This window comes from Pseudomonas azerbaijanoccidentalis (assembly GCF_019145495.1).
In the GTDB taxonomy this organism is placed as follows: Bacteria; Pseudomonadota; Gammaproteobacteria; order Pseudomonadales; family Pseudomonadaceae; genus Aquipseudomonas; species Aquipseudomonas azerbaijanoccidentalis.
The window spans coordinates 1-56,427 of sequence record NZ_JAHSTU010000009.1 but is presented as its reverse complement, the minus strand read 5'-3'; the positions used below and the strand labels follow the sequence as shown (position 1 = coordinate 56,427).

At 60.2% G+C, this 56,427-nt stretch carries 53 protein-coding genes and 1 pseudogene (1 of these 54 only partly in view); 22 read left to right on the top strand and 32 right to left on the bottom strand.

The window, feature by feature from the left end; translation table 11 throughout:
- The 4 genes in view from KVG88_RS24765 to KVG88_RS24750 are tightly spaced (at most 13 nt apart) and all read left to right on the top strand, a layout consistent with a single transcriptional unit that may run on beyond the window.
- Positions 1-974: the 3' portion of an isovaleryl-CoA dehydrogenase gene (locus tag KVG88_RS24765; RefSeq protein WP_056724068.1), read on the top strand. It extends 190 nt beyond the left edge of the window; 974 of the gene's 1,164 nt are visible here — the last part of the coding sequence; its start codon lies beyond the left edge, outside the window; its stop codon occupies positions 972-974.
- A 12-nt stretch (positions 975-986) separates the two neighbouring features.
- On the top strand, positions 987-2,594 hold the full coding sequence (locus KVG88_RS24760) for a carboxyl transferase domain-containing protein (RefSeq protein WP_217873026.1): 1,608 nt from the start codon (positions 987-989) through the stop codon (positions 2,592-2,594).
- 13 nt (positions 2,595-2,607) lie between these two features.
- Positions 2,608-3,423 carry a gamma-carboxygeranoyl-CoA hydratase gene (locus tag KVG88_RS24755; RefSeq protein ID WP_217873025.1) on the top strand — a complete coding sequence of 272 codons (816 nt, stop codon included), beginning with the start codon at positions 2,608-2,610 and terminating at the stop codon, positions 3,421-3,423.
- Complete coding sequence (locus KVG88_RS24750; RefSeq protein WP_217873024.1) at positions 3,423-5,369, top strand: acetyl/propionyl/methylcrotonyl-CoA carboxylase subunit alpha; 1,947 nt, start codon at positions 3,423-3,425, stop codon at positions 5,367-5,369. The genes KVG88_RS24755 and KVG88_RS24750 overlap by 1 nt, the downstream gene beginning before the upstream one ends.
- A gap of 39 nt (positions 5,370-5,408) precedes the next feature.
- Here the strand turns inward: KVG88_RS24750 and KVG88_RS24745 are convergent, their stop codons facing one another.
- A complete protein-coding gene (locus KVG88_RS24745) occupies positions 5,409-6,047 on the bottom strand; it encodes a LexA family protein (protein ID WP_217873023.1) in 639 nt (212 codons plus the stop codon).
- A gap of 129 nt (positions 6,048-6,176) precedes the next feature.
- Here KVG88_RS24745 and KVG88_RS24740 point away from each other — a divergent pair, with 129 nt between their 5' ends.
- Entirely contained in the window at positions 6,177-6,518 is a 342-nt protein-coding gene (locus tag KVG88_RS24740) for a DUF6124 family protein (RefSeq protein WP_150701268.1), read from the top strand.
- 418 nt (positions 6,519-6,936) lie between these two features.
- On the opposite strand, the gene KVG88_RS24735 is transcribed toward KVG88_RS24740, so the two are convergent.
- The 5 genes from KVG88_RS24735 to KVG88_RS24715 form a co-directional block, all read right to left on the bottom strand.
- Positions 6,937-8,547, bottom strand: a complete 1,611-nt coding sequence (locus tag KVG88_RS24735; RefSeq protein ID WP_217873022.1) for a gamma-glutamyltransferase family protein — start codon at positions 8,545-8,547, stop codon at positions 6,937-6,939.
- Positions 8,548-8,578: 31 nt separating this feature from the next.
- Positions 8,579-9,358, bottom strand: a complete 780-nt coding sequence (locus KVG88_RS24730; RefSeq protein ID WP_217873021.1) for an amino acid ABC transporter ATP-binding protein — start codon at positions 9,356-9,358, stop codon at positions 8,579-8,581.
- A 1-nt stretch (position 9,359) separates the two neighbouring features.
- A complete protein-coding gene (locus KVG88_RS24725; protein WP_150701265.1) occupies positions 9,360-10,127 on the bottom strand; it encodes an amino acid ABC transporter permease in 768 nt (255 codons plus the stop codon).
- Between the two features lie 11 nt (positions 10,128-10,138).
- A complete protein-coding gene (locus KVG88_RS24720; RefSeq protein ID WP_150701264.1) occupies positions 10,139-10,945 on the bottom strand; it encodes an ABC transporter substrate-binding protein in 807 nt (268 codons plus the stop codon).
- Between the two features lie 132 nt (positions 10,946-11,077).
- Positions 11,078-11,746 (bottom strand): GntR family transcriptional regulator, encoded by a 669-nt coding sequence (locus tag KVG88_RS24715; RefSeq protein ID WP_150701263.1) that lies wholly within the window; start codon positions 11,744-11,746, stop codon positions 11,078-11,080.
- Positions 11,747-12,078: 332 nt separating this feature from the next.
- On the opposite strand from KVG88_RS24715, the gene KVG88_RS24710 reads away from it, so the two are divergent.
- Positions 12,079-13,218: a M14 family metallopeptidase gene (locus KVG88_RS24710; RefSeq protein ID WP_367616857.1), complete on the top strand. Its 1,140-nt coding sequence runs from the start codon at positions 12,079-12,081 to the stop codon at positions 13,216-13,218.
- A 55-nt stretch (positions 13,219-13,273) separates the two neighbouring features.
- On the opposite strand, the gene KVG88_RS24705 is transcribed toward KVG88_RS24710, so the two are convergent.
- The 3 genes from KVG88_RS24705 to KVG88_RS24695 all read right to left on the bottom strand — a co-directional run bounded on the left by KVG88_RS24705 (position 13,274) and on the right by KVG88_RS24695 (position 16,469).
- Positions 13,274-14,599 (bottom strand): hypothetical protein, encoded by a 1,326-nt coding sequence (locus tag KVG88_RS24705; protein WP_217873020.1) that lies wholly within the window; start codon positions 14,597-14,599, stop codon positions 13,274-13,276.
- Positions 14,600-14,841: 242 nt separating this feature from the next.
- A complete protein-coding gene (locus tag KVG88_RS24700; RefSeq protein ID WP_217873019.1) occupies positions 14,842-15,387 on the bottom strand; it encodes a cytochrome b in 546 nt (181 codons plus the stop codon).
- Complete coding sequence (locus tag KVG88_RS24695) at positions 15,384-16,469, bottom strand: catalase family peroxidase (protein WP_217873018.1); 1,086 nt, start codon at positions 16,467-16,469, stop codon at positions 15,384-15,386. The genes KVG88_RS24700 and KVG88_RS24695 overlap by 4 nt, the downstream gene beginning before the upstream one ends.
- 159 nt (positions 16,470-16,628) lie before the next feature.
- Here KVG88_RS24695 and KVG88_RS24690 point away from each other — a divergent pair, with 159 nt between their 5' ends.
- Positions 16,629-17,135: a sigma-70 family RNA polymerase sigma factor gene (locus KVG88_RS24690; RefSeq protein ID WP_217873017.1), complete on the top strand. Its 507-nt coding sequence runs from the start codon at positions 16,629-16,631 to the stop codon at positions 17,133-17,135.
- Positions 17,132-17,884, top strand: a complete 753-nt coding sequence (locus KVG88_RS24685) for an anti-sigma factor family protein (RefSeq protein ID WP_217873016.1) — start codon at positions 17,132-17,134, stop codon at positions 17,882-17,884. The genes KVG88_RS24690 and KVG88_RS24685 overlap by 4 nt, the downstream gene beginning before the upstream one ends.
- Positions 17,885-17,965: 81 nt before the next feature.
- On the opposite strand, the gene KVG88_RS24680 is transcribed toward KVG88_RS24685, so the two are convergent.
- Positions 17,966-18,802, bottom strand: coding sequence for an IclR family transcriptional regulator (locus tag KVG88_RS24680; RefSeq protein WP_217873015.1), 837 nt, complete (start codon positions 18,800-18,802; stop codon positions 17,966-17,968).
- A gap of 245 nt (positions 18,803-19,047) precedes the next feature.
- Between KVG88_RS24680 and KVG88_RS24675 the strand changes: the two genes are divergently transcribed.
- From KVG88_RS24675 to KVG88_RS24645, 7 genes are all read left to right on the top strand, one after another.
- Positions 19,048-20,073, top strand: coding sequence for an ABC transporter ATP-binding protein (locus tag KVG88_RS24675; RefSeq protein ID WP_217873014.1), 1,026 nt, complete (start codon positions 19,048-19,050; stop codon positions 20,071-20,073).
- Complete coding sequence (locus KVG88_RS24670) at positions 20,070-20,939, top strand: ABC transporter permease (RefSeq protein ID WP_150701254.1); 870 nt, start codon at positions 20,070-20,072, stop codon at positions 20,937-20,939. The genes KVG88_RS24675 and KVG88_RS24670 overlap by 4 nt, the downstream gene beginning before the upstream one ends.
- Positions 20,940-20,945: 6 nt before the next feature.
- Complete coding sequence (locus KVG88_RS24665; protein ID WP_217873013.1) at positions 20,946-21,740, top strand: ABC transporter permease; 795 nt, start codon at positions 20,946-20,948, stop codon at positions 21,738-21,740.
- 7 nt (positions 21,741-21,747) lie between these two features.
- Positions 21,748-22,038, top strand: coding sequence for a (2Fe-2S)-binding protein (locus tag KVG88_RS24660; RefSeq protein ID WP_217873012.1), 291 nt, complete (start codon positions 21,748-21,750; stop codon positions 22,036-22,038).
- Between the two features lie 127 nt (positions 22,039-22,165).
- Positions 22,166-23,521 carry an FAD/NAD(P)-dependent oxidoreductase gene (locus tag KVG88_RS24655; protein WP_217873011.1) on the top strand — a complete coding sequence of 452 codons (1,356 nt, stop codon included), beginning with the start codon at positions 22,166-22,168 and terminating at the stop codon, positions 23,519-23,521.
- Positions 23,518-24,633 carry an NAD(P)/FAD-dependent oxidoreductase gene (locus KVG88_RS24650; RefSeq protein WP_217873010.1) on the top strand — a complete coding sequence of 372 codons (1,116 nt, stop codon included), beginning with the start codon at positions 23,518-23,520 and terminating at the stop codon, positions 24,631-24,633. Before KVG88_RS24655 ends, KVG88_RS24650 begins: the two co-directional genes overlap by 4 nt.
- Positions 24,634-24,651: 18 nt before the next feature.
- Entirely contained in the window at positions 24,652-25,698 is a 1,047-nt protein-coding gene (locus KVG88_RS24645) for an ABC transporter substrate-binding protein (protein WP_217873009.1), read from the top strand.
- 570 nt (positions 25,699-26,268) lie between these two features.
- On the opposite strand, the gene KVG88_RS24640 is transcribed toward KVG88_RS24645, so the two are convergent.
- From KVG88_RS24640 to KVG88_RS24610, 7 genes are all read right to left on the bottom strand, one after another.
- Entirely contained in the window at positions 26,269-27,240 is a 972-nt protein-coding gene (locus KVG88_RS24640; RefSeq protein WP_217873008.1) for a Csu type fimbrial protein, read from the bottom strand.
- Positions 27,237-29,594 (bottom strand): fimbria/pilus outer membrane usher protein, encoded by a 2,358-nt coding sequence (locus KVG88_RS24635; protein ID WP_217873007.1) that lies wholly within the window; start codon positions 29,592-29,594, stop codon positions 27,237-27,239. Before KVG88_RS24635 ends, KVG88_RS24640 begins: the two co-directional genes overlap by 4 nt.
- A gap of 189 nt (positions 29,595-29,783) precedes the next feature.
- A complete protein-coding gene (locus tag KVG88_RS24630) occupies positions 29,784-30,572 on the bottom strand; it encodes a fimbrial biogenesis chaperone (protein WP_150701246.1) in 789 nt (262 codons plus the stop codon).
- Positions 30,573-30,614: 42 nt separating this feature from the next.
- The gene (locus KVG88_RS24625) at positions 30,615-31,115 is read right to left on the bottom strand and encodes a Csu type fimbrial protein (RefSeq protein WP_217873006.1); all 501 of its coding nucleotides are present in this window, start codon (positions 31,113-31,115) and stop codon (positions 30,615-30,617) included.
- Positions 31,116-31,119: 4 nt separating this feature from the next.
- Positions 31,120-31,656 carry a Csu type fimbrial protein gene (locus KVG88_RS24620; RefSeq protein WP_150701244.1) on the bottom strand — a complete coding sequence of 179 codons (537 nt, stop codon included), beginning with the start codon at positions 31,654-31,656 and terminating at the stop codon, positions 31,120-31,122.
- 20 nt (positions 31,657-31,676) lie between these two features.
- The gene (locus tag KVG88_RS24615) at positions 31,677-32,210 is read right to left on the bottom strand and encodes a Csu type fimbrial protein (RefSeq protein WP_150701243.1); all 534 of its coding nucleotides are present in this window, start codon (positions 32,208-32,210) and stop codon (positions 31,677-31,679) included.
- Positions 32,211-32,319: 109 nt separating this feature from the next.
- Positions 32,320-32,835 (bottom strand): Csu type fimbrial protein, encoded by a 516-nt coding sequence (locus KVG88_RS24610; RefSeq protein ID WP_225934154.1) that lies wholly within the window; start codon positions 32,833-32,835, stop codon positions 32,320-32,322.
- A 297-nt stretch (positions 32,836-33,132) separates the two neighbouring features.
- Between KVG88_RS24610 and zapE the strand changes: the two genes are divergently transcribed.
- Both zapE and KVG88_RS24600 read left to right on the top strand, forming a co-directional pair.
- Positions 33,133-34,263 carry a cell division protein ZapE gene (gene zapE, locus KVG88_RS24605; protein WP_150701241.1) on the top strand — a complete coding sequence of 377 codons (1,131 nt, stop codon included), beginning with the start codon at positions 33,133-33,135 and terminating at the stop codon, positions 34,261-34,263.
- A gap of 82 nt (positions 34,264-34,345) precedes the next feature.
- Positions 34,346-35,659, top strand: a complete 1,314-nt coding sequence (locus tag KVG88_RS24600; RefSeq protein ID WP_150701240.1) for a leucine-rich repeat-containing protein kinase family protein — start codon at positions 34,346-34,348, stop codon at positions 35,657-35,659.
- 61 nt (positions 35,660-35,720) lie between these two features.
- Here the strand turns inward: KVG88_RS24600 and KVG88_RS24595 are convergent, their stop codons facing one another.
- Positions 35,721-36,425, bottom strand: a complete 705-nt coding sequence (locus KVG88_RS24595; protein ID WP_008063883.1) for a YebC/PmpR family DNA-binding transcriptional regulator — start codon at positions 36,423-36,425, stop codon at positions 35,721-35,723.
- A gap of 225 nt (positions 36,426-36,650) precedes the next feature.
- Between KVG88_RS24595 and KVG88_RS24590 the strand changes: the two genes are divergently transcribed.
- Complete coding sequence (locus KVG88_RS24590) at positions 36,651-38,081, top strand: type VI secretion system Vgr family protein (RefSeq protein WP_217873004.1); 1,431 nt, start codon at positions 36,651-36,653, stop codon at positions 38,079-38,081.
- Between the two features lie 5 nt (positions 38,082-38,086).
- Here KVG88_RS24590 and KVG88_RS24585 read toward each other — a convergent pair whose 3' ends face one another.
- Positions 38,087-39,478, bottom strand: a complete 1,392-nt coding sequence (locus KVG88_RS24585; RefSeq protein ID WP_217873003.1) for an FAD-dependent oxidoreductase — start codon at positions 39,476-39,478, stop codon at positions 38,087-38,089.
- A gap of 70 nt (positions 39,479-39,548) precedes the next feature.
- The gene (locus KVG88_RS24580) at positions 39,549-40,874 is read right to left on the bottom strand and encodes an MFS transporter (protein WP_150701237.1); all 1,326 of its coding nucleotides are present in this window, start codon (positions 40,872-40,874) and stop codon (positions 39,549-39,551) included.
- A gap of 268 nt (positions 40,875-41,142) precedes the next feature.
- Between KVG88_RS24580 and KVG88_RS24575 the strand changes: the two genes are divergently transcribed.
- Positions 41,143-42,015 carry a LysR family transcriptional regulator gene (locus KVG88_RS24575; RefSeq protein WP_150701236.1) on the top strand — a complete coding sequence of 291 codons (873 nt, stop codon included), beginning with the start codon at positions 41,143-41,145 and terminating at the stop codon, positions 42,013-42,015.
- A 90-nt stretch (positions 42,016-42,105) separates the two neighbouring features.
- Here the strand turns inward: KVG88_RS24575 and KVG88_RS24570 are convergent, their stop codons facing one another.
- Positions 42,106-42,966, bottom strand: a complete 861-nt coding sequence (locus KVG88_RS24570; RefSeq protein WP_217873002.1) for a LysR substrate-binding domain-containing protein — start codon at positions 42,964-42,966, stop codon at positions 42,106-42,108.
- Between the two features lie 109 nt (positions 42,967-43,075).
- Here KVG88_RS24570 and KVG88_RS24565 point away from each other — a divergent pair, with 109 nt between their 5' ends.
- A complete protein-coding gene (locus tag KVG88_RS24565; protein ID WP_150701234.1) occupies positions 43,076-44,185 on the top strand; it encodes a 2-aminoethylphosphonate--pyruvate transaminase in 1,110 nt (369 codons plus the stop codon).
- A 75-nt stretch (positions 44,186-44,260) separates the two neighbouring features.
- Positions 44,261-45,088, top strand: a complete 828-nt coding sequence (gene phnX / locus KVG88_RS24560) for a phosphonoacetaldehyde hydrolase (protein ID WP_150701233.1) — start codon at positions 44,261-44,263, stop codon at positions 45,086-45,088.
- Between the two features lie 69 nt (positions 45,089-45,157).
- On the opposite strand, the gene KVG88_RS24555 is transcribed toward phnX, so the two are convergent.
- Entirely contained in the window at positions 45,158-45,556 is a 399-nt protein-coding gene (locus KVG88_RS24555) for a hypothetical protein (protein WP_217873001.1), read from the bottom strand.
- A gap of 322 nt (positions 45,557-45,878) precedes the next feature.
- Here KVG88_RS24555 and KVG88_RS24550 point away from each other — a divergent pair, with 322 nt between their 5' ends.
- A complete protein-coding gene (locus tag KVG88_RS24550) occupies positions 45,879-46,436 on the top strand; it encodes a cytochrome b (RefSeq protein ID WP_150701231.1) in 558 nt (185 codons plus the stop codon).
- Between the two features lie 55 nt (positions 46,437-46,491).
- Here KVG88_RS24550 and KVG88_RS24545 read toward each other — a convergent pair whose 3' ends face one another.
- The 10 genes and pseudogenes from KVG88_RS24545 to KVG88_RS24500 form a co-directional block, all read right to left on the bottom strand.
- Positions 46,492-47,412, bottom strand: a complete 921-nt coding sequence (locus KVG88_RS24545) for a 1-aminocyclopropane-1-carboxylate deaminase/D-cysteine desulfhydrase (RefSeq protein WP_217873000.1) — start codon at positions 47,410-47,412, stop codon at positions 46,492-46,494.
- 94 nt (positions 47,413-47,506) lie between these two features.
- Positions 47,507-49,546, bottom strand: a complete 2,040-nt coding sequence (locus KVG88_RS24540) for an oxidoreductase (RefSeq protein WP_217872999.1) — start codon at positions 49,544-49,546, stop codon at positions 47,507-47,509.
- Positions 49,547-50,255: 709 nt separating this feature from the next.
- Positions 50,256-50,619 (bottom strand): annotated as a pseudogene (locus tag KVG88_RS24535) (FAD-dependent monooxygenase); the annotation flags it as partial.
- A 568-nt stretch (positions 50,620-51,187) separates the two neighbouring features.
- Positions 51,188-52,198 (bottom strand): zinc-binding dehydrogenase, encoded by a 1,011-nt coding sequence (locus KVG88_RS24530; RefSeq protein WP_217872998.1) that lies wholly within the window; start codon positions 52,196-52,198, stop codon positions 51,188-51,190.
- Positions 52,199-52,298: 100 nt separating this feature from the next.
- The gene (locus KVG88_RS24525) at positions 52,299-52,811 is read right to left on the bottom strand and encodes a VOC family protein (RefSeq protein WP_225934146.1); all 513 of its coding nucleotides are present in this window, start codon (positions 52,809-52,811) and stop codon (positions 52,299-52,301) included.
- 205 nt (positions 52,812-53,016) lie between these two features.
- Positions 53,017-53,607, bottom strand: a complete 591-nt coding sequence (locus KVG88_RS24520) for a TetR/AcrR family transcriptional regulator (RefSeq protein WP_217872997.1) — start codon at positions 53,605-53,607, stop codon at positions 53,017-53,019.
- Between the two features lie 61 nt (positions 53,608-53,668).
- A complete protein-coding gene (locus KVG88_RS24515; protein WP_217872996.1) occupies positions 53,669-54,868 on the bottom strand; it encodes an MFS transporter in 1,200 nt (399 codons plus the stop codon).
- Positions 54,865-55,254 (bottom strand): GlcG/HbpS family heme-binding protein, encoded by a 390-nt coding sequence (locus KVG88_RS24510; protein ID WP_217872995.1) that lies wholly within the window; start codon positions 55,252-55,254, stop codon positions 54,865-54,867. Before KVG88_RS24510 ends, KVG88_RS24515 begins: the two co-directional genes overlap by 4 nt.
- A gap of 85 nt (positions 55,255-55,339) precedes the next feature.
- The gene (locus KVG88_RS24505) at positions 55,340-56,164 is read right to left on the bottom strand and encodes an IclR family transcriptional regulator (protein WP_225934145.1); all 825 of its coding nucleotides are present in this window, start codon (positions 56,162-56,164) and stop codon (positions 55,340-55,342) included.
- Between the two features lie 37 nt (positions 56,165-56,201).
- Positions 56,202-56,427: FAD-binding protein (locus KVG88_RS24500; protein WP_217872994.1), on the bottom strand; the 226-nt coding region annotated here is incomplete at its 5' end.

Below are 56,427 nucleotides of genomic sequence, written 5' to 3'. Positions count from 1 at the left end.
ACGGCGGCGCCGGCCTGGGCTACCTGGCGCACGTGGTAGCCATGGAAGAAATCAGCCGCGGCTCGGCCTCGGTGGCGTTGTCCTACGGCGCGCACTCCAACCTGTGCGTCAACCAGATCAACCGCAACGGCAACCACGAACAGAAAGCCAAATACCTGCCGAAGCTGATCAGCGGCGAGCACATCGGCGCCTTGGCCATGAGCGAGCCGAATGCCGGTTCTGACGTGGTGTCGATGAAACTGCGCGCTGACAAACGCGGCGACAAGTACGTGCTCAATGGCAGCAAGACCTGGATCACCAATGGCCCGGACGCCAACACCTACGTGATCTACGCCAAGACCGACCTGGAAAAAGGCCCGCACGGCATCACCGCGTTCATCGTCGAGCGCGACTGGAAAGGCTTCAGCCGCAGCAACAAGTTCGACAAGCTCGGCATGCGCGGTTCGAATACTTGCGAGCTGTTTTTCGATGACGTCGAAGTGCCGGAAGAAAATATCCTTGGCGTGCTAAACGGCGGCGTGAAGGTACTGATGAGCGGTCTCGACTACGAACGCGTCGTCCTCTCCGGCGGCCCGACCGGGATCATGCAAGCGTGCATGGACCTGATCGTGCCGTACATCCACGATCGCAAGCAGTTCGGCCAAAGCATCGGCGAGTTCCAGCTGATCCAGGGCAAAGTCGCCGACATGTACACCCAACTCAACGCCAGCCGCGCCTATCTGTATGCCGTGGCCCAGGCCTGCGAACGCGGCGAAACCACACGCAAGGACGCCGCGGGCGTGATCCTCTACAGCGCCGAACGCGCCACGCAAATGGCCCTCGACGCGATCCAGATTCTTGGCGGCAACGGCTACATCAACGAATTCCCGGCCGGTCGTCTGTTACGAGACGCCAAGCTGTACGAAATCGGCGCGGGCACCAGTGAGATCCGTCGCATGCTGATCGGTCGCGAACTGTTCAACGAAACCCGCTAATCGGAGCTGTCCATGGCTATCTTGCATACCCAGCTCAACCCTCGTTCAGCGGAGTTCGCCAGCAACAGTGCGGCGATGCTCAAGCAGGTCGACGCGTTGCACACCCTGCTCGCCCAAGTGGCGCAAGGTGGCGGCCCGAAGGCTCAGGAACGCCACACCTCTCGAGGCAAACTGCTGCCGCGCGAGCGCATCAACCGCTTGCTTGATCCGGGTTCGCCGTTTCTGGAGATCAGCCAACTGGCGGCCTACGAGGTTTACGGCGAAGACGTTCCCGCCGCTGGCGTGATTGCCGGGATCGGTCGGGTGGAAGGCGTCGAATGCATGATCGTCGCCAACGATGCCACGGTAAAAGGTGGCTCGTACTACCCGCTGACCGTGAAAAAACACCTGCGCGCCCAGACCATCGCCCAGCAGAACCGTCTGCCGTGCATTTATCTGGTGGACTCCGGCGGCGCCAACCTGCCGCGCCAGGATGAAGTGTTCCCGGATCGTGAGCACTTCGGGCGGATCTTCTTCAACCAGGCGAACATGAGCGCCATGGGCATCCCGCAAATTGCCGTGGTCATGGGTTCCTGCACCGCGGGCGGCGCCTATGTACCGGCGATGGCCGACGAAGCGATCATGGTCCGCGAACAAGCAACGATCTTCCTCGCCGGCCCGCCGCTGGTGAAGGCTGCGACCGGTGAAGTGGTCAGTGCCGAAGACCTCGGCGGTGCCGATGTGCACTGCAAGATCTCCGGTGTGGCCGACCATTACGCCGAGAGCGATGAACATGCCCTCGCCATCGCGCGCCGCAGCATCGCCAACCTCAACTGGCGCAAACTCGGTGACGTGCAACAGCGTGCACCGATCGCGCCGCTGTACAGCAGCGACGAGTTGTACGGCGTGGTCCCGGCCGACGCGAAGCAACCGTTTGACGTGCGCGAAGTCATCGCACGATTGGTCGACGGCTCGGTGTTCGACGAGTTCAAGGCGCTGTTCGGGACCACCCTGGTCTGCGGTTTTGCCTACCTGCACGGTTACCCGATCGCGATCCTTGCCAACAACGGCATCCTGTTCGCTGAAGCGGCGCAGAAAGGCGCGCACTTTATTGAGCTTGCCTGCCAGCGTGGTATTCCGCTGCTGTTCCTGCAAAACATCACCGGTTTCATGGTCGGCCAGAAGTACGAGGCCGGCGGCATCGCCAAGCATGGCGCAAAACTGGTGACGGCGGTGGCCTGCGCCAAGGTGCCGAAGTTCACCGTGATCATCGGCGGCAGCTTCGGTGCCGGCAACTACGGCATGTGCGGTCGCGCCTACGATCCGCGCTTCTTGTGGATGTGGCCGAATGCGCGCATCGGCGTGATGGGTGCCGAGCAGGCAGCCGGCGTGCTGGTGCAGGTCAAGCGTGAACAGGCCGAACGCAGTGGCCAGGGTTTCAGCGCCGAGCAGGAAGCGGAGATCAAGCAACCGATCCTCGACCAATACGAAGAACAGGGACACCCCTACTATTCCAGCGCTCGCTTGTGGGACGACGGTGTCATCGACCCGGCCCAGACCCGCGATGTACTGGCCCTGGCTTTGTCCGCGTCGTTGAACGCGCCAATCGAACCGAGCCGCTTCGGCGTGTTCCGGATGTGATCGGGAGAAGAACATGAGCGACTTCAATACCCTCGAACTGCTGACCGACCCCCGTGGTTTCGCCACGCTGTGGCTCAGCCGTGAAGAAAAGAACAATGCCTTCAACGCCGAGATGATCCGCGAACTGATCCTCGCCCTCGACAAAGTCGCGAGCGACGCCAGCCTGCGGTTCCTGATCGTGCGCGGTCGCGGCAAGCATTTCAGCGCCGGCGCCGACCTGGCGTGGATGCAGCAATCGGCCGAACTCGATTACCACACCAACCTCGACGACGCCCGGGAACTGGCGGAATTGATGTACAACCTGGCCAAACTGAAAGTGCCAACCCTGGCCGTGGTGCAAGGTGCAGCCTTTGGTGGCGCGTTGGGCCTGATCAGTTGCTGCGACATGGCCATCGGTGCCGATGACGCGCAATTCTGCCTGTCGGAAGTACGCATTGGCCTGGCGCCAGCCGTGATCAGTCCGTTCGTGGTGCAAGCCATTGGCGAACGCGCTAGCCGTCGCTATGCCTTGACCGCCGAACGCTTTGGCGGGCAACGGGCGCGGGAGCTGGGCTTGTTGTCGGAGAGTTATCCGACGGCCGAGCTGGAGCAAAAAATCGAGCAATGGATTGACAACTTGCTGCTCAACAGCCCGGCCGCCATGCGCGCCAGCAAAGACTTGCTGCGTGAAGTCGGCGACGGCTCGCTGAACCCGGCCCTGCGCCGCTACACCGAAAACGCCATCGCCCGCATCCGCGTCAGCCCCGAAGGCCAGGAAGGCTTGCGCGCCTTTCTGCAAAAACGTGCGCCGAGCTGGCAAGCCGAAATCACCACCAAGGAGCCGCGTTGATGAGCGCACCTGTTATTACGTCCCTGCTGGTGGCCAACCGTGGCGAAATCGCCTGCCGCGTGATGCGTACGGCCAAGGCCTTGGGCCTGACCACCGTGGCCGTGCACAGCGCCACCGACCGTGACGCCCGCCACAGTCGCGAAGCGGATATTCGCGTCGATCTGGGTGGCAGCAAAGCCGCGGACAGCTATCTGCAAATCGACAAACTGATCGCCGCCGCCAAAGCCAGCGGCGCGCAGGCGATTCATCCTGGCTATGGCTTTTTGTCGGAGAACGCCGGTTTCGCCCGCGCCATCGAAGCGGCCGGGCTGATTTTCCTCGGTCCGCCCGCCTCGGCCATCGATGCCATGGGCAGCAAATCCGCGGCCAAAGCGCTGATGGAAACCGCTGGCGTGCCGTTGGTGCCGGGTTATCACGGCGAAGCTCAAGACCTCGATACATTCCGCGATGCTTGCGAACGCATCGGCTACCCGGTGCTGCTCAAGGCCACGGCTGGCGGCGGCGGCAAGGGCATGAAAGTGGTCGAGGACGTCAGCCAACTGGCCGAAGCCCTCGCCTCCGCCCAGCGTGAAGCGCAATCGTCGTTTGGCGACTCGCGGATGCTGGTGGAAAAATACCTGCTCAAACCGCGTCATGTGGAAATCCAGGTGTTCGCCGATCAGCACGGCAACTGCCTGTACCTAAACGAACGCGACTGCTCGATTCAGCGTCGACACCAGAAAGTCGTCGAAGAAGCCCCGGCACCAGGCCTGAGCCCGGAACTGCGCCGCGCCATGGGCGAAGCCGCCGTGCGTTCGGCGCAGGCCATCGGTTACGTCGGTGCCGGCACCGTGGAGTTTTTGCTCGATGCGCGCGGCGAGTTCTTCTTCATGGAGATGAACACACGCCTGCAAGTGGAGCACCCGGTCACTGAAGCCATCACCGGCCTCGATCTGGTGGCGTGGCAAATCCGCGTGGCACGCGGCGAGGCGTTGCCGATGACCCAGGATCAGGTGCCCCTGATCGGCCATGCGATCGAAGTGCGGTTGTATGCCGAAGACCCGGCCAATGATTTTCTTCCAGCGACGGGTCGCCTGGAGCTGTATCGCGAATCCGCACCCGGCGCAGGCCGTCGCGTGGACAGCGGTGTCGAAGAAGGCGACGAAATTTCGCCCTTCTATGACCCGATGCTGGGCAAGTTGATTGCCTGGGGCGAGGACCGCGAGCAGGCCCGGTTGCGCCTGCTGAGCATGCTCGATGAGTTCGCCATTGGCGGGCTCAAGACCAACATCAACTTCCTGCGGCAGATCATCGGTCACCCGGCGTTTGCCGCAGCTGAGCTGGATACCGGGTTCATCCCGCGTTATCAGGAGCAGTTGCTACCGCAAGCAGCAACGCTTAGTGACGCTTTTTGGCAAGCCGCCGCCCAGGCGTTTGCTCTGAGCCAGGCAAGTACCTCGCGAGCCGACGACCCAAGCTCACCGTGGGCCAACAGCAATGGCTTGCGTGCCGGCCTGCCCCGGGAAACCGCCCTGCACCTGAACTGCGAAGGCCAGGACCGTGCGCTGACATTGGGCACCATCAATGCCCAACTCAAGGGCGAGTACTTGCTCACCGAACACGACGGCGTGCGTCGTCAGCATCGGGCGATTCGTCGCGGTAATGTTGTCTACCTGCAATGGGACGGTGAGCTGCACCGCATCGAGCCGTACGACCCGATCAGCGCCGTTGAAGCCAGTCATAGCCATCAGGGTGGCCTGACCGCGCCCATGAACGGCAGCATCGTACGGGTGCTGGTAGAGGTCGGGCAAACGGTCGAAGCCGGCGCGCAATTGGTGGTGCTGGAAGCGATGAAGATGGAGCACAGCATCCGTGCACCCCACGCCGGTGTGATCAAGGCGCTGTATTGCCAGGAAGGCGAGATGGTCAGCGAAGGCAGTGCCCTGGTCGAACTGGAAGAAGCGTGAAATGAAGATCGGTCCTACGCATGGCGAGGACCGATCTGATCAAAACCTGGCGGTTGCCTGAACCACCACGCCGATGATTCTGCAATCCTCGGTGTAAAGAGCTTTCGGATACGTCGGATTGAGCGGGACCAGGTAACGCTGCCCGCCCTCTTCGATCAGCTTGCGAAAAATCGCCTCCTTACTGCCCTGCCACTGGGCAATGACCAGTTTGCCCGGCACCGCTTCCACGTCCGGGTCCACCAGGATCAGCATGCCTTCGGCGATGCTCAGGCCACTCGGCGCGGTCATCGCATCACCCGCGACGGTCAACCAGAAAGCCGCACCTTGCGCGTGGTAATCGGACAATTCGAAACGGTACTGCGCCGGCTCGCCATCGCGCACTTCACTGGTTTCGCGCCAGTCGCTGACCGGGTAACGGAAGTACGGGTTGTACTTGTGTGTCAGGCACACCTCGTCGTCCTGCGACTCACCCGGTTCTCTGATCACCAGCGCCACTTCGAGAAACCCCAGGCCCAACGCGTGCAAGACCCGGTTCATGTCGTCGATGCCCGGCTGACGGCGTTTTGTCAGCCAATGCCCGACGCCACCCTGGGACATCCCGAGGCGCTCGGCGAGTATCTCTTGAGTGACTTTGAGTTCACTCATCTTGGCCTTGACCAATTCAATCCATTTATCCATGTGCGGCACGATACGTGGCAGGCTCCAGCCGTCAAAACACAAATTGTAGTATTTAAATTATGGTCACAAATACAGATCGTACTAGGATGAATTCACGGATCTGAATCTATCACGGAGTTTGCCATCACCATGAACCAACCCGCCAACGACCTGCCCGACCTGCAAATCGACACCTCGCTCACTTCAGCAAAAGGCTCTGCCGCCGCACAACGGGCGCTGGACTATTACTTGAAACCAGCTGTTTCAGAGGAACAGAACGAGGAGCGCTTTTTTGACGTGAACCGCAACATCAAGAGTGAAGAGGCGCTGGTACATGCGTCGGACCTGTTGCGCTGCGCGGCCGCGACGGCGTACGAATCCGCCAGCCATTTGCTGGGTTCAAACAGGGATTTGGCGTTTTCCGCGGTGCACATGATCGACATGGCCAGGGCCATGGTGGATCGATCGCTAGAGTGTCATCAGCACAGTTGAAGCGAAGGCAGAGAGAGAGGACGGGAAAGATTTTTCCAATCGCATAGATAAAAACGTTTGACTTGCAAACGAGAATGATTATTATTGCATCAACTGATCGCGAGATCAGTCGATGGACCAGGGACCTTAGGTCGGTCTCCTGGACTATCTCCTCATCAGGCTAATCACGGTTTTTGACCCGGCTTTTTGCCGGGTCTTTTTTTTGCCAGTTTTCTGGCTTATGGCTTCAGGCTAATGAAGTCTTTAGGTGCCGCAAATTCGATGGCGCGGATGATATCAAAAGAATATTTGTTGGCAAGAGAAGCCTGTGATCATTAGGGCAAACTAATGCCAAATAGCACTTGAGAATCAATCGCACAGTCTCTAAGCTGCGTCGGCGTCAAGGAGGACGCCCCCCTTGATGCCCCCACCAGGCCTTTCAATACACCGCGATATGCGAATCCGTTCGTGGCTCGGTGCCCCCGCATAACACCCCTGTTTCAGGATCACGCAAGATGATCTGCCCACGTCCGTAACTGGTCAGATCGCAGGCCACTTCCACCGTGTGCCCCCGACGCGCCAGCGCCGCCGCCATGTCTCGCGACGCGTCCTGTTCGATACCAACCTTCAGGCCACCCAGCCATTGCCAGCGCGGAGCATCCAGCGCCGCTTGCGGGTTGAGTCCGAAATCCACCAGGTTCATTACCATTTGCACGTGCCCTTGCGGCTGCATGTAGCCTCCCATCACGCCAAACGGCCCCATTGCCTCACCGTCCTTGCTGAGGAATCCGGGAATGATGGTATGGAAGGTCTTCTTGCCCGGGGCCAGGCAATTGGCGTGCGCCGGGTCAAGACTGAACTCCTCACCACGGTTTTGCAGGGCGATACCGCTGTCGGGCAACACGACCCCGGAACCGAAACCGTGATAGTTGCTCTGGATGAACGAAACCATGTTGCCTTCGGCGTCGGCCGTGGCCAGGTAGACGGTGCCGCTGGCGTGGGGGTCGCCCGGCTGCGGGGCGATGGCCTGTTCGCCAATCTGCGCCCGGCGATGGTTTGCATAGTGATCACTCAACAAATCATCGACCGCGACCCGCATGTGCTCGGGATCCGTGATGTAGTGCAAGCCATCGCTGTAGGCGAGTTTCATGGCTTCCAGTTGACGATGCCAGGTCTGTTGACTGTCTCGATGATCGAAGTCGAAGCCCTCGAGTATCTTCAATGTCATCAACGCCACCAGCCCCTGCCCGCTCGGTGGAATCTCCCAGACGTCTACCCCGCGATAATTGACCTTGATCGGCTCGACCCATTGCGCGCGGTAGTCCTGCAAGTCGCTGGCGCGCAAGTAACCACCCGTGGCCCGGGAGTGTGCGTCCAGCCGTTGCGCCAGCGCCCCCCGATAGAGACTTTCACAGCCGCTGGCCGCCAGTTCGCTGAGGGTGCGAGCCTGGGCCGGGTTGCGGAACATTTCACCGGCACGGGGCGCGCGGCCCTCAATCAGAAACGTCTCGAACCAACTCTCCAGCACTTCGTTGCGGTCCGGGGTGAAGTCTTCCAGCGCGGTTTGCCATTGCAGCGCAACCACCGGCGACACCGGAAAGCCATCGCGCGCCAGACTGATCGCCGGTTGCAGCAAGTCAGCAAACGGCAGTCGACCGAAACGCGTGGACAACTCCGCCCAGGCAGATGGACAACCCGGAACCGTCACCGGCGTCCAGCCATGCAAAGGCATCTTTTCATGGCCGGCGGCTTTCACCGCCTCGATGCTCAAGGCTTGCGGGGCCGCGCCATTGGCGTTCAGACCGTGCAGTTTGTTTTGCGTCCAGACCAACGCAAACGCGTCGCCACCAATACCGCAACCGGTGGGCTCGACCACCGTCAATGCCGCGGCCGTGGCGATCGCCGCATCGATGGCATTGCCACCGCGACGCATGATTTCAATACCGGCTTCAGCGGCCAGCGGTTGCGAGGCGGCGACCATGCCGCGTTTGGCGAAGACACTTTGACGTTGCGAGGCGTAGGGATACTCATGGGCAGAAAATTTGAACATGGCAGGACTCACACAGATTTGTTTGATGGGCTCACAACACTCGACTGAGAAAGGCGCGGGTACGGGCGTGCTTCGGCTGGCTGAAGATCTGCTCGGGCGGCCCCTGTTCGATCAGTTCACCCTGATCGAGCACCACCACCCGGTCGGCCACTTCACGGGCAAAGCCCATTTCATGGGTGACCACGACCATGGTCATGCCCTCCTCGGCCAGCTCCTTCATCACTTGCAGCACTTCGCCTACCGTCTCGGGGTCGAGGGCGCTGGTGGGTTCGTCGAACAGCATGGCCTGGGGTTTCATCGCCAATGCCCGGGCGATGGCCACCCGCTGTTGCTGGCCACCAGACAACATCGACGGGTAATGGTCGGCCTTCTCGGCCAGCCCGACCCGCTTGAGCAGCGCCCGCGCCTGCTCCAGTGCCGCCTGACGCGATACGCCCAACACCTGAATGGGCGCCTCGATGATGTTTTCCAGGGCGGTCATGTGCGGGAACAGATTGAAGCGCTGAAACACCATGCCGATGTCCCGGCGCTGACGCGCAATGTTGCGCTCCGAATCCCGCACCAGGCTGCCGTCGGCCCGGGTGCGATAACCCATCGGCTGACCCGCCACACGGATCTGCCCCGACTGAATGTCTTCGAGCAAATTGATGCAGCGGATAAACGTGGTTTTGCCGGAGCCGGACGCCCCGATCAGCACCACCACTTCACCGCGCTTCACTTGCAGGGAAATGCCCTTGAGGATTTCCAGGTCGCCAAACGACTTGTGGATATCCAGCGCTTCGATGACCAGTTCTTCACTCATGTGCGCCATCTCAACGCCCCCTCAACAGTTTCATGGTGTTGCGACCGAACATCCGGCTGGCGGCCGGTGCCGGGCGATCGGACTGACCGAAGCGCGCCTCGAGCCAGCGCTGGAAGAAGCCCCAGAGCGTGGTCAATGCCAGGAAATAAATGGCCACGACCAGATACAACTCGAACACGCGGAAGGTCGCCGAGGTCACCATTTGCGTGCTGAGCAGCAATTCCTGCACGCCGATCACGCTGACCAGGGTGGTGTTTTTCAGCATCACGTTGAACTCGTTGCCCAGCGGCGGCACGATCACCCGGAATGCCTGTGGCAGCACGATGCGGCGCATCAATTTGGGGAACGTCATGCCCAGGGACCGCCCGGCTTCGTATTGGCCCTTGTCCACGGCACCGATGCCGGCCCGGATGATTTCGGCCATGTAGGCGCCTTCATTGAGGCCTAGCGCGATGATCGCAGCCTGAATGTTGCCCGGCACGATGAACCAGCCGAGGTCGAGGTCTTCAAAGCGGAAAATCCCGCCCGCCGCCAACGCCGTGTACAGAAACACGATCTGCACCAGCAGCGGCGTGCCACGCATCAACCAGACATAAAAGCGCACCGGGTATTGCAACAACGGGTTACTCGACAGTTTCATCAACGCCGCGATCAACCCCAGCACACAGCCGAGCAGCATCGCCGAAACGCTGATCAGGCAAGTCAGCCACAGCCCCGTCAGGTACACATCGCTGGGCTGCAACAGGTATTGCCAGAACACATCCCAATTGAAGTTCATCAGGGTTTCCCTCAGTCCAGTTTGTCGCTGTCGACATGCCATTTACTGAGGAGCGCGGCGTAACTGCCGTCGGCGCGCATGCCTTGCAGAACCTCGGTCAGCGCCACGGTCAGCTGCGGATCACTTTTGCGCACACCGAAGCCGGTGAGGATGCGGTTGAAGGCCGGCACCGCTGACTGGAACAGATCCGGGGCCAGTTGCTGATAATGGCCGGCAGATTCGACTGTGGTGCCGAAGGCGTCCACCTGATTAATGCGCAGGGCCTGGAAGGCATCGGCGTCGACGTTGTAAACCACCAATTTCATCGGCGCCTTGCCGGCTGCTTCGAGTTTTTCGTTCTCTTTGCCCAGCAGCACGCGGATGGTCGAACCGTTACTGACCGCGACCTTGAGCCCTGACAAATCCTCCAGCGTGTTCACCGATTTCGGATTGCCTTTGGGCACCACGATCGACTGGCTGGAATACATGAAGTTGACGATGTCGATCACTTCACGGCGTTCGGGTTTGTCGAACAACTGATCGACGATCATGTCGCACTGCTGCGCCAGCAATGCCGGGATCAACCCGGCAAAGGGCGAGATGCGCCATTCGACTTTCTTGTCACCCAAGCGCTGAGCGATCGCTTCGCCCATGTCCACCTGAAGGCCGACCGGTTTTTGCTTCAGGTCAAACGACACCAGCGGCGGCGAATCCATGCCGGAGCAATAGACGATTTTCTCGCTTTTGCTTAATCGCTCGGGAAGCTCGGGGGCGGCAAACGCCCATTGGGAACACAGACTCAAGGTGAACACCGCAACTAACGCGCAAGGCTTTTGCATGACATGACTCCAGGTGGCTGCAACGAATGTCCCCTGCAGGAGCTGCCGCAGCCTGCGATCTTTTGATCTTTCAGAAGCAACGTCAAAAGATCGCAGCCTGCGGCAGCTCCTACGGGAAGTGTGTTTGTTCTTCTACTGGTGAGCCTCGAGAAACTGAATCAGGCGCGGAATCGTGCCTTCGATGTGCTCGCACACCACCGCCGCCGCTTTATCAGGATCGCCGGAACGCAACGCGGTCACGATCGAGGCGTGTTCGTCGCGGGCACTTCGCGGCTTGTCGGCGTGTTGCAGCCACAAGCGCATGTGCGGTTCGATCACCGAATACAGCGCCGAGATTTGCCGCATCAGGCGCGGGCGTTCGCTCAGGCTGCACAGGTATTCATGGAAGGCACGATGGCGGCTGACCCACTCGGCACCGTCCTCGCGGTAGTCGTCCATCTCGTCGAGCAGACGCTCCAGATGGCTGAAATGGCGCTCGGTCATCTTGCCGACAGCCACCCGGATGGCGAGCCCTTCCAGAGCACTGCGCATCTCGAACACCTCACGCATTTCGTCGATGTTCAAGCCTCGCACGATGGCGCCGCGATTGGGCCGCAACGTCACCAGGCCATCAGCATCCAAACGACGAAACGCTTCGCGCACCGGCATGCGGCTCATGCCGATTTCACCGGCGATGTCCTCGGCGATCAGCCGTTCGCCGGTGCGGTAACGTCCTTTGCAAATAGCTTCCAGAAGAAAGTTGTAAGCCTCCTCCTCGGCAGTCACGGGCTGGCGCTCGGAATAGACAGGGGCAAATTTCATGGGGTGCACCTTTTGTATTTTTGTATCCAATTATCCATAAAGCCAATTAAGCACAGGACGTGCCAAATTCGATCTATGGCATGCACGTGATTGATTGGATTGATGAATCCGCGCAAAGGTTGGTCGGGGCAGCGTACGAATGCTTGGCTAAATCGAGTTAAAACGCCCCATCCTGTAACCGGTGGGCCCCAAAAGAGTGCTGGTGGTAACACGGATGATCGCTAAGCTGGAAAGAGCGCTTCATGTCGAGGTGGTCCGATTTGGCTGCGCTCCTAACACCCTCCTCTTGCGTGTAAAGTAGCCGCCATAAAATCTCAAACAGGAACCCAACCGTGGCTAATCTCGATATCACTGCCAACTTCGACAGCGGCAACATTCAAGTCATCGACCTCAGCGATCCGCTCAAGCCACTGCTGGCCATCCGCCCCGATACCAAAAGCCACCACTTCCAATGGTTCCACTTCAAGGCCAGCGGCCTGCACGTCGGGCAGGAACACTGGTTTCGCCTGAACAATGCCAGCCAGTCTTCCTACAATAAGGCCTGGGACGGTTATCAAGCCGTCGCCTCTTACGATCATGTGAACTGGTTTCGCGTACCGACCATCTTCGAAGGCGACTGCCTGCGCTTTTGCCTGGAAGCCACCCAGACCCATGCCTGGTTCGCCTACTTCGAACCCTACAGCCGTGGCCGTCACGACTGGCTGATCGAACAAGCGCTGACCAAGGCCGGCACTGAATTGCTGGCCACCGGCAAGAGTGTCGAAGGGCGCGACATCCAGTTACTGCGCAAAGGCACCGGCGCCGAAGGCCAGCGCAAAGTGTGGATCATTGCCCAGCAACATCCGGGCGAGCACATGGCCGAATGGTTCATGGAAGGCGTGATCGAACGCCTGGAACACCACGACGACCCGGTGCTGAACAAACTGCTGGCCAGTGCCGACCTGTATCTGGTGCCAAACATGAATCCGGACGGTGCCTTCCATGGCCACCTGCGCACCAACGCCATGGGCCAGGACCTGAACCGCGCCTGGCAGAACGCCAGCCCGGAAATCAGCCCGGAAGTGTTTTTCGTACAGCAGCAGATGGAAAAGTACGGCGTTGACATGTTCATCGACGCACACGGTGACGAGGAAATCCCACACGTCTTCACCGCCGCGTGCGAAGGCAACCCGGGTTACACACCGCGCATCGAAAAACTCGAAGAACACTTCCGCAGCCACCTCAAGCGCACCACAAAGGACTTCCAGAGCAAATACGGCTACACCCGCGATGAGCCAGGCCAGGCCAACATGACGCTGGCCTGCAACAGCGTGGGTCAGAAGTTTGATTGCCTGTCGCTGACCCTGGAAATGCCATTCAAGGATCACGACGATCATCCGAACCCGTTGACGGGGTGGTCGGGCAAGCGGTCGAAGCAGTTGGGGAAAGATGTTTTGACGACGGTGGCGGATATGGTTGATTTGCTGCGTTGAGTACAACAAAACCCACATGAACTGTTAATGGCTCATGTGGGTTTTATCTATTTCATTACTTCGGTTTAGTCCAGACAAGATTACTTGGTGGTGATTTGGTGCCATCGAAATACACGGCAACGACGTAATAGCGCTGTAGGCCTGCGGTCACATTGGTGGTGGTGATTTCAGTAGATTCAGTATCTTCGACAAGTACGATGCCCCGCCATATTTGATATCGGACTGCACGCGGCTCCAGGTCCCATGCAAAGGTTACAGCCGTGGAGCTGTAAGGTGTGGCGCGGAAATTTTGAGGAGCTTGTGGTATCACAGTTGGTGCATACGACGATAATCGAACAGTATTGTTACGCCATACACGAGCCATATTCGCTGTAAGAACATTTCCCAAAGGTAGATCGTTGGCGTCCTTAACTAACGGATTTGAGTAAAACGGACTTTCATTCCCGCATTGAATAGTTGTTGTTTTACCGTTGTTATAGCCATAAGCGTAAGTGGAAATTGCTCCACCATCTGCGTAGCAATGCATGCCTCCCGCGTTGTGACCAACTTCGTGACGAAAAGCCTCTCCGATGGCGTGTGAAATTGCTTTTCTTCCCCTATATTCCCCCCATCCTCCTGCGGTGTCATCTGGGTGATTTGAGAAAATACCCTGGATAAGGTCTGGCTGACTTATTTCAATACCCTTACTAAATATTGTTGGTAGATCTCTAAGCGTTTCACCTTTCATCGGGTAGTTTCGCTCAATCACCTGCACCCCAACCAGTTTTAAAGAAACATTTGTCACCAACGAATTTCGCAACCCGAGGTTGACACTTTCCACTTTCGCCAGAGCATCCGCTATGACGTCCCCCCCTACAGCATCGACAGCAGTACGTGAGTAACCGATAAATACATCAACAGTATAGGGTTCTTCTGTAACGGACTCTGGCTGGTCTGTTGGCGTCACCGCGCCAACATTTACAGTGTCAGGACGAGAAAAATCCAGAGTCGGGCTCGGCGTAAAATCACCTTGCCCCTTACTGTTGATGGTCAACAAACCACTTTTACCTTTCTCCTCAATCATGGCGGTGAGGCTGCCGTTGGCATGGCGTACAGTCACCAGCGAGCCAATCGACTTATCGGGCCCGATCAAGTTACCGCTTTCAACTGTATAGTTGCCTATCACTTTCGAACCCGAACGCTTATAAACAGCAGGTGCGATCCAATCCGCATACAACTCCTGCGTCGTCTTACTCGCAACATTCTCCACAACCCAACTTTTCGGCCCACCAGGATCGGGTGGTGACGAATGCGTACAAGCCCCTAGTAACCCCGCTAACGACGCAATTGAAATCGAGTAAAAAACACACCGGACAAAGCGCACACCTGCAGTCTTGAACATGACTCGTCTCCCTGAATGACACGATCAACGCTGTTCGACTGGCCCCGTTCGAGGCCACTGCAGTCTTCGAGCATTGAACGCGCATTTTCGAGAGGACGTAACTGTCAAAGTTGACAGGTGGGAGCCGTACCTACCTGTAGGAGCTGCCGCAGGCTGCGATCTTTTGACTTTGCTTTTTTAAGGCAAGATCAAAAGATCGCAGCCTTCGGCAGCGCCTACCTTGGTCATATGTATCGCGGAGTTCAGGGGTGATCCTTACCCCGCAACATGCTGTCCAGCACCTCATCGCGCCGCACCCAGCCGTGAAACAACGCGGCCGCCAAATGCAGCAACACCGTCAGAAACAGCAGATACGCCAGATACCCGTGCGCCTTGCGCAAAAACGCAAACACCTGCGCGTTGGCGGAAACAATCGACGGCAATTGCAACGAACTGCTGAGCATCACCGGTTCGCCCGACGCCGAAATCATCGCCCAACCCAGCAACGGCAAGACCAGCATCAAGACATACAGCAACGCATGCGAGGCTTTGGCCGCCAGCACTTGCCAGCCCGGCAGATCCGCGGGTAACGAAGGCTGCGTGGTGGAAAATCGCACCACCAGACGCACGATGACCAACAGCAGAATCGCAACGCCCAAGGGTTTGTGCAGATTGATCAGCCATTCATGACGCTCGGACACCGAGGCGACCATGCCCGCGCCGATAAACAGCATGGCGATGATCATCAGCGCCATCAGCCAGTGCAGCAAACGCGCGAGTGGCGCGAAGTGGTTGGGTTGAGTGCTCATTGCTGGGCCTCCTGTTTGGCGGCGGGCAATTGGCTGACTTCGCTGGTGCGACGCAGGTAGGAATTGGCGTAACCCGCTGAGCGAGCGGCGAGCAACGGGTCGTCGGAACCTTCGATGCCGGCGGGCAATACCAGCGGATCGTAGTTGATGTCGCGGCATTCGCCGCTGAGTTGCGGCTGAGTGCTTTCCAGCACCAGCGTGCCGGCGTTCAACACTTTGCGTCCTTCCGGCCAGGCTTTGCTGGCGTCGTTCACTGGATCGCCAGGGTTGGCCAGGATGAGGTTCAACTGCCACCGCAACGGCCCTGCGGCGATACGCTCAACCAGGTCTTTCTCCAGGAAATCACTGCCCTCCGGCGCCGTAGCACCCGGTGCATCCTGCGCCACCGGCGCCATGCTCCAGCGCACGGCCTGACGTTTTCCCGCAGCGTTCACCAGGTAAAACGCGTTGACGCTGTTGTAGGTTTCGGTGACGTAACTCGCTGACGGCTTGGCGGTCTTGATCCAGGCCAGGAACGGCGCAGCTTCCGGATGAGCAGCGAAGAATGCCGGCACCGCGCCAGGGTCAGGCTTGCCGGTGGCGGGCAGTGGCGACTGCGCCTGCTGCAATTGATAGAAGGCCTCGGGCGTGGCCACCGGGAATACCGGCATGCTGTTCATCCCGGTACGCCATTGCTGGCCGTTGGCCTGGGTGAAGCGCAAGGCCAGGCTGCGGATCGGGACGGCGTTATCCGGCGCGTAGGGAGTGCCGGCCGGCAAAGCAAAACGACCGACCACCGGGGTGCGCGCCTCATTGAACACTTGCGCCGTGGAATAACTACGGGCCTCGCCGCTGCTCTCGAAATGCCCGATCACGCACACCCCTTTGGAGTGGTTGCGACGGAATCCGGGGTGCACGCCGTTGTTGGTTTCCAGCACATTGATCAGCTTCTTCGGTGTCAGGCGCTGTGGGTCAAAGGTGCCGTTGACGTAGGCAAACGCTCCGGCCAGTGCAGCGACAACGACGGCAATGCCGGTCAGGCGCAATGTCAGGCTCGCGGTACTCAAGGGTGGCCGGCTGGGCGGTGATGATCGATCTACCATGAATTTACTCCAGGGCCATCGGCCATGAGTGAGAAGAGTCAGGCAGACGAACCGCACAACGGTTTATTCCCTTGCGCGGTATTTATTTTTTCGGGTGTGGAATAACCTCGAAGCCCGGGCGTCTCCCTAGTCCACAGCGTAGTGACTAGCCAGAACTTCATGAACGATATCGACGAACAACTGCGAGAAATCATTCCCCGATTGCGGCGATTTGCGCTGTCGTTGACGCGTAACTCCAGCAGCGCCGACGACCTGGTGCAGGCCAGCCTTGAGCGTGCGCTGTCGAGTTGGGGTGACAAACGTGCCGACGGGGATTTGCGCGCGTGGCTGTTTTCGATTCTGTATCGCCAGTTTCTCGATGCGCACCGGCGTTCCCGGCGCTATGCGCGAATGCTCGAATTTTTTACCGGACGTGACGATGCGCAGCCTTCCGTGGAGCGCACCGTGATCGCCCAATCCACCCTCGCCACCTTCGACCAACTGCCCACCGAACAGCGCGCACTGCTGCTTTGGGTCTCGGTCGAGGGCCTGAGTTACAAAGAGGTCGCCGAGATTCTCGACGTACCCACCGGCACCGTGATGTCCCGCCTGTCCCGGGCCCGCCAGGCCCTGCGCCAACTCAGCGATGGTGAAATCACCCGCCCTGCCCTGCGGAGACTCAAATGATCAGCATGCCCCCGAGCGAGCGTGACCTGCACGCGTACGTCGACCACCAACTCAGCGAGGACGACCGACGTCTGGTGGAGACTTTTCTCGCCAGCCATACGGACATTGCCGCGCAGGTACGCGCCTGGCAGCAAGATGCCCAGCAACTGCGCGCCGCCCTGAGCGGCGCCTTGCAGCAACCGGCCAACCCGGCACTCGACCCGGCCATGATTCGCCAGCGCCTAAAACGCCAATCGCGGCGCCATCTGGCCAGTGCAGCGGTGTTGTTGATCGCTGTGAGCATCGGCGGTTTCAGCGGCTGGCAGGCCCGGGAAATGACCTTCGTCAGCACTCAACTGCCGATGACCGATGCCTTGCAGGCTTATCGCCTGATCGCTCAGCAGGGGATCTTGCCGGCTGATTACAAGGCTGGCGATGACGGCGATATGCAGGGCTGGCTCGACCGTTATTTCACCCAGGCCAATCGCTTGCCGGACTTGTCGGGTGCTGGTTTCAAACCGGCCAGCGGACGCTTGCTCAGCACCGAACAAGGGCCGGCGGCGATGGTAGTGTATGAAAACCAGGGCGGGCAGAAAATCAGTTTCTACGTACGCCCGCCTGGGCCGAAAAACTTCATGCTGCCCAGAGGCAGTCGCAGCGACGGCGGCTTGCAGGCCGAGTATTGGTCAGGGGGTGGCTACAACTATGCGATGGTCAGCCCAACCGATACGCCGACGGCGCAGATGCTGAGGCAAACGGTGCAGTTTTAGACAATCAAAAGATCGCAGCCTGCGGCAGCTCCTACATTGGAATACATTTGCCTGTAGGAGCTGCCGCAGGCTGCGATCTTTTCACCCCTGCCCAAACACCTGCGAAGGTCGTCGCAACAATGGATCGAACGGGTTGATCCGCGGCCCGATCAGCGCCGCTTCGCGCTTGAGCATGTCCACCACCGTCGGCAAACGGTCCGGCCCGAGGCGATCACTCACCGTCGCCACGCTCAGCGCCGCCACGGCCCGGCCATCACGATCAAGAATCGGCACCGCCACCCCGGCCATGCCTTGCAGCACGCCCGTGTTGCGCCCGGCATAACCAAGCTTGCGCACGTTCTCGACTTCCGAGCGCAGGAACACTTCGTCGTACAAATGGAAATCCTTCAACCGCGGCAAGTTGTAGTGGATCACCGTGTCGCGCTCTTCCTCCGGCAGAAACGCGAGGATCGCCAAACTGCCCTGGCCCACCCCGAGCGCCACACGCCCACCGATGTCTCCGGTGAACGTGCGGATCGGAAACGGCCCTTCACTGCGGTCCAGACAAATCGCATCAAAACCGCTGCGCGCCAGTAGAAACAACGAATCCCCCAGCGATGCCGAGAGCCGCAACAGCGACGGACGCACCAGTTCGCGCAGGTTGCCACTGTTGCCCGCACGGGCGGCCAGGGCGAAAAAATCCAGGCTCAGGCGATAGCGCTTGCTGCGCGCGTCCTGCTCGACCATGCCCTCGTCCATCAGGCTGCGCAGCAAGCGGTGAGTGGTCGGTTGCGACAACCCGATGTGTTGCGCCAGTTGCGTTACACGCTCACCGCCCTCGACCGTATCGCCCAACGCACGCAATACCGCAAACAACCTTGAGACGGCTCCCACTCCGACTTCATTTTTGCTTTCATTCCGCTCAATGGAATCTGACATGTCATTTCTCGACAATTAATTTACTGATCGAATAAAACTGAAAATAGTTATCGCCTCAGTGAAATAGGCCATTGAGCCCATCCTAGTCTTCGTCCTAATCTGCGTCCAGACAGGGGCGATTCGAACAACAGCGGCAGCCGACTGAAGTCGAGCGCCAACGCACCCCGCAACACCCTTTCGTATCTGCCCATACAAAAAAGCGCGCCTACGGGCGACGCATAACAATCTCAGGTGGAGGCGCAGTCATGGCTTTTGTGCAACTTGAAAAACTCGGCAAACGCTACGGTGAAATCGACGCCGTGGTCGCCACCGACCTTTCGGTGGAGAAAGGCGAATTCGTCTCCCTGCTCGGCCCTTCCGGCTGCGGCAAAACCACCACCCTGCAAATGATCGCCGGCTTCGTCGAAGTCACCAGTGGGCGCATCGTGCTTGATGGCCGCGACATCACCCACGCCAAACCCGCCAGCCGTGGGCTGGGCGTGGTGTTCCAGAGTTACGCGCTGTTCCCGCACATGACCGTCAAAGACAACGTCGCCTTCGGCCTGCGCATGCGCAAAGTGCCTAACGCTGAAATGCAGCAACGGGTCGACCGAGTACTGAAACTGGTGCGCCTGCACCAGCACGCTGAGCGCTACCCGCGAGAGCTATCCGGTGGCCAACGTCAGCGTGTTGCCCTGGCCCGTGCGCTGGTGATCCAGCCGCCGGTGCTGCTGCTCGACGAGCCGCTGTCCAACCTCGACGCCAACCTGCGCGAAGAGATGCAATTCGAGATTCGCCGCATCCAGCGCGAAGTCGGGATCACCACGCTGATGGTCACTCACGACCAGTCCGAAGCGCTGTCGATCAGTGACCGCGTGGTGGTGATGCAGGCCGGGCGCATCACCCAGATCGACGCGCCCTACACCCTCTACGAACATCCGCGCACCGAGTTCATTTCCGGCTTCGTCGGCAAGGCCAATTTGCTGCCCGGCGAACGCGACACCAGCGGTGCGGTTCAAGTGTGCAACCGTGGCGATGGTGACCTGACGCTGAGCCTGCGCCCGGAGAAAATCGATCTGCGTGACGCCGGTCATGGCCGCTTGCAAGGCAAGATCGCCAGCCGCTTTTTTCTTGGCAGCCAATGGCTCTACGGCGTGTCGACGACACTCGGTGAACTCTGCGTGGTACGCCGCAACGACGGCTCGGCGCCGCTGAACGAAGGCACGACCGTCGGCCTCGATTGGGACGCCACGCTGTTACGCGTGCTGACTGTCGACGAGGTGACCGCATGAGTGCGCTCGCCGCCATTCGCCAGGGGCGTCAGGGCTATTTGCTGTCGGCGCCGGCCCTGGCCTTATACCTCGGTCTGCTGTTGATACCGCTGGGGTTGACGCTGGTGCTGTCGTTCAACGTCTTCGACTACAGCTCGGGAATCGACGGCAACGCCTTCACCGTCGAGCACTACAGCAGCCTGCTGGGTGATCCGTATTTCTATGAGATTTTTCTGCGGACCCTGTGGATCAGCGCCTTGACCACCCTGCTCTGCGTGCTGATCGGCGTCCCCGAGGCCTACATCCTCAGCCGCATGGGCGCTCCCTGGCGCTCGATTTTCCTGATTCTGATCCTCACGCCATTGCTGATTTCGGTGGTGGTGCGCGCCTTTGGCTGGAGCCTGTTGCTCGGCGCCGATGGCCTGGTCAACCAGACGCTGCAAGCGTTCGGTGGATCGCCGATGAAACTGCTCTACACGCCGTTCGCGGTGGTGATCGCACTGGTCCACGTGATGCTGCCGTTCATGATCATTCCGGTCTGGACCTCGCTGCAAAAACTCGACCCGGCGGCCGAGCAAGCGGCGCTGTCGCTGGGTGCCAGCCAGTTCACGGTGATTCGCCAAGTCGTCCTGCCGCAAATCATGCCCGGCGTGTTGTCCGGCACCTTGATCGTGTTCGGTCTCGCCGCCAGCTCTTTCGCGATTCCCGGCCTGCTCGGCGGACGTCGCCTGAAAATGGTCGCCACGCTGATCTACGACCAATACCTGTCGGAGCTCAACTGGCCCATGGGCGCGGCCATTGCCGTGGCCCTGCTGCTCATCAACCTGCTGATCATGCTGTCGTGGAACCGCATGATCGAAGGCCGCTACAAGAAGTCATTGGGATAATTCGTCATGTCCAGGAACGGTCCTTTCGCCCTGCTGTTTCATACCCTGGTGGTGCTGTTCATGCTCGCGCCGCTGGTGGTGGTGTGCCTCGTGGCCTTCACTCCGGAAAACACCCTGAGCCTGCCGACCACGGAGTTCTCCCTGCGTTGGTTCCGCGCCGTGTTCGAGCGCGCCGACTTTGTCGATGCGTTCTATAACAGCCTGATTCTGGCGTTCAGCGCCGCCTCGCTGGCGACGATGATTGCCGTGCCGGCCGCGCTGGCGATTACCCGTTTCGAGTTTCCCGGCCGGGACTTTCTCAACGGGTTGTTTCTGTCGCCGATCATCATTCCGCATCTGGTGCTCGGGGTGGCGTTGCTGCGTTTGTTCGCGCTGATGGGGGTCAACGGCAGCTTCGCCTGGCTGATCTTCGCCCATGTGCTGGTGATCACGCCGTATGTACTGCGGCTGGTGCTGGCTTCGGCCATCGGCCTGGACCGCAGTGCCGAACACGCCGCGCAATCATTGGGTGCCGGGCGCTTCACGCTGTTCCGACAGATCACCTTGCCGATGATTTTGCCCGGCGTGGCCGGTGGCTGGCTGCTGGCGTTCATCAACAGTTTTGACGAGGTCACGTTGTCGATCTTCGTCACCTCGCCGGCCACGCAAACCTTGCCGGTGCGCATGTACGTGTACGCCACCGAATCCATCGATCCGATGATGGCGGCGGTGTCGGCCCTGGTCATCGCGCTGACGGCGCTGACCATGATTTTGCTGGATCGGGTCTATGGCCTGGATCGGGTTCTGGTAGGGAAACAATGAGGACGCCATGGCGCTGCTGAAACGACTGGCCGAAGGCGACCGCCCGGCCCTGGACTTTACCCTCGACGGCCAACCGGCCAGCGGCCTGCTCGGTGACACCGTGCTGACGGCGGTGCTGACCTGCGGCGAACACTTGCGCGGCAGCGATTTCAGCGCCGAACCCCGCGCCGGTTTCTGCCTGATGGGCGCCTGCCAGGACTGCTGGGTGCGCCTGGGCGACGGCCGCCGCGTGCGCGCCTGCTCAACCCCGCTTGAAGCCGGACAACACATCAGCCGCGAACCGGGGCGCTGCGTATGAACACACTCATCACCTGCGGACTCCCCTGTGGGAGCGAGCCTGCTCGCGATAGCAATCTGTCAGGCACCTCCTCTGTTGGCCGTGCCGCCGTCATCGCGAGCAGGCTCGCTCCCACAGAGGGACGGTCATGAAGTCGGTAGTCATCATCGGCGCCGGTCCGGCGGGTATTCGTGCCGCGCAAACACTGGTCGAACACGGTGTGCGCCCAGTACTACTGGACGAAGCCGCGCGCGGCGGCGGGCAGATTTATCGGCGTCAGCCGGCCAATTTCAAGCGTTCAGCGGTCAAGCTGTACGGCTTCGAAGCGCGTAAGGCCAATGCGCTGCACCAGACAATCGACACCCTGCGCGAACAGCTCGATTACCGTCCGGAAACGCTGGTGTGGAACGCCGAAGACGGCACCCTCGATACCTTGCACGACGGCCACGCCGCACGGCTGGAGTTCTCAAAAGTGATCGTCGCTACTGGCGCCACCGACCGGATTCTGCCGGTGCCGGGCTGGACCTTGCCCGGGGTCTACAGCCTCGGCGCGGCGCAAATCGCCTTGAAATTCCAGGGCTGCGCCATCGGTGAGCGCGTGGTGTTCGCCGGCAGCGGACCGTTGCTGTACCTGGTCGCCTACCAATACGCCAAGGCGGGTGCGAAAGTCGTCGCCGTGCTCGACAGCTCGCCGTTCAGCGCCCAGGCCCGCGCCCTGCCCGGCCTGCTGTCACAACCGGCCACGCTGGCCAAAGGCATTTATTACCGCGGCTGGCTGACCGCTCACGGCATCGCGGTGCATCAGGGCGCAACGCTGAATCGCATCGACGGTGAACAACGCGTGCAGTCGCTGAAATGGTCCGACTCAAATGGCCAACATCAGCTGGACTGCGACGCCGTCGCTTTCGCCCACGGCCTGCGCAGCGAAACGCAACTGGCCGACCTGCTTGGCTGTGAGTTCGCCTGGAACCCACTCAATCGCGCCTGGCTGCCCACCCGTGACAATGCCGGGCGCAGCAGCATCGCCCAGGTGTACCTGGCCGGTGACGGCGCCGGGATCATGGGCGCCGACGCGGCGGAAATGGCCGGAGAGCGCGCCGCGCTGGCGTTGCTGGAAGACATCGGCTACCTGATTCCGCCGCAACGCCCCGCGCAACTGGAACAATCCCTCAAACGCATCGGCGACTTCCGTCAGGGGCTGGAGCGGGCTTTCGCCTTCCCCGAACACTGGGCCGCCGAAGTCGCCGATGATGTGATGGTCTGCCGCTGCGAAGAAGTTCGCGCCGGCGATATTCGTGAAGTCGTGCGCGAAGGTCACTGGGAGATCAACCGGGTCAAGGCGCACTGCCGGGTCGGCATGGGTCGCTGCCAGGGCCGCATGTGTGGCGCCGCCGCGGCGGAAATCATCGCCCGCGAGAGTCAACGCCCGGTCTCGGAGATCGGTCGGCTGCGAGCACAGGCGCCGATCAAACCGTTGCCTTTTGGCCTGGAGATCGAAGCATGATCGAAGTCGATGCAGTGATCATTGGCGGCGGCATCGTCGGTGCCTCCGCAGCGCTGTTTCTCGGCAAGACCGGTCGCCGTGTGGCGTTGCTGGAACGCGATTTTTGTGGCTCGCATTCCAGCGGTGTGAACTACGGCGGCGTGCGTCGCCAGGGCCGCCCGCTGTCGCAGCTGCCTTTGTCGCAAAAGGCGCACGCGATCTGGGCGCAACTGCCGCAGCTGATTGGCATCAACGGTGAATATCAACGCAGTGGTCACCTGAAACTCGCCCGCAGCCTCAACGATCTGCACGCCCTGCAAGACTATGCCGACAGCAGCCAAGGGTTTGGCCTCGATCTGCAAGTGCTCGACCGAGCGCAATTGCGTGCGCGTTTCCCGTGGGTCGGCGACGTCGCGGTTGGCGCGTCGTATTGCCCCGATGACGGCCACGCCAACCCACGGCTGGTGTCCCCGGCGTTTGCCCAGGCCGCACGGCGACATGGCGCGCAGGTGCATGAGCAATGCGTAGTGACCTCAGTTGAACATGACGGTCAGCGCTTTCGTGTGCGCACACAAACCGGTCTGGAGGTGCACGCGCCGTGGCTGCTGAACTGCGCCGGTGCCTGGGCGGGCAACCTGGCCGCGCAATTTGGCGAGCCGGTGCCGATGCATTCCGGGCACCCGGCCATGCTGGTGACCGAACCGTTGCCGCTGGTGATGAACGCCAGCACCGGCGTCGAGGGTGGCGGCATCTATGCCCGCCAGGTCGCACGCGGCAATTGCGTGTTGGGCGGCGGCCAGGGTTTTGCCCTCGACAACGCCCGCGCCCGCCCCGGCCAAAGCGCGGTGCTGGAAATCCTCCGCCAGGCCGTCGAGCTTTACCCGTTTCTTGAAGGTGCCCAGGCGATTCGTACCTGGAGCGGTACCGAAGGTTACCTGCCCGATCGCCAACCGGTGATCGGCCACAGCCGGACCCAACCCGGTCTGTTGCATGCGTTCGGCTTTGCCGGCGCCGGCTTCCAGATCGGCCCGGCAGTGGGCCAGGCACTCACCGAAATCATCTGTAGCGGCGCGTCAAAGACGTCGCTGGATGCGTTTTCCATCACCCGTTTTCACTCCATTTCCGTAGCTTGATAGAGGAAGGTCGCGCCAATGAAAAACTTCAAACGCACTGCTCTGCTCGGTTTGTCCTGCATGAGCGCCCTGCTCACCGTTACCCAGGCCCACGCCGAACCGACGCTTTACCTGGGCATGAACGGCGGGACCATGGAGCGGCTCTACGCCGACAAAGTGCTGCCGGCCTTCGAGAAGGCCAACAACGTCAAAGTGGTGATCGTGCCGGGCACCTCCGCCGACATCCTCGCCAAGGTCCAGGCGAGCAAAGGCAACCCGCAGATGCACGTGATGTTCCTCGACGACGGCATCATGTACCGCGCCATCGCCATGGGCCTGTGCGACAAATTGCAGGACAGCCCGACCCTGCAACAGATACCGGCCAAGGGACGGATCAAGGATGAAGCGGTCGCGGTCAGCCTCGGTGTCACCGGGCTGGCTTACAACACGCGCCTGTTCAAGGAAAAAGGCTGGGCCGCTCCGACGTCGTGGATGGACATGGCCGACCCGCGCTTCAAGGACAAACTGGTGTTCCAGTCGATGGCATCTTCGACGTTCGGGCTGCATGGGTTCCTGATGTTCAACCGGATTCAGGGCGGTAGCGAAACGAACGTCGACCCGGGCTTCAAAGCCTGGCCGAACAGCGTTGGGCGCAACGTGCTGGAGTACATCCCGAGTTCGGCGAAGATCTCCGAAATGCTGCAAACCGACGAAGCCGCGCTGTTCCCATTGACGCCAACCCAGGTCACCGCGCTGAAACTCAAGGGTATGCCGGTGGAATACGCGCAACCGAAGGAAGGCGCTGTGGTGCTCAACGTTGCTGAATGTACGATCGCCAACAACACGCAACCGGAACTGGCGCAGAAACTGGCTGCGTTCCTGCTCACGCCTGAAGCCCAGGCCACCGCGCTTGAAGATGGAGACCAGATTCCTTCTAACCCGAATACCCCGACCACCGACCGCACCCGTGGACAGGTCGAAGCGATGAAGCAATATCTGGAAACCGCGATTGCCGTCGACTGGGATCAGGTCAACGAACAGCGCCCGGCGTGGAATGCGCGGTGGAATCGGAGTATTGAGCGGTAGATAGCGTTTGTGTGGACACAGCAAATCCCCTGTAGGAGCGAGATTGCTCGCGATGGCTTTTTGTTGGGTTGAGCTATTTTTTTGATGGTGTACATATCCGTTGCTGCGGTAACGGCGGCTTATGGTTTCGCCCTTACGGCGGGTCACTAGGAAGAGCGGCAAAACGAGGCGGCCTACCGGCCGGCCTGGCTCGTGAGGCATGCGCGTTTCTCTGTAGGAGCTGTCGAGTGCAACGAGGCTGCGATCTTTTGATTTTGTTTTTTACAAGCGAGATCAAAAGATCGCAGCCTTCGGCAGCTCCTACATTGGGCGTGATACAGCACAAAAGCAGGTCGACTGGAAGGCCGCCATCGCCAGCAGGCTGGCTCCCACAGAAGAGCAAAGCGGCGTACACCCAAGCTCTTCACCACTCCACAGGCCGAGCGTTAGCTCGCCTGCCGCTTTTGATCCACCCGCCCCCTCGGCAGGCTGAGTGGAGGTATTTATCCGGGAGTTGGCGCGTAGCGCCGTGCGGCGCAGCCTCACACATCTAATCAAACCCAGAACATGGCCGGCCCAGGGGCCGCCAAGTCAAAAGCCCACATCCAAAACCACACTGTCCAGATAAGTCCCCGCCGGCGGCGTCGCCTGATCGGTATAAACCCTGGCGTTGTAATTGAATACCTGACTCCCAGTGCCCAACCCATTCCCGGGATTAACCTCCGCATCAGTACTGGCCCGCCGAGCACTGCCAACACTCCCCCAACGCGTCGTCCCCGCACTTTTGAAAATGTCATAGGCCAGATAATTCCCCCCCGAAACCATCCGCCGCCGCCCGCCAACACTGACCGCGTTCTGACCATCCCCCAACCCAACGGTGTACGCACTGCCCTTGGTGCACGCCAGGTTAACGGTCTGCCCAGTGACCGGGGCAAACGCGCTGACCACCGGCGCACTGCCAAAGGCAATGTTCGGCGCGGTGATGGTGCAATCGTTCGCCACCGTCAGCGTCACCGTCAACGTCGTAGTGCCACTGCTGATATCACGCCCGACGCAAATACTGCCAATGCCGATGCCCGAGCAATAATCCCAACTCCAGAAAATACTCAGGGTTTCACTGTAGACCCCGGCCGCAACGTTGCTGCCTAGGGTGGTACGCAGATAAAGCGGCACGGTTTTCGGCACCACGCTGCCCAGCAACCCCAGCGCATCAATGATCCCGTTCCGCGCAAAATCGAACTGCACGCCACGGGTGATCGGGTAACTGGTGCTGTTGTTGGCGTACAGCGTGTAGCCAATGACATCACCCGTTGGACCGACCAGCCCGGTTTTGCTGGACGTGACCGTGGCGTAGAAATGATCGTTGCTGGTCAGCAACGACAGCAGCGAGCCGGTGCAACTCAAGCCACCATTGAGCGTGGAACTGGCCTGCGAGGAGGTACGCACGGCGATCGAACTGATCGAGCCGAAGGCCACCGGCGTAGTGCCGACCACCGAACACAAAGCCTGCGCCGCCCCCGGCAGCATCATCGCCAGCCACAAAACCAGTCGCGTGCCCATCATCGGCACACCAACGGCCCGATCAGCGGGATCTGATCCTGATTCAGGTCGACAGCAAACTGCACCTGGCAACTGCTGCCATCGCCCAGCGTTACCCGCAGCGTGTTCTGTTGTTGCAGGTTTTCCAGGTACACCAACCCGTCCCAACCGACCACGGTTTGCGTACCGCTTTGCTCGTGCACAACGTTGCTGCCCAAAGGCAAGTCCTGTTGCTGCGCATCCACCAGAACGATGCTTGCGGCAATGACCCGGTTCAATGGAAACTCCAGCAGATACCCGCTGCCCCGCCGTACCGCGATGCGTTGCTCGACATTCGGGCTGCGCACGTTGGCCGGCAGGTTCAGCGGATCGATTTCGTATTTGCCGCGGTAATAAGCGCTGCTCCATGGCACCAGCAAATGGCCGTTGCGGTCGGTCTGGCCGACGAGCTGGTTTTCATAGCGCACCGGGATGTCCGCATAGCCATCGGTGCTGACCACCACGAAGGCGTCGTCGATGCGGTTGGCGGCGAACACCTGCTGGTCCATCCACACCAGCGATCCGCTGGCATCGGCCCAACGGGTTTCGGCGTCGCTGGTGCCGTAGACACCCGCCTGCAATTGCACCGATTGCAGGCGCCAGGTCAGGTCGGCCTGACGATAATCCGGCCCGTCACCTTTGGCGTATCCGAGGTTGAAGCCGACCCCGCCCTGGGTTGGCACGGCACGGCTGTAGTTGACCCGTTGCTGCGTTTCTCCGGTTTTGCTGCGCTCACTGCTGATCGACAGACTGCCGCGCAAGTCGAACGGAATCACCAGTTGCGCCTGCACCGCCCAATTGCTGTCGCCAATCTCACGGTTGGCCGACAGGTAAAAACTGCTGTTGCGCCACAGCGGCTTGCTCCATGTCAGGTTGAGCAAACGGGTGCGCGAATCGTCTGCCGCGCGAACGTCGAAGTACCCGGCGCCCAAGCTGCCCCACGTGTCGAGGTTGAGGCTCAGGGTGGCCTGCTCACTGCGTTTGCTCAGTGTGGTGTACGGGCTGTCGACCAGCGTCAGGTCGGCGTATTGATCGCGGCGTTGCAGGCGCTGGTAAGAGAAGCTGTAACGCTGGCTGCTGTATTGATAGCCAACGCTCACCTGCTGCCCGCTGTCACCGTCGAAACGGCTTTGGCTGACGGCGCTGTTGAGCACGCCAAAATTGCCCAGTCGCACGTTGCCGCCGATGCCGCCCAAGGTCAGGGCATCCGAGGCTTCGGCGTGGCTTTCCAGGGTGAAGTTGTCGCTCAGGCCATAACGCAAACTGCCGGAGGTAACGCCGGGGCCGTAGCTGAAATCGCGCAGGCCGTAATCCCGGCGCAAGGTGCCCGCCGCCACAGAAAAATCGCTCAAGCCTTTTTGCAACAAACTGCTGGTGACGTAGAACGGCACAGTCGTCGAGACTTGTCGCCCCAACGCATCGGTGGTGACCACCACGGCTTCGCCCGCACCGTTGATGAACGGGATGTTGGTCAGCGTGTACGGGCCGGGCTGCAAATCGCTGCTGCTGGATTTGTAGCCGTTGATGAACAGGTCCACCGACGACGGCACCGCCGCCTCACCGGCGAACTGCGGCAACGGGTAAGTCACCAGGTCTGGGCGCACAGCGAAATCCCGCGACAATTGCACCCCGCCCAGGCGCACCGAACTGCTCCAGGGCAAGGCACCGCTGACCAGGTCACCGGCCTCGTAAGTGAGCAGTCGATCGTCATCGGAATAGCGCCAGGTGGTGTCGTAGCGCAGGTAGCCATTGTCCAGGGTGTTGATGACATCCCCGGACAAGGTGCGTCGATACTGCCCGGTGTTGGACAGCGTGCCCCAGCTGTCGAAGAGGCGCACTTCGTTCCACGCCGCCAGGTAAGTGCCGGCATCATCAGTGTCGTTCAAGTACAGGTCATAGTTGAGCAAGGCACCAAAACTGCTCAGCGCCGGTGTGCGCGGGTAAGCTTCGCGGCGCCCGATAAACTGCTCGGGCAGCCAGTCCGGCGGCACGTCGAGCAGCAGGCGCTGGCCAGTGCTGTCGTACTCGCTGTGCAGGCCCGGCAGGCTGTCGAGGCCGACTTCGGCGCCGAGGGTGTCCGGCAGTTTCATGCCAGTGTCGCGCAATGCGCTGGCCGGCACGAAGAACTGCCCGTTGCGCTGCTCGACGGCGACGACTCGTCCGGTGTTCATCTGGTTGACCACCAGTTCCAGAAACAACTGCGCATCGGCCACAGCCTCCATGCCACTGGGCGGAGGCGGCAGATCGCCGGCCTCTGCTGGATGAACGATCACCAGGCAATACACACAGCCCACGACCCGCAACGGACGCTGAAAACTGCGAGCCCAACCCTGGCTCATTACCGCTTTGTGTCCGTCATTGGACTTTCCCTTTTGTCACACCACACCATCCCTGTAGCAGCTGCCGAAGGCTGCGTCCGGCTGCGGAGCAGTCGCAGAAACGACCTGCACCCCTTAACCGAAAGACCGAAATTTGAGCATCAACGACTGCTGCGCAGCCGAACGCAGGCTTCGCCAGCGGCTACAGCTTCATCTGGCCGGCGCGATGCTCTGTACCTGCGGCGCGCCGTTGACCCGCACCTGCAAGGCCGGGTCGCCGGCAATCGGCCCCGGCGCGGGCCAGCGCATGATCGCGCCAGGCAACACGTAGCCCAAAAGCCCTTCCACCAACGGTTTGCTCTGGCTGCCCTGCTTGAGCACCACATCGGTCAACCGCGCGTGTACAGCGCCCTGGTTGCGCACTTCAACATACGTGCGCCCGTCCACAGCCACCGTGCGCCAGCTCAAATCCGGCAGGCCAATGCCTTTGGGATCACGCTGGCGAGTGGTGTCTTCCTTGCTCCAGAGCCCCACGCCGTAGGCGAACAGCGGCACTGAATAACGCATCTGAAAACGAATCGCCGCCGCGGTTTTGCCGGCGTCGGCAACGGGCGGCGCCGCCGAGGGAATTTCATCGATGATGATGCGGTAGGCGAGTTCCTGCCCGGGGGGGATTTCCCGGGTGCGCGTCAGCCGCACCAGTTGTTTCTGGCCGGGTTCGATCTTCGCCACCGGTGGGCTGCCGATCACGTCGCGCTGGTTTTGGTACTGATCGTTGAAGCCGCTCTGGCTCCAGGCAAATACACGAATCTGCAGGTTGGCGGTTTCGCTGCCGCGGTTTTCCAGCCATAAAGCGCTGGCCTGTTGATCGGCCTCCAGCACCGGATCGATCGGCCAGATCAGCACCGAACTGGCCGCCTGCACTTTGGCCGCCCCCAGCACCAGCAACGCCAACAGCGCGTAACGCACGACCGAAGGCCGCTGCGAAGATGAATACATGTGCCGACTCCTTATGCCCTCAGGCTTGATCCATTCATCCCGTTACCACGACAGCTGCACCTGCAACACGTCGCTGTATGTCCCCCCGGGTTGATTGCCCGGTAATTGCACCTGACCGTAAATCGGCAGCCGGATGTTGTTCGCATCGCTGTAGGCCACCGCCACGCTTTGGCCGACTCCCAGGCTTTGGCTATAGGCCGCATCGCGGAACAACTGGTACGCCACCCGGTTGCTGCCGGTGGTCAACTGCATGTGGCGCCCGCCACTGTTGTACTGGCCGCCATCGACGGTCATGTTCAGCGTCACCCCCGGCGTGCATTGCAACTGCACGCCCCCGGTCAACGCCACTTGCACCGTGCCGCTGGCCAAGGCCGAGCGACTGCCGAAACTCAAGTTGCCGTAATTGGAAACCCCGCCCACCACCAGGCACCCGGCCGTCACCGTGGCGCTGACTTGAAAGCTCTGGTTGGTCACCGCCGACAGCGGCAGCGGCACGCTGCCCGCACAGAGCAGTAGCAGTGCCGCGCAGCCAGGGTGGTTCATCGCCCTAGAACGTCAGTTCGACAGCAATGGTGTCGCTGTAAGTGCCGGCCGGCAGCCCGGCCTTGCCCACCGCCTTACCGTAGATGTTCACGGTCTGTGCAACACCGGTGCTGGCGGCAAGGTTGATCGTTCCGTCGATGGCCAGGATCTGCGAATGGCCGGCGTCGGTGTACAGGTCGTAGGGCACGAAGTTGCCACTGCCATCGGCCAGTGCACGGGTGCCACCTGGAGACGATCCGTCATGGGCGCCGGCGCGCACTTTCACCGTCGGCGTGGTGCCGCTGGAACACAGGATCGACAGTGCCCCGCCGCCGCCCCCCAACACCTGGCCACTGGTTTCAGTGAACAGGCTGTTGGCGGTGCCGAAATTCAACGCACCGAAATTCAGCCCGGTGGAACCGCCGGAGCCGTTCACCTGACAACTGCTGATCAGGATCAGGCTGGAGGTGATCTGGCCAGTGACCGTGGTAGCCGCCGTGGCGCTGGCCGCCAGAGTGAGGCCAAGCAATGACAAACCTATCCTTGATACAAGCATGTGCATGGTGTCCGTCCTCTACGGGTTTACCAGTCGAGCGTCACCGTCAGGGTGTCGGTATAGACACCGGCCGGTACCGCGCGGGTATTCGCCACCACCGAGCCGAATACCGGAATCGGTACCTGCGCCCCGCTGGTGACAGCGAAATTGTGTTGTTGGCCGATGCTGTAGCTCCGGTTGCCGGAGGCATCGAGGAACAATTGATAGGGAATGGTCTGCGTGCCGTTGCTCAGGCGCCGGGTATTGCCGTCCCCATGGGTGCCGCCATCGATGGTGACGGTGAACCCGGTGACTGCCGGGTTGCAGGCAACGTTCAACTTGCCGCGAGCGTCGTCGCTGAGGCTGGCTTTGATCGGGTTGTTCCAGGTGGGGCCTTGCTGGCCGAAATCCAGCGAACCGAAATCGCTGACCGGGCTGTCAGGTCCGGTGCCATTGGTCACTTCGCAACCGGCAATGAGGGTCAGTCGCGCCTGAATCTGCCCGCTGACCGCCGCTTGCGCGAGCTGGGCCAGAAGCATCAGCGTGCCCGCGGCGAAAACCTTCCAGAGCTTGCTTGTCATCACGCCAGTCCCAATTCCTTCGAGATCTGAATAAAACGCCGTTGCACCTTCACCAACGGCCCTTCCCTGCACAACCCGAATCCGCCGGGTTGCTTGTTGCCCAATGCACTTACCAGCTGACCGTCACCTTGACCAGATCTGAATAACGACTGACCCGGGGAATCTCCGCCAGGGGTTCGATGCGGGCATACAACGGCAAATCCACTGAACCGCTGTCCGGCACGCGGCCGCTCATCGGCACGTCCACCGCCAGCGGGATTCGTCGCGCCGCGTCCTGATAGAGCCGATAGGGAATGGGTTTGCCGTGTTCGGCACTGGCCGCCATGTAGCGCACGTCGCCGACGCCACCGTGCAGGCCGCCATCGACGCGTAATTGATAAGGGGTGTCGGGGTTGCATTCGAGCCTTGGCAAACGCTCATTCATCAGCGCAGCGCCCAGCGGCCCGGCGGGATTGTCCAGCCGTGCGGTGCTGCCGAAGTCCAGCACGCCCAGTTGCTCGACACCCGCGCCGCGTTGTTGCCCGACCAATTGACAGCCACGTTGCACGTCAACCCGCACCTCCACCTGGAGTTCGGCCGCCAACACCGTTGCATTGAGCCCTACCCCCAAGACTGCCAACACCATACGTCCCTTCACGGCCCCATTCCTTTATCGGGGTGTCTTGTAACGTCAGGTTAGCAACGCACCGGGAAATCGCCAGCGTTGGGGCCTAAATTGGATCCAGCAAAAGCCAGTGATTTTATAGTGCCACCAGCCATTCCAGCACCCAGAGGAGCGCGGCATAACCTGTACACACCGCAACATTCTGTCCAATAGTCCGCGATTTTTCATCGACACAACTGGAAGCAAAATTACCCATCTGGTTACACTATGCCGCCGCAGGTCGGGGAGCCTGCCAGAAGACGATGGGGTGACATAAACGTGGCCGTTAGACCGCCCAACCGCTCGCGACTCACACCGCGCTGGCCGTCGTTGCGCCGCCTTTTCGGCAAGGCAGCAACCGCGCCCGTCGGCGGTTCGGCAAGCGACCGGGTCATCCACGACTATTTTCATCACAAGGCCCACGCCCAGGGCTATACCCTCAGTCACAGCCAGCAACGGGTGATCGACTGCATGGCGCAGCACGCCCGTTCGTTAATCGAAGCCGGAGCCAAAAACCTGCCTGGGCTGTATCTGCATGGCGCCGTGGGGCGTGGCAAGAGCTGGCTGCTCGACGGGTTTTTCCAGGCGATTCCGCTTGAGCAGAAACAGCGCCTGCATTTTCACGAGTTTTTTGCCCGTCTACACCAAGGCATGTTCAGCCATCGCGAACAATCGGATGCGCTTGCCACAACGCTCGATGAACTGCTGAGCGACTGCCGCGTGCTGTGTTTCGACGAGTTTCACGTCCATGACATCGGCGATGCAATGTTGATCACGCGGCTGTTCAAGGCGCTGTTTCGCCGCGGCATCCTGCTGCTGGTCACGTCCAACTACCCGCCAGAAGGGCTGCTGCCGAACCCGCTTTACCATGCCCGATTCAAGCCGGTGATCGACCTGATCAACGCACGCATGCAGGTCATGGAAGTCGGCGGGCCGCACGACTATCGCAGCCAGGCCAGAACCCACGCGCAGCAGCTGTTCACCCAAGGCCAATATGTCTGGCCCGCGACGCCCGCGCAGCGCCATGCGGCAAACCTGCCAGCGACCGATGCACCGGCCATTGCCCTGCCCGTCGGCACTCGCCATCTGCCTGCCCGCTACTGCGAGGGGCGCGCCGTTGGCTTCACTTTCGCGGATCTGTGCGACCAGCCCACGGCCGTGATGGATTATCTGGAACTGTGCCGACGTTTCGATCACTGGATCATCGACCAACTGCCTAACCTGGCCGACTGCTCGATAGCCGCCCAGCAGCGCTTCATCAATCTGGTGGACGTTTTGTACGATCAGGACAAGCATTTGGTTCTGCTTGGCCAGCGTTCATTGCGTGAAAGCCTGGGCGGTGACGCCATTGACCTGGCGCGCACGCGCAGTCGACTGGGGCAGTTGGTTGAGGTGCGGGAGCCGATCTGAGCCGAGGGTTTCAGGTCGAACAGGCAACGCATTTTTCCCGCTATCATGCCGCCCATTCATTCGATCGACAGCGAAACCCAATATGCACACCCTCGCACAACTGCGCGCCGGCTCGCTGGCAGGCATCACCCGCCTTGACCTCAGCGACGGCCTGACAGAATTCCCCCGGGAAATTTTCGACCTGGCGGACTCGCTGGAAGTGCTCAACCTTAGCGACAATGCCTTGAGCAGCCTGCCGGATGACCTGCATCGCCTGACCCGTTTGCGCGTGTTGTTCTGCTCGGATAATCAGTTCACCGAGTTGCCCGCTTGCCTGGGCCAATGTGCGGCGCTGAGCATGGTCGGTTTCAAGGCCAACCGCATCGAACACGTCCCGGCAGAGGCGCTGCCGCCGCTGTTGCGCTGGCTGATCCTGACCGACAACTGCGTCAGTGAGCTCCCCAGCGAGTTGGGCCAACGCCCGCATCTGCAAAAACTCATGCTGGCCGGTAACCGGTTGCAGCAATTGCCCGACAGCCTGCGTCATTGCCATCGGCTGGAATTGATCCGCATCGCCGCCAACCGCTTGACCGAATTGCCCGAATGGCTTTTGCGCCTGCCGAGCCTGACCTGGCTGGCCTACGCCGGTAACCCGCTGGAAACCGAAGCCGATGCCGCCGCCCTCGACGCCACCGCGAGCATTGCCTGGTCGCAACTGCAACTGGAACAACAACTGGGCGAAGGCGCTTCCGGGGTGATCCATCGCGCGGCATGGACCAAGCCGGGCCAGCCTGCCACTACGGTTGCGGTCAAACTCTACAAAGGCGAAATGACCAGCGATGGCTCGCCGCTGCACGAAATGAACGCCTGCATCACCGCCGGCATTCACCCCAACCTGATCCGCGTCGAAGGCCGGATTGTCGATCACCCGCAACACACCGACGGGCTGGTGATGCAACTGATCGCCCCGAGCTACCGCAACCTCGCCGGGCTGCCGAGCCTGGCGTCGTGCAGCCGCGACGTCTATGCCGAGGACACGCGTTTCAGCGCGGCTGTCGCCCTGCGTATCGCCAGAGGCATCGCGTCAGTGGCCGGGCATCTGCACCAACAGGGCATCACCCACGGCGATCTGTACGGCCACAACATCCTGTGGAACGAACACGGTGACTGTCTGTTGGGGGATTTTGGCGCAGCGTCCTTCCATGCCACGCAAGACAACCTGGAAAGCCGCGCACTGCAACGGCTCGAAGTACGAGCGTTCGGGGTGCTGCTGGGGGAACTGCTGGAGCGGATTGATTCGGGGTTGAGCGAGGAAGATCGTTCGCGGCTGGAAGATTTGCAGCAGCGCTGCTGCCAGCCGGATGTGCTGGGAAGGCCGGGGTTTGATGAGATTGTTCAGGTATTGAATGGCTTGTGACGGCACTATCAAAAAAGATCGCAGCCTGCGGCAGCTGATACAGGCTGCGATCTTTTGATGATTAACCCGCCAACCCGACAAACATGTCCTGCACGTCATCGTGGTTATCGAGGCCTTCAAGGAAAGCTTCGACTTCAGCCATCTGCTCATCGCTCAGGCCGCTGACCGGGTTCTTCGGCTGGTAGCCCAATTTGGCCGACAGCACGGTGAAGCCTTGCTCTGGCAGGGCTTTCTGGACCGCGTCGAGGTCGGTCGGCTCGGTCAGGAACAGGGTCGCGCCGTCTTCACCCGGCTCGAAGTCCTGGGCGCCGGCTTCGATCGCGGCCATTTCCGGATCGGCGTCCGGGGTGTCCGGCGAGGCTTCGATCATGCCCACGTGGTTGAAGTCCCAGGCCACCGAACCGGAAGCGCCCAACTGGCCCTTGCGGAAAGCGACACGGATTTCAGCGACGGTGCGGTTGATGTTGTCGGTCACGCACTCCACGATCAACGGCACCTGATGCGGTGCGAAGCCTTCATACGTCACGCGATGGTATTGCACGGTCTCGCCCAACAGGCCCGCGCCTTTCTTGATGGCGCGGTCCAGGGTTTCCTTGGGCATCGAAGCTTTCTTGGCCTGTTCAACCACCAGACGCAGGTGTGCGTTGGTGGCGGTATCGGCACCGTTGCGTGCAGCGATGGTGATTTCTTTCACCAGTTTGCCGAAGATCTTGCCCTTGGCGTTGGCTGCCGCTTCTTTGTGTTTAACCTTCCACTGTGCGCCCATTACTCACTCTCTTGTCTATGGCGCCGAGACATCTATTGGCCGACGCATGGCGCCAAGTTTATACGGCCTAAAGTTGGCAATCGACCAAAAATTCTCAGGGGTCGGCATGGATCGACATCTTCAACGGCAGTTGTAGGGCGATTCTGAAACTTCGGTTTGCGATGACTATAAAGGGCCGTGGTTTCGTACCCTCTGCGCCCGTACTCCTCGGCAGAAGCGCGTTCGATGCACAACGACAAGGAAAGTCCCTTCACCCTGACACTTCTCGACGATGACTTGAGTTTGCAGGTTGTGCAGTTCAGTGGCCGCGAGGCCCTCAATCAACCCTATCGGTTCGACATCCAGGCCATCGGCCTGGCACCGGCCATGCCCCTTGAGCGGATGCTGCAACAACCGGCGCTGCTGGGCATCGGCCCGGGACAGTGCATACATGGCGTGCTGCACAGCGTCGGCCACGAACATCGCGGCCAACAGCGGATCGGCTACAAACTGGTGCTGGTGCCCGCACTTCAGGCGCTGGACCGACGCCGATCGCGACGGATTTTCCAGCACCTCAGTGTGCCGATGATCCTGCGGCAGTTGTTGCAAGAGCATGGGCTGCCCGAGGACAGCTATCGTTTCGAACTCGACAGTGGCCACTATCCCCAGCGGCCTTTTTGCATTCAGTACGAGGAAACCGACCTGGCGCTGCTGCAACGGCTGTGCGAGGAAGAAGGCATCCACTACCACTTCGAACATTGCCTCTACGCTCATGTCCTGGTCTTTGCCGATGACAGTTTGAGCTTCCCGCAGGAGCCGCTGTTGCTGCCCTTCTGCAGCGACTTGCCCGAGCGCGCTCAATCGCCGGTGATCACTGAGTTATTCCAATGCCATGATTCACTGACATTGCCCCTGCGTGTGGACACCCGCAATCGCGGGACGCCGAACACCGAGGACGGCGCCGCCAATCACCCGCCACCGCATGCGGCAGTGCCAATGCCCTACGCTGCCCATGCACAGCGCCATCGCGAGCAACTGGGCCGACGGCATCTGGAGCGTTTGCGCTGTCAGCAAGTGCAAATCCATGGCCAGAGCAACCACTGCGGGGTGCGCAGCGCCGGCATCGTGCAGGTAGCCGAACATCCGTTGCCGGGGTTCAACGATCAGTGGCTGGTGATCCAGGCGCTGCACCACGGGCAACAGGACTCGATTCTGGAACACGACTCGCCCGGCCGACCCCAGCGCTATCACAATCAATTCAGCGCCATTCCCTGGTCAACGGTGTTCAGGCCGGCGCTGCAACAAGAGCGGCCGCGCATCCCCGGTTTCCAGCCTGCCCGGGTGGGTGGCCCGATCGGTGAGCCGGCCGTTCAGGATGAGCAAGGGCGAATCCAAGTGAATGTATGGCCAAGGCCGAAGGGTGACTCGCAAGCAGGCATCGCGCTCTGGCTACCGGTCGCGCTGTTGACGACAAACATCGGGCTCGATTCGAATAGCCTGCCCCTGGCCGGCAGCGACGGACTGGTCAGTTTCCTTGACAGCGATCCCGACCGCCCGGTGTTTTTCACCTGTGTGGGGCAACGTCCATCCCCCTCCAAGGCCCGCCCTCATCCGCCGCGCAGTGACACTCGTCTGTTGCTCGATTGGCTGGTCAATCGCACAGACCTTGATCCGTAAAAACCTCAGCCCTTGTCGGCTTTGCCAGCGGCGGCCGCGAACTTCGCCAGACGCACATCGAGGTGCCGTGGCCGATGGCCGCGGTCCTCGGCGCGCTCCTTGCGGCGGATAGCGTTGCGCACCATCAGCGAACCGAGATAGCGAATCGGCTCCGGCGGAAAGAAGCCCAACGGACCGTTGACCAATGGCGAACGGGTCCAGGCGTTGTCGAGCCCCTGGACCATCGACGCGAGAATCTGCCCGCCCATGTGGCACGGCCCGACACCGCTGCCCGAGTAACCAAAACCGTAGAACACGTTGCCGCTGGCACTCATCTGCCCGAAAAACGGCAGCCCGGTCACCGAACGATCCGACGGGCCATTCCAGGTTGCCTCGACCTTGACGTCGGCAAACGCCGGGAAAAAATCCGCCAGGCTGCTCTGCAACAAACCGGCATAAGGCGAAGGCTGATCGAACACCGGCAGCATGCGTCCGCCATAAGCGAAGGTATTGCCGCCCTTGCCGAGCATGATCCGGCCGTCCGGAGTGTTGTGGTAGTAGTGCACGAAAATCCGCGAATCGAGCACCGTGACGCCGCTGGTCAGGCCGATCTCATTGAGTAAATCGGGCCGTGGTTCGGTGATTGCCATGTCACTGGAAACAATCGCCACGCTACGTTCGAACTGCGGGAACGCCCGGGCCATCCAGGCGTTCATTGCCAGCACCACGCGGTCAGCGCGAACAGTGCCGTTACGGGTTTCGATGCCTGCTGGCTTACCTTCCTCCAGCCCGGTCATGGCGGTGTTTTCATGAATCCTCACCCCCAGTTGCAAAGCCACCCGGCGCAACCCACGCACCAGTTTGCCCGGTTGCACGCTGGCCGCCGCCGGGGAAAACCAGCCTTCCAGGTGTTTGCTGGAACCGGCCATGCGCTGCACATCGGCCACGGGGCGCTGGGTAAACGAGTTGATGCCGTTGCGTTCCAGCGCCGCGATCACCGCATCGGTCGAGCCGACCTGGGCTCGGTTGGTCGCGGTGTAGAGGGTGCCATCGAGGCGGTAATCGGCGTCCACCGCGTACTGCTCGCAGAAGGCACCGATGGCGTGGATGCTGCGCTCGGATTCCTTGACCAGACGCACCGCCTCTTCAACGCCAAACAGTCGCTCAAGGGTGAAGTACTTGGCCGACCACGACAGCGCACAACCACCGTTGCGTCCACTGGCCCCGGCACCGCAGATATCCGCTTCGATCAGCAACACATCCAGCTCCGGGTTCTGCTCCTTGAGCATGATCGCGGTCCACAACCCGGTGTAACCACCGCCGACGATACACACGTCGGTGCGGGTGTCGCCTTCCAGTGGCGGACAGGTTTCGGATGCATCAGCCTTCAAGGCCTGGTCCAGCCAATAGGGTCTCATGGGGTCAATCTCCGGTCAGTGGCCCACACGCCGGCCTGCCGCAGGTGCAGCAGGCGACGAGGGACAGGAATCAGGTACGCAGGGGTTTGATGGTCATCGCCTGGTTGGGCACATAGGCGAAATGCGTGCCCAGGCCGCCGGGGCGGCTGTTCCAGTGCGGGATCAACACCAGTGCCGAGAACATTGCGCAGCCGGCAAAGACGATGAACACGGTCACGGTGTCAAAGTAGCCCGGCAGCAAGCCGCCGAGAATCGCCCCGACCGAGCCACAGCCGTTGACGAAACCAGCTGCCGTGGCACCCGCCTTGGCGGTGCCGAAGTCGATGGCGGCCGCACCGCTGATCATCGAGTCCGGCCCGTAAAGGGTCAGGCCCATGACGAACAGCAGCGCCACCACCAATGCCACGCTGCCGGTATGCAGGGCGCCCATGAAGAACGCCAGGGATACGGTCAGCGCCAACAGGCTGATCACACAGGCCGGCATGCGCCGGGCGCCGAACAGTTTGTCCGAGGCCAGGCCAATCAGGATCGGCCCGAGCAACCCGGCCAGTTCAAACGCCGTGGGAATAATCGCCGCACCCACCTTGCCCACCGACGGCATTTGTTCGAAAACGATAACCGGTCCCCAGAGCAGAATCGCGTAGCGCGCCGGCTTCAGCATGAAGTACGCCAGGCCCAGCACCAGCACGGTGCGGTTGCGCAGGATTTCCTTGAGCGGCTCCCACATGCTGATTTTGCTTTGCGCGTCGGCCTGTTCGGCAGTCAGCTCCGGCTCAGGCTCCACCGCCGGCAAGCCGACGTCTTCAGGTTTGTTGCGTTGGAAAATAAAAAACAGCACGGCGACCAGCCCAACCACCGCCGCACTGGAAATGAACGCCGCATGCCAACTGCCGACGAGCGTGTATGCCCACCAGCCGGCGAACGGCGAAGCCACCAGCCCACCAAAGGCGTAGCACGAACTCCACAGACCCAATACCCGCCCGCGTTGTTCGGAGGGAAAGAAGCTGCCGAGGTTCTTGCACAGCCCCGACCAACCGGTGGACTGCGCCAGGCCTTGTATCAGCATGCAGGTAGCGAAAATCGGAAGCGTTGCAAAGTTGCCCATCACCAGCGCCGCGGCGGCAGAAATCACCAGTCCACCGAGTACCACGACCCGCGGGCCAAAGCGGTCGGCGAGGATGCCCCAGGTGAATTGGCCAACGGCGTAAGCGGTCAGGTAGATGGCGTCGAGGTTGGCCATGGCCATTTTGTCGAGCATGAACGTCGGGTCTTCGCCAATACCGAGTTTGGCGACCGAAAAAGCTTTGCGGGTAAAGTAGAAAGCGGCGTAGGCGAGCCAGGTGATCGCGAAGATCTGCACGCGCCAACGCTTGATGGTGCCGATGTGCTTGTTCATTGTGGTTCTGACCTCAGGGTGTGAGTGTGCCGGCAGAATTGGAAGAAAACGCCTGTGTTTTTATTGTTGAGCACTGCGATATCGCCCTGTCCCTGCGGCGGATACCGGTCAGATGAGTCCTGTAGTTGCACGCACAGGCTCATGGCACCTGCTGCTGTTCGACCGAGCAGTCAGCGGGGCTGAGGTGGATCAAAACAATTACTGATTAATAAGTGAAATCGATTTATCGTATTTCCAATATAAGCTCAGCTTGTTACTGGAGATTGTGATGTCGGTATCCCACGCCCAGCTCAAAGCCTTCCACGCCGTGGCCGTGCATGGAAGCTTTACCAAAGCCGCCGAGCGTTTGTTTTTGACGCAACCGGCGATTTCCGACCAGGTGCGCAAACTCGAAGAGCGCTACGGCGTGTTGCTGTTCCATCGCAACAAACGCTCCGTTCGTTTAACGGACCTGGGCGAGCGCCTGCTGAGCGTGACGCAGAAATTATTCGTCATCGAAGCCGAAGCCCAGGAACTGTTGCAGGACTCCCAGGCCTTGCAGACCGGCAGTCTGATTCTGGCGGTGGATGCGCCGGTCCACGTGCTGCCGCAGATCGCCCGATTCTGCGAGCGTTACCCCGGCATCAGCGTGAAGATTGAAACCGGCAACACCGATGAGTCGCTGTTCCGTCTCTTTAACTATCAAGCCGATCTGGCGTTGCTGGGCCGCGATGTCAGTGATGAGCGCTTGCTCTCCTTGCCCCTGCGCAATGACCCGATGGTGGCGTTCGTGTCGCGCAATCATCCCTGGGCCGATCGCGAATCCATCTGCCTGGCCGACCTCGACGACACGCCGCTGGTGCTGCGCGAAATCGGCTCGGTGACCCGACAAACCCTGGAAGAAGAAATGGCCGGCGCCGGTTTCCGCATTCGCCCGGCGATTCAGGTGGAAGGTCGGGAGGCGGCACGTGAGGCGGTTGTGGTGGGGATTGGCGTGGGTGTTGTCTCGGCTGCCGAGTTCGGTGCGGATTCGCGGGTATGCGCGTTGCCGATAACCGATTGCAAACGCAGGCTGACGGAAACCCTGGTGTGCTTGCGCGAGCAGAGTTCGCGGCGGGTGGTGGCGACATTTCTGCAGATGGTTCGCGAAAGCATGAACTGATCCCATCCCCTGTAGGAGCTGCCGGAGGCTGCGATTTTTTGATCTTGTTTTTAAAAGCGAAGATCAAAAGATCGCAGCCTTCGGCAGCGCCTACACCGGTGCCAATCCAAAAAACGCCTGAATCAAGCGCAAATCCCGTCGCCGCTCCATGCACCCCATCATGTGCCGGTTGACCAACCCCTCGCCAATGATCGGCACCGCCGCCACCCGTGGGTCATGGCTGACTTCCATCGACGACACCACCCCCACCCCCAACTCGGCGGCCACCGCCTCGGTCACCGCTTCGCGACTGTCCAGTTCCAGCAACACCCGTGGATTGACCTTGGCCTGGACGCACGCCTCATCGAACGTGCGCCGGGTAATCGAACTCGGCTCACGCAACACCATGATCACCTGATCCAACTCCTTGAGCGGCACGCCTTTACTCCGTTGTGCCCAGGGATGCCCATCGGGCACCAACGCACAAATGCGTGATTCGCTCAGCGCTTGCAGATGCAGGCCCTTGCGCGGTTCCACTTCCGTCAGCACCGCCACGTCGGCATGTTCGGACAACAACGCCGCGAGGGTTTCCTGAGCATTGCCCAAGCGCAAGTTGACGGTAATCCCCGGATAGCGTGCGCGCAGGCTGGCGAGCATCGGCATGACCATATGCGGACCGTCCGCCGCCACCTCCAGACGTCCGGTCAGCAATTGCCGATTGGCCTCCAGCATCACCTGCGCTTCTTCAGCCAGGCCGAACATCGCCCGGGTGATCGCCGCCAGTTTGGTGCCCTCCTCCGTCAGCTCCACCCGTCGGGCGGTGCGGCGCAACAGGGTGATCTGGTAGTGCTCTTCCAGAGCCTTGATGTGCCCGGTAACCGCCGGCTGGCTGATGAACAAACGCGCGGCCGCCCGGGTAAAGCTGCCCTCTCGGGCCACGGCATCAAAGGCGCGGAGCTGGAACAGGTTCATGAATAAGCCTCACTGATGGCTGGCATAACAACAAACAATTTGATTGATAACTCGGCAAATTGCAATTTAGGCCCCGTAGCTTCATCCCATCGATTGCGAGGACACGAGAATGAGTATTGCCGCCCCCATCCTGCTCACCCCTGGCCCGTTGACCACGTCGGCCCGCACCCGTCAGGCAATGATGGTTGACTGGGGTTCATGGGATGACCGCTTCAATCAATTGACGGCCAGCCTCTGTGAGCAACTGCTGGCGATCATCAACGGCGCCGCCACGCACCACTGCGTGCCGTTACAAGGCAGCGGCACCTTCGCAGTCGAAGCGGCAATCGGCACGCTGGTGCCCCGCGATGGCAAGGTGTTGGTGCTGATCAACGGCGCTTACGGCAAACGCCTGGCGAAAATCTGCGAAGTGCTCGGCCGCTCTTTCAGCACCTTTGAAACGGCTGAAGACGAACCGACCACCGCCGCCGACGTTGATCGCCTGTTGCGGGCCGACGCCGGTATCACCCACGTTGCCTTGATCCACTGCGAAACCAGCACCGGCATCCTCAACCCGCTGCCGGAAATCGCGCAGGTCATTGCGCAACATGGCAAACGCCTGATCATCGACGCCATGAGCTCCTTTGGCGCCCTGCCCGTCGACGCTCAACAAATCCCGTTCGATGCACTGATCGCCGCTTCGGGCAAATGCCTGGAAGGCGTGCCGGGTATGGGCTTTGTCTTCGCCCAAAAAGAGTCCCTGGCGAGCGCCGCCGGCAACTCACACTCACTGGCGATGGACCTTTACGACCAGCACACCTACATGGCCAAGACCGGCCAATGGCGCTTCACCCCGCCGACCCACGTCGTCGCGGCGCTGCATGAAGCCCTGCTGCAATACAACGAAGAAGGCGGCTTGCCGGCACGGCACGAACGTTACGCCGCCAACTGCCAGGCCTTGATGGAAGAGATGGGCAAACTGGGTCTGCGCAGCTTTCTGCCGGCCGCGATTCAGGCGCCGATCATCGCCACTTTCCACGCCCCGAAAGATCCGCGCTACGCCTTCAAGGAGTTCTACGAACGGGTCAAGGCCAAGGGTTACATCCTTTACCCCGGCAAACTGACCCAGGTCGAAACCTTCCGCGTCGGCTGCATCGGCCACGTTCAGCCAGCCGAAATGCGCGAAGCCGTCGCGGCGATTGCTGAAGTGTTGCGCGAGATGGAAGTGCTCGAAATCTGACTGCCTTGCTGTAGCAGCTGCCGAGCCAGTTGCTACATCGATTTCCTCATCATCCCAACAGAAAGGATTTGAGACATGAACTACACCAACCCAACCAAACTGCAAGCCGCCATCCTCGACTGGGCAGGCACCGTCGTCGACTTCGGCTCTTTTGCTCCAACGCAGATTTTTGTCGAGGCCTTCGCCGAGTTCGACGTTCAGGTGTCCATCGAAGAAGCCCGTGGCCCAATGGGCATGGGCAAATGGGACCACATCCGCACACTGTGCGATCAGCCGCAAGTTGCCGAGCGCTATCGCAAAGTGTTCGGCCGCACGCCGACCGACGATGACGTCACCGCCATCTACCAGCGTTTCATGCCGCTGCAAATCGAGAAAATCGCCGAGCATTCGGCGCTGATTCCTGGCGCTCTGGACACCATTGCCAACCTGCGTCAACAAGGGATCAAGATCGGTTCCTGCTCCGGTTATCCAAAGCAAGTCATGGACAAAGTCGTTGAACTGGCCGCCACCAACGGCTACATCGCCGACCACGTGGTCGCTACCGACGAAGTCCCGAACGGCCGCCCATGGCCCGCCCAGGCGCTGGCCAACGTGATTGCCCTGGGTATCGACGATGTCGCCGCCTGCGTGAAAATCGACGACACCGTACCGGGCATTCTTGAAGGTCGCCGTGCCGGCATGTGGACCGTGGCGCTGATCTGTTCGGGCAACGCGCTGGGCCTGGACTATGAAGGTTATCGCGCCCTCGACAGCGATACACTGGCCAGTGAACGCAAACGCATTCACGCGATGTTCGAAGGTTCGCGCCCGCACTACATGATCGACACCATTACCGACTTGCCGGACGTTATTGCTGATATCAACAAACGCCTGGCCAATGGTGAAATGCCTCAAAGCCAGTAACTAAATAAAAAGCCGCAGTACTAAAACAAGTACTGCGGCTTTTTTTCCATCGGCTTATTGCGAGATCAATTATCGCTCATCGATTCCAACAGGCATGTAATACTGCGTGTCACTCTCATCTTCCGTAATCAACTCTTCGCCTTCACCCGTTTGACTCAAGGTGTCGTCTTCTTTCTCCAGCACATCAGGCGCGGCTTCTTCGTCGACGGTTGATTGTGCATCCTCCAGAACCTCGTCAACGGGCTCGCCATCAGGCAATACTGCCTGTTCTCCAGTCGTGAGGCCAACCTGCTGGCCGGTTGCATCGATGACAACGCCATCCGGATAAAACGTCAAACCATCAAATTCCAGCGAACCATCCGCGTATTGAAGAGCGCCGTTGTTAAACTCTTTAGTGCCGTCGGCCCACATTCTTCCCCACGTGTATTCACTCACTTCGCCACGGACTCCATTCACACTGTCGTTCATACTCATTCCTTTGATCGCAAAATTAATTAATACCAGAATCACGGCAACCGATTTAAATCAGCTGCCACGCCAGATGCATATTAATCAATCACTCTCGTCGCTCAACCCTGAACCTGAAAACACAGCACAAACAGAATCGCCCTACATCTGATCTGCCATTTTCAAACAGCGTACGGTTATTTTACTTTCGTGAAATTTTCTTCATGTGCGCAGGCGCTACAAAAGTTAACGTGCGCCGGGCAAATCCAGACAAACAGGCTTACAGTTAAAGTACACCGTCAAACAAGAACGGTGGCTCGGCCCGACCTGTGAGGAACGCCGTATGCCGTGGAAAAACTCAGCTTCGCGTTACAGCACTGTGTCGATCGCGCTGCACTGGTTGATGCTGGTCCTGTTGGCGCTGGTTTATGCCTGCATCGAACTGCGCGGCATCTTTCCCAAGGGCAGTGGCGGGCGAACGCTGATCGTCGAATCACACTTCATGCTCGGCCTGACTGTGTTCGTACTGGTCTGGGTACGCCTGTTCGCCCGCAGCCTCGGCCCGGCTCCGCAAATCTTCCCGGCCTCGCCACACTGGCAGATAACGCTGGCCAGGCTAATGCACTGGGCGCTGTACATCTTCATGATCGCGATGCCGATACTGGGTTGGCTGATCACCAGTGCGAAAGGTAACCAAGTGATGTTTTATGGCCTCGACCTCCCGCTGTTGATGGGTCAAAACAAGGAACTGGCCAAAGAACTTCAAGGCTGGCACGTACTGGGTGGCACCATCGGCTACTGGCTGATCGGCCTGCATGCCGTGGCCGGGCTGTATCACCATTACGTGGTGGGCGATAACACCTTGCTGCGGATGATGCCAAAGCGCGAGCCCCGGACCTGAGCCCCACACCGCCTCTGTAGGAGCAAGCTTGCTCCTACAGGATTGATGGCAACCTTCAGAACTGTGAGTTGAACCCCCGGCGCCCCTGCAAACCGCCGGTATGAACGAAGATCAGCCGTGCACCTCGGGCGAATTTTCCAGCATCCACCTGCTGCTTGAGCGCCAGTAACGCCTTGCCGGTGTACAACGGTTCAAGGGGAACACCGCTGGCCTGCTCGGTCTGCTCGATGAACTCAAGCAACAGCGGATCAACCTTGGCGAACCCGCCACGGCTGGCATCGATCAGCTCGTAGGCCGCTTCACCCGTTTGCTCGATAATCTTCTCGACCTGCTGCGCCACGCCATGGTCATCGGGCACTGCCAAGGCACCATAAACCGGATGCTCGCCGGCTTCGGCCAACACCAACCCGGCCAGTGTCGTGCCTGTCCCACAGGCCAGCCACCAGCCGTCGTAACCGCTCCAGCCCAGCGCTTTCAGTTGGCTGCGGACCTGATCCTTGAGCGGCATGCAGCCAAGCGCTCCTGCCAACCCGCCACCGCCTTCGGGCACCGGATGCAGGTCGGGATATTGTTCTTTCCAGGGCAACCAGAAACCCGCGTCATGCCGCGCCCGATAACCGCCATAACCCAGCCAGTGCAGTTGCATGCCAAACGCCTGCAAGTCGTCGACCGTGGGTGTTTGCAGAGGATGGCCGCGCAACAGCCCGACCGTGGCAAATCCGAAACGTTTGCCCGCGGCTGCCAGGGCGTGAAGGTGATTGGAGTGAGCACCGCCCAGGCTGATGATGCCTTTAGCGCCGGACTGTTCCGCGATTTTGAGGTGTTCGGTGAGCTTGAACCATTTGTTGCCGCTGATTAGCGGGTCGATCTGGTCCAGACGCAGGATCGCCACCTCGATGCCGGTTGCGGTGAGCCAGTCTAGGTGAACGTGTTGGAGGCTGGCAGTGGTCAGCGATGCCGCGGAAGGAAAAAGCATTGGCCCTGCTTTATCGGGAAAAAAATGAAGTCTACCAGCCAGCACAGCACCTGTAGCAGCTGGCGCAGCCTGCTGCTACAGATAAGGGTCAGTCTTAGAGCTCGGCCGCCAACCGCGAACCCTGATTGATCGCCCGCTTGGCATCCAGCTCCGCTGCAACATCCGCACCACCGATCAGGTGCACGTTCTGCCCCGCCGCCACCAGACCCTCCTGCAACTCGCGCAGCGGATCTTGCCCGGCGCAGATCACAATGTTGTCCACCGGCAGCACTTGCGGCTCGCCGGTTTCACCGATGCGAATGTGCAAGCCTTCGTCGTCGATCTTCAGGTACTCAACGCTGTTGAGCATTTGCACCTGCTTGTTCTTCAGACCGGTGCGGTGAATCCAGCCGGTGGTCTTACCCAGGCCATCGCCAACTTTCGACTTCTTGCGTTGCAGCAGAAACACTTCACGGGCCGGTGCATGGGGCGCGGCCTTGATCCCGGCAACGCCGCCGCGCGCTTCAAGCTGGGTATCGATGCCCCATTCTTTCCAGAACTCATCGCGATTCAGGCTGGTGGCCTGGCCCTGATGAACCAGGAATTCCGAGACGTCGAAGCCGATCCCGCCAGCACCGATCACCGCGACACGCTTGCCCACCGGTTTGCGCTGCAATAGCACGTCCAGATAGCTCAAGACCTTGGCATTTTCCACGCCGGGAATCGCAGGGGTACGTGGGGCGATGCCGGTGGCCAGGATGATCTCGTCAAAACCACCCTCGACCAGTTTCGCCACATCGACACGGGTGTTCAGGCACACCTCGACATTCGTGGTCTGCAATTTACGGCCGAAGTAACGCAGAGTCTCGAAGAACTCTTCCTTGCCTGGCACACGCTTGGCAACGTTGAACTGGCCGCCGATTTCACTGGCCGAATCAAACAGCGTCACCTGATGGCCACGCTCGGCGGCCACCGTGGCCGCAGAAAGACCTGCAGGGCCGGCACCGACCACAGCGATTTTCTTGATCTGCTTGACCGGCAGGTAATTGAGTTCGGTTTCGTGGCAGGCACGCGGGTTGACCAGGCAACTGGTCAACTTGCCGCCGAAGGTGTGGTCCAGGCACGCCTGGTTGCAACCGATACAGGTGTTGATTTCATCGGCGCGGCCTTCTGCGGCCTTGTTGACGAAATCTGCGTCCGCGAGGAACGGGCGCGCCATGGAAACCATGTCGGCATCGCCTTCGGCCAGAATCTGCTCGGCCACTTCCGGAGTGTTGATACGGTTGGTGGTGATCAGCGGAATACTCACCGAGCCCCGCAGCTTGGCGGTGACTTTACTGAACGCCGCGCGCGGAACCTTAGTGGCGATGGTCGGAATCCGTGCTTCGTGCCAGCCGATACCGGTGTTGATGATCGTCGCGCCAGCCTGCTCGATGGCTTTGGCCAACAGCACAATCTCTTCCCAGGTGCTGCCACCCTCGACCAGATCGAGCATCGACAAGCGGAAAATGATGATGAAGTTCGGGCCAACCGCTTCACGTACACGACGGACGATTTCCACCGGCAGGCGCATGCGGTTTTCGTAGCTGCCGCCCCAACGGTCGGTGCGATGGTTGGTATGGGCGGCGAGGAACTGGTTAATGAAATAACCTTCGGAGCCCATGATCTCGACGCCGTCGTATTCGGCCTGTTGCGCCAGGGTCGAACAGGTGACGAAATCGCGGATCTGCTTCTCGATGCCTTCCTCGTCCAGCTCTTTAGGCTTGAACGGGTTGATTGGCGCCTGGATAGCGCTTGGCGCGACCTGCTTCGGGCTGTAGGCATAACGACCGGCGTGGAGAATCTGCATGCAGATCTTGCCGCCCGCCTCGTGCACCGCGCGGGTGACGATCTGGTGCTTGAGCGCCTCTTCCTCGGTGGTCAGCTTGGCTGCGCCGGAGTACACGCCACCTTCATCGTTAGGGCCGATGCCACCGGTGACCATCAAGCCAACCCCACCGCGGGCACGTTCGGCGAAATACGCCGCCATGCGCTCGAAGCCACCTGGTTTTTCTTCAAGGCCGGTGTGCATCGACCCCATCAGGGTGCGGTTGCGCAACGTGGTAAAACCCAGGTCCAGCGGGGCCAACAGGTGCGGGTAATGAGCGGCGGTCATCGGTAACTCCACAACGAGCGATCACGGAAAAAGTGTGGGCGCTCTTTGGCGCCCCTCTGTCATGGGTTACAGACTATGAGCAGTCCAGCGGACGCTCAATGACTGAAACTGACAACTTATTGATCGAAATGAGCAGCAGGCCTTGGCAAGCGCCGGCATGGGCCATACCCTAGTCATCGAACCCTCATGAGTTTTCACTACGATTGGCATTCTTTTCATTAAGAATGGAACCAGCCAAAGATAGACAGCCGTGTCGCGAAAACCTCAAACGTCAACATGGGCGCCGTTTGTGAAAGGTTTTATGTTGTGAAGCCGGGCAATTGCTAGAAGAATTTCCGCGGTGTGGCTCTGAACAGCCGCACTCCGAAGCACACCTCCAGTTTCGAAACACTCTTGCCCCCGCAGTTAGTATCGCTCAAGCATCAAGCGGTATTTGGCGAAGCTAGGTGCCCCGGCACTGCGTACAAAGCATTCGATACAACTGAAGGTTTCCACAGATGTCACTATAAACTTTTGGTTTACACAGCCTATTGCAATTACTGCCTCCCTACACTCAGTGGTCATTAGAAAATAAAATGAAGTCATTAGTTTTTAAAACGGTAAGCATGTCTGACCCATTCGTGACAGGCAGTAATCGGCCAACTCTGTTGAAAACAGTCGGATTTTCAGCTGACCTGAACTCAGGCACGACCATCGCCAAAGAACCGACTCACCAAATTGAATGGTTTCTCGGCCCCTCGTAAGGGAGACCTACATAGTGTTCCGCAATGGTTTTTCGGCCGGTTTCAGAGCCAACGAAGTAGTTGGATCTGATGCATCCGCTGGCTGAAGGCGTCCGCTCCTGGAAACTTGTGCAACATTGAGGTCATCCACCAGCAAAATCGCTCGGCTTTCCATACACGTTTTAGGATGACCTGAGAGTAACGCTCGAGCAAGTCGCCTCGACCTTCCGGGTACAGATTGAGAAGAATCTGGTAGAGGGTACTTACGTCACTGGCCGCTAGGTTTAACCCCCTGACACCAGTTCGAGGAACGATATGAGCGGCGTCACCTACGAGATACAGATGCCCAAAGGAGGGGGCCGATTGAACCGCAGTGCCGTGAAAACGTTGCTCGTTTTAGCCCCCCCTCTCCGACCTGAAGCTGTGCCGCTCGCCCGCCCTTGCCCACGACCGCAAAGCGAGGGGAACGTTGAAGTCACATACACTGCTTGATTCCGAACTCCACAGTTTACTAATACCTGGCGCAAATCAATGGTCGATCAATAAGCTGCCACCATTCGAGAGCGCGCCGCTTCAACCTACAATACTCGACAAAGCTGCGGCTATTAGGAGCGATGGATACACGCTTGGCACCCTCACGCTGTCGAACCGTGTCGTCCTCGCGCCACTGACCCCACGCCGGTGTTGCGAAGCACTCTGTCACGCTTACACCTGCGTCGCAGCGAGCACCCGCTTGTGGAGGTGATTGAAAAATTGCCGAACTCGTTTTGCTTGGCTATGACGGCGCAGTCTGAATCGCCCCGTTGCAAAAATAAGACAACAGACCATTCTGGTATCCGGTCGATGAATTACTTGAGGCGACACGGGCCCTTATCGCTTCAAGTGTGGTCGTCGGCAAATCTACGCCCCACTGTAATGCTCAACGACGGTAAGCCGTCAGCCCCCAATCGAACACAACGAACGGCTCATCGATGCGACGGTCGAGCAGCGCACGATAAACTCTCTCCGGATCGTCCGGGGTTTGCCTGCACACCATGCCTTCCAGCGGAATTCGATCCTGCGCAAGCCAACTCATGGCTTTGCGGAATCCCGTCATGATGCTTTGAGAACTGTTGTTGTAGCCCTCCAACAGCTCCTCCCATTTGAATGGCCGGGACACCAACGGGAAGGCCCATTCCCAACCACTGCGCAACTCTACGAAACCATTGAATACGGCGTTGAGCAGTTCGTGTGCCGACAGTTCCGACTGACGCCGCCACGGTACGCCGACAAGGACCACCTCACCGTTCTGACGCACGATACGACAACCATCCAGCACCGCTTGTTCGTTCCCTGAACAGTCAACGACCAGGGCGATGTGTCCGACCAGTGCAGGCTGATCAAACGGAAACGCGGCAAACACGCATTTGAGCCCTGACGCCTGCGCCTGAGTGCGGCGCTTGGCGTCTGGTTCTACCACTACGACTTCGTACCCCGACAACTGAAAGATGTGCGCTGCCAGGTATCCGACCGGTCCGGCACCGCAGATAACGACACTGTCACCAGGACGCGCCTTGGTTGTTATCAGTGTTGTCATCGACACCCCGATGAGGCGGGCTAGCAGTGCAATTTCGGACTTCATGTCGCCGGGAATAGACACCGTATGGTCGACGTCAACCTGCTGGAAGCTGCGATGGCTGCCCATACAGAACAAGCGGTCGCCGATGGCAACCCCTGTTACATCAGAGCCAAGTTCGTCGACCTCAAACACTGCCGAGTATCCCGGCTTGACCGGAAATTCATCCCCTGATGCCCAGGCCAGCTCGGTACCTGGGCTTATCAGTGTCGCTATGGTGCGACCACGGACCTCATTGGGTTGCAGCGGCGACGGTTCGCAGTGCTGGAGAATGAATTGTCGCTTGCCTGGAAAACAGATTTCCTGTTGTTGCATATGATGTCTCTCCGTAGGTGCAAGCAAGCTTCGTATGCAAGCCTTGCTGTCCGTTCATGGCGCTACACGAAGCTCTCATGTCCCAGAACCGATGGGTATATCAGGCCGGGAGCGGCACCCAGAGGGTGGGGCCGCCATCCTGCTCATAGCCCAGCGAGCCGCTTCGGCTGACCAGTTCCAGAAATTGTCCCCAAGGGGTGCGCAGATAGATCCAAGTGAGGCCCCGCATCGGCCCGGCGTCGATGAACGTAGGCCCTTCCAGTACGTCCACCCCCTTCTCCCGCAAACGGTCTGCTGCGGCGACCGCGTCATCGACCTGAAAACCCAGGTGAAAACCGCCGACTTCGCTGTTGCGCTTGAGAGGGCCGCCCTGCGCTTCGCCTGAGTATTCAAACAACTCCAGGTTGGGACCGTTGCCACAACGCAGCACCTTGATGTTGTCGATGCGGCACTGCTCAGGCACACCCAGGCGCCGGGCCATGAACGCGTTATCGACGACCACGGGCCCAGTTTCCATGGCGGTGACCGCGCCCAATACGTCTTCAAAGAATTGCACCGCCTGCTCAAGGTCAGGGACCGTGAAGCCAACGTGCTCCATACCGTAGAGTTTCATGATCTGCTTCCGTTTCGGGTTGGTTTAATTGTTTTCTACCCACCTCTTGTAACCAAACGGTTGGTTACATATTAATACCTTATGGGGTGAATCTGGATCAGTCAAGGCGACTGATTCGGTTCCTGGCATTTTCCAGGTGCATGCAAATTTGGCTGTGTAATCAGCGGGAGCCCGCCTCGGGACAACAGCAGGCAAGACTGCTTTTCTAGTGACGCGAAGTCAATCCGAGCGTATTGACGATGAGTGCTTGGTAGTCGTGGATGATCCGATGCAGCGGGGCAGCAGGATCGGCCTCATTGAGGTCTATGACGCCGTCCAGCAGCGCCAGGATGCACCGCTCCAGAAAATCATCGGCACAGGTGAATGCTGCAGGCTCTTTCCTGCTCGCCAGCATCACGCGCAAGCGTTCGCAATGCTCACGGCGCAGTGCCTGGATAACGTCCCGCTGTGCGGTGTTGAGGGACCGCATTTCCAGACGGGAAAGCAAGGCCGCGTAGCGGTATCGCAATTTGAAGCGAATCACGGTTTCAACATAACGGAGCAGCGCGTCAACGGGCCCGTCCGCGGCTTTTGTAAACCCACGCACTTCGTCGAGCAGCTGGCTTTCATAACCCACAATGACGTCGAAAAGCAGCGCTTGCTTGCTCTCCATGTGGTAGTACAAGGACCCGGCCTGGATGCCCAGCGCGGCCGCCAGCCGACGCATGCTGACCTGGTGAAACCCCTCGTCGACGAACAGTTTGCAGGCAATGCGACGTACGTGTTCTTCGGTACTTACAACTCTCTGATCAAGCATGGAAGTCTATCCAGATTGCTGAGCCACGGCCCTCAGGCACACGGCTCAGCTAAAGTGTTCATCAGCTTGCCAATGCCTGTCGTTCAAAACGACGTTCTCGCCTGACCAGCCAGGCCAAAGGCATTTGCGCCAGGATGGCCGCAGCCACACCAGCCCACGGCGTCAATCCAATCTGCCCATGGGCAACCAGTGCACTTCCGGCCATTTCACCCAGCGATATCCCGAGATTGAAACCCGAAATATTCAGTGCCGAGGCAAAGTCCACGGCTTTCGGGGTGTACCGCTGCGCCGTAGCCAGCATCCCTCCCTGTACAGCAGGTGAAATACCAAAGGCCAGGCCGCCCCAAAAGAACAGCATCACGCCCATCGCGCCCCGGTACGGCAGCACGCAGGCGATGACAATCAACACCATGGCCAGGGCCAGCAAGAGCCAGCGCAGCGCCGCCTGCCAACCGATGGCGGCAGCGAGCCGTCCTCCGAGCAGATTCCCCACCAGCGTCGCAGCACCAAACACCACCAGCAACAGGCTCGCGGTAGCCGCCGAAAAGCCGGTGATATCCGTCAGGATGGGTGTGATGAAAGTAAACGCCGCGAACGATGCGCCGAATCCCAACACAGTGATCAGCATCATGGTGAGAATCGCCGGGTTGGCCGCCGCAGCCAGTTGCTCACTAGGCTTGGCAACTGGCGGCGCTTCGAGCGCGGGCAACCAACGCCATGATGCGGCAAAACCCAATGCAGCCAGGCCGACCACGGCGTAGAAAGGCAACCGCCAGCCCATTCCATTGCCCAGAAAACTGCCCAGCGGCACCCCTATCACCATCGCCAGTGTCAACCCCGCAAACATCACCGCGATGGCATTGCTTTCCTGCCCCTTGGGCGCCAGGCGTGCCGCGACCGTGGCACCAATGGCAAAAAAACCACCGTGGGCCACGGCGGTGACGATTCGCCCCGTCAACAACGTGTAATAGTCAACGGAAAGCGCCGAGACCAGGTTGCCGCACAGGAACACCGCAATCAGCCACAGCAGTACTGGCTTGCGCGGGAATCGGGCCAGGGCGAGTACCAGCAACGGAGTGCCCACGGCCAGTGCAAGCGCATACAGGCCCACCAGGCTTCCCGCGCGAGCCAGGGGTACCCCCAACTCGCCGGAGATGGCCGGCAATACGCCGACCACGATGAACTCCGCCACACCAATGGCAAACGCTGTCACCGCTAATGCCCAGACGCCCGGGTGAAGCCGTTGCCTGGCCACGCTCATGGCCGGGCAGCCCCCACGGCGATGACTTGATCGGCTTCCACGGTGGCACCGGAAATACCCAGCGCGCCGATGACTTTGCCCTGCGTATCGTGCAGTACCACCCCGCCACCGAAGCTGATCATGCCGCCGTTGGTGAATTCCAGCGAGTAGATCGGCCCGCCCGGTTGAGCACCGACGCCGATTTCAATACTGTCGGTACGAAACAGCGCCGCCGTACGGGCTTTCTTGATCGCGATCTCGATGGCGCCGGGCAGCGCATCGTCCATACGCAGAAAACCGGCCTGCAATCCGCTGGCATCCACAACGCTGATGCACACTGAAAACCCTTGCTCCGTGGCCAGATCCCTGGCGCGAGCGATGACGTCTTGAACAGTCGTTTCAAACATGTAAGAGCTCCGTGGTGGTGATTGGTTGAGCCCTGATGATCGCGGCACGATCCCTTGCCGAACAGGTACCCTGCCCGGTTGGTCGTCAAAGTTTGACCATGTCGTACATGTCGCGCATGACTTGGCCGGCGAGGGCGACCAGCTTCGCTTCCGGCAGCCGCGACACGGGCCCGGCAACCGATAATGACGCCACCAGGCGGCCCTGTTTTCTCAGGGGCAGCGCCATGCAATTGAGTCCCGCCTCGGCCTGCTCCAGGTCAAGCGCGTAGCCTTGCTCGACGATAAGGTCCAAGTCCTGTTCCAGGTCCGGGGTCAGCAACCCTGCCTTGCGTAAACTGCGCGAAAGGTCCCTGTCCAGCGCGAGAAAAATCTTGCCGATGGCCGAGGTGGTCAACCCTTCGCGCTTACCCCGTGCCGCTTTGGCAAGCCCCCGGTCGCCGTGCTCCAGCACATCGATGTAAACGTATTTGCGGGTTCCGCAGGGCACTGCCAGATAACAGTTTTCACCGGTCAGTTCAGCAAGGGCCGACAATGCCGGTGCGAATGCTTCCTTGAGCACCACATCGGCATCATTGAGCGGTTGCGCGATCTCGCGCAGGCGCAAACCCAGCGCATAGGACGCCCCCTGACGGGATACGTAGCCAAGTGCCGCGAGCGTGTTGAGCAGGCCGTGCAAGGTGCTCTTGTGCAGGCCAAGACCGTCGACCAGGTCGACCAGCCTCGCCTCCCCTCCGGCAGCAGCGATGGCTTCCAGAATAGCCATCGCCCGCTCTACCGATTGAATCCGTTTGTTCTCATTGACCATGCAAGTGATGCTCTTCAGATGCGCCCGGTCTTCGGGCCACGGCACAGTATGATCTTCTACCGTCGGCTTCCATGGCTTCGCGGCAACCATCACGATGTTACGCAACGGCTGCCTGAAACCAGGGTTCCTCTCTTCAATGCCGCTACAGGGCTGCCTGCAACTGCGGGATGGTTTCGAACAAATCAGCCACCAGGCCGTAATCGGCCACCTGGAAGATCGGCGCTTCTTCGTCCTTGTTGATGGCAACGATCACTTTGGAGTCTTTCATGCCGGCCAGGTGCTGGATCGCGCCGGAGATACCGACGGCGATGTACAGCTGTGGAGCAACGATCTTGCCGGTCTGACCGACCTGCATGTCGTTGGGTACA

Excerpts from the sequence above, each read along its gene's own strand:
- KVG88_RS24760 (WP_217873026.1), top strand. The coding sequence starts at position 987 with ATGGCTATCTTGCATACCCAGCTCAACCCTCGTTCAGCGGAGTTCGCC.
- KVG88_RS24755 (WP_217873025.1), top strand. The coding sequence starts at position 2,608 with ATGAGCGACTTCAATACCCTCGAACTGCTGACCGACCCCCGTGGTTTC.
- KVG88_RS24750 (WP_217873024.1), top strand. The coding sequence starts at position 3,423 with ATGAGCGCACCTGTTATTACGTCCCTGCTGGTGGCCAACCGTGGCGAA.
- KVG88_RS24745 (WP_217873023.1), bottom strand. The coding sequence starts at position 6,047 with ATGGATAAATGGATTGAATTGGTCAAGGCCAAGATGAGTGAACTCAAA.
- KVG88_RS24740 (WP_150701268.1), top strand. The coding sequence starts at position 6,177 with ATGAACCAACCCGCCAACGACCTGCCCGACCTGCAAATCGACACCTCG.
- KVG88_RS24735 (WP_217873022.1), bottom strand. The coding sequence starts at position 8,547 with ATGTTCAAATTTTCTGCCCATGAGTATCCCTACGCCTCGCAACGTCAA.
- KVG88_RS24730 (WP_217873021.1), bottom strand. The coding sequence starts at position 9,358 with ATGGCGCACATGAGTGAAGAACTGGTCATCGAAGCGCTGGATATCCAC.
- KVG88_RS24725 (WP_150701265.1), bottom strand. The coding sequence starts at position 10,127 with ATGAACTTCAATTGGGATGTGTTCTGGCAATACCTGTTGCAGCCCAGC.
- KVG88_RS24720 (WP_150701264.1), bottom strand. The coding sequence starts at position 10,945 with ATGCAAAAGCCTTGCGCGTTAGTTGCGGTGTTCACCTTGAGTCTGTGT.
- KVG88_RS24715 (WP_150701263.1), bottom strand. The coding sequence starts at position 11,746 with ATGAAATTTGCCCCTGTCTATTCCGAGCGCCAGCCCGTGACTGCCGAG.
- KVG88_RS24705 (WP_217873020.1), bottom strand. The coding sequence starts at position 14,599 with ATGTTCAAGACTGCAGGTGTGCGCTTTGTCCGGTGTGTTTTTTACTCG.
- KVG88_RS24700 (WP_217873019.1), bottom strand. The coding sequence starts at position 15,387 with ATGAGCACTCAACCCAACCACTTCGCGCCACTCGCGCGTTTGCTGCAC.
- KVG88_RS24695 (WP_217873018.1), bottom strand. The coding sequence starts at position 16,469 with ATGGTAGATCGATCATCACCGCCCAGCCGGCCACCCTTGAGTACCGCG.
- KVG88_RS24690 (WP_217873017.1), top strand. The coding sequence starts at position 16,629 with ATGAACGATATCGACGAACAACTGCGAGAAATCATTCCCCGATTGCGG.
- KVG88_RS24685 (WP_217873016.1), top strand. The coding sequence starts at position 17,132 with ATGATCAGCATGCCCCCGAGCGAGCGTGACCTGCACGCGTACGTCGAC.
- KVG88_RS24680 (WP_217873015.1), bottom strand. The coding sequence starts at position 18,802 with ATGTCAGATTCCATTGAGCGGAATGAAAGCAAAAATGAAGTCGGAGTG.
- KVG88_RS24675 (WP_217873014.1), top strand. The coding sequence starts at position 19,048 with ATGGCTTTTGTGCAACTTGAAAAACTCGGCAAACGCTACGGTGAAATC.
- KVG88_RS24670 (WP_150701254.1), top strand. The coding sequence starts at position 20,070 with ATGAGTGCGCTCGCCGCCATTCGCCAGGGGCGTCAGGGCTATTTGCTG.
- KVG88_RS24665 (WP_217873013.1), top strand. The coding sequence starts at position 20,946 with ATGTCCAGGAACGGTCCTTTCGCCCTGCTGTTTCATACCCTGGTGGTG.
- KVG88_RS24660 (WP_217873012.1), top strand. The coding sequence starts at position 21,748 with ATGGCGCTGCTGAAACGACTGGCCGAAGGCGACCGCCCGGCCCTGGAC.
- KVG88_RS24655 (WP_217873011.1), top strand. The coding sequence starts at position 22,166 with ATGAAGTCGGTAGTCATCATCGGCGCCGGTCCGGCGGGTATTCGTGCC.
- KVG88_RS24650 (WP_217873010.1), top strand. The coding sequence starts at position 23,518 with ATGATCGAAGTCGATGCAGTGATCATTGGCGGCGGCATCGTCGGTGCC.
- KVG88_RS24645 (WP_217873009.1), top strand. The coding sequence starts at position 24,652 with ATGAAAAACTTCAAACGCACTGCTCTGCTCGGTTTGTCCTGCATGAGC.
- KVG88_RS24640 (WP_217873008.1), bottom strand. The coding sequence starts at position 27,240 with ATGATGGGCACGCGACTGGTTTTGTGGCTGGCGATGATGCTGCCGGGG.
- KVG88_RS24635 (WP_217873007.1), bottom strand. The coding sequence starts at position 29,594 with ATGAGCCAGGGTTGGGCTCGCAGTTTTCAGCGTCCGTTGCGGGTCGTG.
- KVG88_RS24630 (WP_150701246.1), bottom strand. The coding sequence starts at position 30,572 with ATGTATTCATCTTCGCAGCGGCCTTCGGTCGTGCGTTACGCGCTGTTG.
- KVG88_RS24625 (WP_217873006.1), bottom strand. The coding sequence starts at position 31,115 with ATGAACCACCCTGGCTGCGCGGCACTGCTACTGCTCTGTGCGGGCAGC.
- KVG88_RS24620 (WP_150701244.1), bottom strand. The coding sequence starts at position 31,656 with ATGCACATGCTTGTATCAAGGATAGGTTTGTCATTGCTTGGCCTCACT.
- KVG88_RS24615 (WP_150701243.1), bottom strand. The coding sequence starts at position 32,210 with ATGACAAGCAAGCTCTGGAAGGTTTTCGCCGCGGGCACGCTGATGCTT.
- KVG88_RS24610 (WP_225934154.1), bottom strand. The coding sequence starts at position 32,835 with ATGGTGTTGGCAGTCTTGGGGGTAGGGCTCAATGCAACGGTGTTGGCG.
- KVG88_RS24600 (WP_150701240.1), top strand. The coding sequence starts at position 34,346 with ATGCACACCCTCGCACAACTGCGCGCCGGCTCGCTGGCAGGCATCACC.
- KVG88_RS24595 (WP_008063883.1), bottom strand. The coding sequence starts at position 36,425 with ATGGGCGCACAGTGGAAGGTTAAACACAAAGAAGCGGCAGCCAACGCC.
- KVG88_RS24590 (WP_217873004.1), top strand. The coding sequence starts at position 36,651 with ATGCACAACGACAAGGAAAGTCCCTTCACCCTGACACTTCTCGACGAT.
- KVG88_RS24585 (WP_217873003.1), bottom strand. The coding sequence starts at position 39,478 with ATGAGACCCTATTGGCTGGACCAGGCCTTGAAGGCTGATGCATCCGAA.
- KVG88_RS24580 (WP_150701237.1), bottom strand. The coding sequence starts at position 40,874 with ATGAACAAGCACATCGGCACCATCAAGCGTTGGCGCGTGCAGATCTTC.
- KVG88_RS24575 (WP_150701236.1), top strand. The coding sequence starts at position 41,143 with ATGTCGGTATCCCACGCCCAGCTCAAAGCCTTCCACGCCGTGGCCGTG.
- KVG88_RS24570 (WP_217873002.1), bottom strand. The coding sequence starts at position 42,966 with ATGAACCTGTTCCAGCTCCGCGCCTTTGATGCCGTGGCCCGAGAGGGC.
- KVG88_RS24565 (WP_150701234.1), top strand. The coding sequence starts at position 43,076 with ATGAGTATTGCCGCCCCCATCCTGCTCACCCCTGGCCCGTTGACCACG.
- phnX (WP_150701233.1), top strand. The coding sequence starts at position 44,261 with ATGAACTACACCAACCCAACCAAACTGCAAGCCGCCATCCTCGACTGG.
- KVG88_RS24555 (WP_217873001.1), bottom strand. The coding sequence starts at position 45,556 with ATGAACGACAGTGTGAATGGAGTCCGTGGCGAAGTGAGTGAATACACG.
- KVG88_RS24550 (WP_150701231.1), top strand. The coding sequence starts at position 45,879 with ATGCCGTGGAAAAACTCAGCTTCGCGTTACAGCACTGTGTCGATCGCG.
- KVG88_RS24545 (WP_217873000.1), bottom strand. The coding sequence starts at position 47,412 with ATGCTTTTTCCTTCCGCGGCATCGCTGACCACTGCCAGCCTCCAACAC.
- KVG88_RS24540 (WP_217872999.1), bottom strand. The coding sequence starts at position 49,546 with ATGACCGCCGCTCATTACCCGCACCTGTTGGCCCCGCTGGACCTGGGT.
- KVG88_RS24530 (WP_217872998.1), bottom strand. The coding sequence starts at position 52,198 with ATGCAACAACAGGAAATCTGTTTTCCAGGCAAGCGACAATTCATTCTC.
- KVG88_RS24525 (WP_225934146.1), bottom strand. The coding sequence starts at position 52,811 with ATGAAACTCTACGGTATGGAGCACGTTGGCTTCACGGTCCCTGACCTT.
- KVG88_RS24520 (WP_217872997.1), bottom strand. The coding sequence starts at position 53,607 with ATGCTTGATCAGAGAGTTGTAAGTACCGAAGAACACGTACGTCGCATT.
- KVG88_RS24515 (WP_217872996.1), bottom strand. The coding sequence starts at position 54,868 with ATGAGCGTGGCCAGGCAACGGCTTCACCCGGGCGTCTGGGCATTAGCG.
- KVG88_RS24510 (WP_217872995.1), bottom strand. The coding sequence starts at position 55,254 with ATGTTTGAAACGACTGTTCAAGACGTCATCGCTCGCGCCAGGGATCTG.